At 45.1% G+C, this 47,848-nt stretch carries 44 protein-coding genes and 1 pseudogene; 19 read left to right on the forward strand and 26 right to left on the reverse strand.

Features of this window, described 5'->3' with window-relative positions:
- The 9 genes and pseudogenes from QUA34_RS22295 to nadD all read right to left on the reverse strand — a co-directional run.
- Nucleotides 1–1,270: glycosyltransferase (locus QUA34_RS22295; RefSeq protein ID WP_333389257.1), on the reverse strand; the 1,270-nt coding region annotated here is incomplete at its 3' end.
- Between the two features lie 165 nt (nucleotides 1,271–1,435).
- Nucleotides 1,436–2,632, reverse strand: coding sequence for a DegT/DnrJ/EryC1/StrS family aminotransferase (locus QUA34_RS22300; RefSeq protein ID WP_333389258.1), 1,197 nt, complete (start codon nucleotides 2,630–2,632; stop codon nucleotides 1,436–1,438).
- Nucleotides 2,633–2,671: 39 nt separating this feature from the next.
- Complete coding sequence (locus QUA34_RS22305) at nucleotides 2,672–3,262, reverse strand: acyltransferase (protein WP_333389259.1); 591 nt, start codon at nucleotides 3,260–3,262, stop codon at nucleotides 2,672–2,674.
- Nucleotides 3,263–3,271: 9 nt separating this feature from the next.
- On the reverse strand, nucleotides 3,272–4,786 hold the full coding sequence (locus tag QUA34_RS22310; RefSeq protein WP_333389260.1) for a methyltransferase domain-containing protein: 1,515 nt from the start codon (nucleotides 4,784–4,786) through the stop codon (nucleotides 3,272–3,274).
- A gap of 211 nt (nucleotides 4,787–4,997) precedes the next feature.
- Nucleotides 4,998–5,306, reverse strand: a pseudogene (locus QUA34_RS22315) (retropepsin-like aspartic protease); the annotation flags it as partial.
- 150 nt (nucleotides 5,307–5,456) lie between these two features.
- Nucleotides 5,457–5,615 carry a DUF5678 domain-containing protein gene (locus QUA34_RS30255; protein WP_445242837.1) on the reverse strand — a complete coding sequence of 53 codons (159 nt, stop codon included), beginning with the start codon at nucleotides 5,613–5,615 and terminating at the stop codon, nucleotides 5,457–5,459.
- Nucleotides 5,616–5,619: 4 nt separating this feature from the next.
- Nucleotides 5,620–6,591 (reverse strand): GDP-mannose 4,6-dehydratase, encoded by a 972-nt coding sequence (locus tag QUA34_RS22320; RefSeq protein ID WP_333389261.1) that lies wholly within the window; start codon nucleotides 6,589–6,591, stop codon nucleotides 5,620–5,622.
- 422 nt (nucleotides 6,592–7,013) lie between these two features.
- Complete coding sequence (locus QUA34_RS22325) at nucleotides 7,014–8,033, reverse strand: type I glyceraldehyde-3-phosphate dehydrogenase (protein ID WP_333212976.1); 1,020 nt, start codon at nucleotides 8,031–8,033, stop codon at nucleotides 7,014–7,016.
- Nucleotides 8,034–8,223: 190 nt separating this feature from the next.
- Nucleotides 8,224–8,940: a nicotinate (nicotinamide) nucleotide adenylyltransferase gene (gene nadD / locus QUA34_RS22330; protein WP_333389262.1), complete on the reverse strand. Its 717-nt coding sequence runs from the start codon at nucleotides 8,938–8,940 to the stop codon at nucleotides 8,224–8,226.
- A gap of 620 nt (nucleotides 8,941–9,560) precedes the next feature.
- Here nadD and murC point away from each other — a divergent pair.
- The 4 genes from murC (at nucleotide 9,561) to QUA34_RS22350 (ending at nucleotide 13,373) form a co-directional block, all read left to right on the forward strand.
- Nucleotides 9,561–11,117 carry a UDP-N-acetylmuramate--L-alanine ligase gene (gene murC, locus QUA34_RS22335; protein ID WP_333389263.1) on the forward strand — a complete coding sequence of 519 codons (1,557 nt, stop codon included), beginning with the start codon at nucleotides 9,561–9,563 and terminating at the stop codon, nucleotides 11,115–11,117.
- 150 nt (nucleotides 11,118–11,267) lie between these two features.
- Nucleotides 11,268–12,224, forward strand: a complete 957-nt coding sequence (gene murB, locus QUA34_RS22340) for a UDP-N-acetylmuramate dehydrogenase (RefSeq protein WP_333057143.1) — start codon at nucleotides 11,268–11,270, stop codon at nucleotides 12,222–12,224.
- 62 nt (nucleotides 12,225–12,286) lie between these two features.
- Nucleotides 12,287–12,637: a YbaB/EbfC family nucleoid-associated protein gene (locus QUA34_RS22345; protein WP_006634273.1), complete on the forward strand. Its 351-nt coding sequence runs from the start codon at nucleotides 12,287–12,289 to the stop codon at nucleotides 12,635–12,637.
- A gap of 235 nt (nucleotides 12,638–12,872) precedes the next feature.
- Nucleotides 12,873–13,373, forward strand: coding sequence for a low molecular weight protein-tyrosine-phosphatase (locus QUA34_RS22350; protein WP_333389264.1), 501 nt, complete (start codon nucleotides 12,873–12,875; stop codon nucleotides 13,371–13,373).
- Between the two features lies 1 nt (nucleotide 13,374).
- On the opposite strand, the gene QUA34_RS22355 is transcribed toward QUA34_RS22350, so the two are convergent.
- The 3 genes from QUA34_RS22355 to QUA34_RS22365 form a co-directional block, all read right to left on the reverse strand.
- On the reverse strand, nucleotides 13,375–14,775 hold the full coding sequence (locus QUA34_RS22355; protein ID WP_333389265.1) for a hypothetical protein: 1,401 nt from the start codon (nucleotides 14,773–14,775) through the stop codon (nucleotides 13,375–13,377).
- A gap of 50 nt (nucleotides 14,776–14,825) precedes the next feature.
- A complete protein-coding gene (locus QUA34_RS22360; protein WP_333321574.1) occupies nucleotides 14,826–15,560 on the reverse strand; it encodes a response regulator transcription factor in 735 nt (244 codons plus the stop codon).
- A gap of 63 nt (nucleotides 15,561–15,623) precedes the next feature.
- Nucleotides 15,624–17,216, reverse strand: coding sequence for a glucose-6-phosphate isomerase (locus QUA34_RS22365; RefSeq protein ID WP_333389266.1), 1,593 nt, complete (start codon nucleotides 17,214–17,216; stop codon nucleotides 15,624–15,626).
- A gap of 463 nt (nucleotides 17,217–17,679) precedes the next feature.
- Here QUA34_RS22365 and dusB point away from each other — a divergent pair, with 463 nt between their 5' ends.
- Together dusB and argF are read left to right on the forward strand one after the other, a co-directional pair.
- Entirely contained in the window at nucleotides 17,680–18,690 is a 1,011-nt protein-coding gene (dusB, locus tag QUA34_RS22370) for a tRNA dihydrouridine synthase DusB (RefSeq protein ID WP_242724764.1), read from the forward strand.
- Nucleotides 18,691–18,789: 99 nt separating this feature from the next.
- Complete coding sequence (gene argF / locus QUA34_RS22375) at nucleotides 18,790–19,710, forward strand: ornithine carbamoyltransferase (protein ID WP_333389267.1); 921 nt, start codon at nucleotides 18,790–18,792, stop codon at nucleotides 19,708–19,710.
- 155 nt (nucleotides 19,711–19,865) lie between these two features.
- Here the strand turns inward: argF and QUA34_RS22380 are convergent, their stop codons facing one another.
- From QUA34_RS22380 to QUA34_RS22390, 3 genes are all read right to left on the reverse strand, one after another.
- A complete protein-coding gene (locus tag QUA34_RS22380) occupies nucleotides 19,866–20,192 on the reverse strand; it encodes a Uma2 family endonuclease (RefSeq protein ID WP_333389282.1) in 327 nt (108 codons plus the stop codon).
- Nucleotides 20,193–20,571: 379 nt separating this feature from the next.
- Nucleotides 20,572–21,231: a response regulator transcription factor gene (locus tag QUA34_RS22385; RefSeq protein ID WP_333321580.1), complete on the reverse strand. Its 660-nt coding sequence runs from the start codon at nucleotides 21,229–21,231 to the stop codon at nucleotides 20,572–20,574.
- Nucleotides 21,232–21,348: 117 nt separating this feature from the next.
- Nucleotides 21,349–22,551, reverse strand: a complete 1,203-nt coding sequence (locus QUA34_RS22390; protein WP_333389268.1) for a sensor histidine kinase — start codon at nucleotides 22,549–22,551, stop codon at nucleotides 21,349–21,351.
- Nucleotides 22,552–22,910: 359 nt separating this feature from the next.
- Here QUA34_RS22390 and QUA34_RS22395 point away from each other — a divergent pair, with 359 nt between their 5' ends.
- Complete coding sequence (locus QUA34_RS22395) at nucleotides 22,911–24,275, forward strand: calcium-binding protein (RefSeq protein WP_333389269.1); 1,365 nt, start codon at nucleotides 22,911–22,913, stop codon at nucleotides 24,273–24,275.
- 551 nt (nucleotides 24,276–24,826) lie between these two features.
- On the opposite strand, the gene QUA34_RS22400 is transcribed toward QUA34_RS22395, so the two are convergent.
- The 3 genes from QUA34_RS22400 to QUA34_RS22410 form a co-directional block, all read right to left on the reverse strand.
- Nucleotides 24,827–26,440: a family 10 glycosylhydrolase gene (locus QUA34_RS22400; RefSeq protein WP_333389270.1), complete on the reverse strand. Its 1,614-nt coding sequence runs from the start codon at nucleotides 26,438–26,440 to the stop codon at nucleotides 24,827–24,829.
- A 178-nt stretch (nucleotides 26,441–26,618) separates the two neighbouring features.
- The gene (locus QUA34_RS22405) at nucleotides 26,619–26,906 is read right to left on the reverse strand and encodes a type II toxin-antitoxin system RelE/ParE family toxin (protein WP_333389271.1); all 288 of its coding nucleotides are present in this window, start codon (nucleotides 26,904–26,906) and stop codon (nucleotides 26,619–26,621) included.
- Nucleotides 26,896–27,138: a CopG family transcriptional regulator gene (locus tag QUA34_RS22410; protein ID WP_333389272.1), complete on the reverse strand. Its 243-nt coding sequence runs from the start codon at nucleotides 27,136–27,138 to the stop codon at nucleotides 26,896–26,898. Before QUA34_RS22410 ends, QUA34_RS22405 begins: the two co-directional genes overlap by 11 nt.
- Before the next feature lie 128 nt (nucleotides 27,139–27,266).
- On the opposite strand from QUA34_RS22410, the gene QUA34_RS22415 reads away from it, so the two are divergent.
- Nucleotides 27,267–29,321: an Eco57I restriction-modification methylase domain-containing protein gene (locus QUA34_RS22415; protein WP_333389273.1), complete on the forward strand. Its 2,055-nt coding sequence runs from the start codon at nucleotides 27,267–27,269 to the stop codon at nucleotides 29,319–29,321.
- A gap of 128 nt (nucleotides 29,322–29,449) precedes the next feature.
- Nucleotides 29,450–30,814: an MFS transporter gene (locus QUA34_RS22420; RefSeq protein WP_333389274.1), complete on the forward strand. Its 1,365-nt coding sequence runs from the start codon at nucleotides 29,450–29,452 to the stop codon at nucleotides 30,812–30,814.
- A gap of 324 nt (nucleotides 30,815–31,138) precedes the next feature.
- Here QUA34_RS22420 and QUA34_RS22425 read toward each other — a convergent pair whose 3' ends face one another.
- A complete protein-coding gene (locus QUA34_RS22425; RefSeq protein ID WP_333389275.1) occupies nucleotides 31,139–32,497 on the reverse strand; it encodes a lipase family protein in 1,359 nt (452 codons plus the stop codon).
- A 213-nt stretch (nucleotides 32,498–32,710) separates the two neighbouring features.
- Nucleotides 32,711–34,072, reverse strand: coding sequence for a calcium-binding protein (locus tag QUA34_RS22430; RefSeq protein WP_333389276.1), 1,362 nt, complete (start codon nucleotides 34,070–34,072; stop codon nucleotides 32,711–32,713).
- A gap of 135 nt (nucleotides 34,073–34,207) precedes the next feature.
- Between QUA34_RS22430 and QUA34_RS22435 the strand changes: the two genes are divergently transcribed.
- The 4 genes from QUA34_RS22435 (at nucleotide 34,208) to QUA34_RS22450 (ending at nucleotide 36,974) form a co-directional block, all read left to right on the forward strand.
- Nucleotides 34,208–34,411 (forward strand): hypothetical protein, encoded by a 204-nt coding sequence (locus QUA34_RS22435; RefSeq protein ID WP_333080852.1) that lies wholly within the window; start codon nucleotides 34,208–34,210, stop codon nucleotides 34,409–34,411.
- A gap of 4 nt (nucleotides 34,412–34,415) precedes the next feature.
- Entirely contained in the window at nucleotides 34,416–34,952 is a 537-nt protein-coding gene (locus tag QUA34_RS22440) for a GNAT family N-acetyltransferase (RefSeq protein ID WP_333389277.1), read from the forward strand.
- A 323-nt stretch (nucleotides 34,953–35,275) separates the two neighbouring features.
- Complete coding sequence (locus QUA34_RS22445) at nucleotides 35,276–36,022, forward strand: HEAT repeat domain-containing protein (protein ID WP_333389278.1); 747 nt, start codon at nucleotides 35,276–35,278, stop codon at nucleotides 36,020–36,022.
- A 37-nt stretch (nucleotides 36,023–36,059) separates the two neighbouring features.
- Nucleotides 36,060–36,974: an Rpn family recombination-promoting nuclease/putative transposase gene (locus QUA34_RS22450; RefSeq protein ID WP_333389279.1), complete on the forward strand. Its 915-nt coding sequence runs from the start codon at nucleotides 36,060–36,062 to the stop codon at nucleotides 36,972–36,974.
- A gap of 111 nt (nucleotides 36,975–37,085) precedes the next feature.
- On the opposite strand, the gene QUA34_RS22455 is transcribed toward QUA34_RS22450, so the two are convergent.
- From QUA34_RS22455 to QUA34_RS22475, 5 genes are all read right to left on the reverse strand, one after another.
- Nucleotides 37,086–37,859: a class II aldolase/adducin family protein gene (locus QUA34_RS22455; RefSeq protein ID WP_333208643.1), complete on the reverse strand. Its 774-nt coding sequence runs from the start codon at nucleotides 37,857–37,859 to the stop codon at nucleotides 37,086–37,088.
- 123 nt (nucleotides 37,860–37,982) lie between these two features.
- On the reverse strand, nucleotides 37,983–38,660 hold the full coding sequence (locus tag QUA34_RS22460) for a hypothetical protein (protein WP_333321619.1): 678 nt from the start codon (nucleotides 38,658–38,660) through the stop codon (nucleotides 37,983–37,985).
- Nucleotides 38,661–38,836: 176 nt separating this feature from the next.
- A complete protein-coding gene (locus QUA34_RS22465; RefSeq protein WP_333321621.1) occupies nucleotides 38,837–40,084 on the reverse strand; it encodes an NAD(P)/FAD-dependent oxidoreductase in 1,248 nt (415 codons plus the stop codon).
- Between the two features lie 24 nt (nucleotides 40,085–40,108).
- Nucleotides 40,109–40,267 (reverse strand): rubredoxin, encoded by a 159-nt coding sequence (rd, locus tag QUA34_RS22470; RefSeq protein WP_333321623.1) that lies wholly within the window; start codon nucleotides 40,265–40,267, stop codon nucleotides 40,109–40,111.
- 369 nt (nucleotides 40,268–40,636) lie between these two features.
- Nucleotides 40,637–41,404: a ChaB family protein gene (locus QUA34_RS22475; protein WP_333321626.1), complete on the reverse strand. Its 768-nt coding sequence runs from the start codon at nucleotides 41,402–41,404 to the stop codon at nucleotides 40,637–40,639.
- Nucleotides 41,405–41,761: 357 nt separating this feature from the next.
- Between QUA34_RS22475 and QUA34_RS22480 the strand changes: the two genes are divergently transcribed.
- The 5 genes from QUA34_RS22480 (at nucleotide 41,762) to QUA34_RS22500 (ending at nucleotide 46,281) form a co-directional block, all read left to right on the forward strand.
- Nucleotides 41,762–41,995, forward strand: coding sequence for a hypothetical protein (locus tag QUA34_RS22480; RefSeq protein ID WP_333389280.1), 234 nt, complete (start codon nucleotides 41,762–41,764; stop codon nucleotides 41,993–41,995).
- Between the two features lie 3 nt (nucleotides 41,996–41,998).
- The gene (locus QUA34_RS22485; protein WP_333321628.1) at nucleotides 41,999–42,688 is read left to right on the forward strand and encodes a polysaccharide deacetylase family protein; all 690 of its coding nucleotides are present in this window, start codon (nucleotides 41,999–42,001) and stop codon (nucleotides 42,686–42,688) included.
- Between the two features lie 4 nt (nucleotides 42,689–42,692).
- A complete protein-coding gene (locus tag QUA34_RS22490; RefSeq protein WP_333321630.1) occupies nucleotides 42,693–43,679 on the forward strand; it encodes a DUF6263 family protein in 987 nt (328 codons plus the stop codon).
- Between the two features lie 166 nt (nucleotides 43,680–43,845).
- A complete protein-coding gene (locus QUA34_RS22495) occupies nucleotides 43,846–45,327 on the forward strand; it encodes an S-layer homology domain-containing protein (RefSeq protein WP_333321633.1) in 1,482 nt (493 codons plus the stop codon).
- A gap of 279 nt (nucleotides 45,328–45,606) precedes the next feature.
- Complete coding sequence (locus QUA34_RS22500; protein WP_333321635.1) at nucleotides 45,607–46,281, forward strand: acetoacetate decarboxylase family protein; 675 nt, start codon at nucleotides 45,607–45,609, stop codon at nucleotides 46,279–46,281.
- 222 nt (nucleotides 46,282–46,503) lie between these two features.
- Here the strand turns inward: QUA34_RS22500 and QUA34_RS22505 are convergent, their stop codons facing one another.
- Nucleotides 46,504–46,983 carry an orange carotenoid protein N-terminal domain-containing protein gene (locus QUA34_RS22505; RefSeq protein ID WP_333321637.1) on the reverse strand — a complete coding sequence of 160 codons (480 nt, stop codon included), beginning with the start codon at nucleotides 46,981–46,983 and terminating at the stop codon, nucleotides 46,504–46,506.
- Nucleotides 46,984–47,271: 288 nt separating this feature from the next.
- On the opposite strand from QUA34_RS22505, the gene QUA34_RS22510 reads away from it, so the two are divergent.
- Complete coding sequence (locus QUA34_RS22510; protein WP_333389281.1) at nucleotides 47,272–47,775, forward strand: Uma2 family endonuclease; 504 nt, start codon at nucleotides 47,272–47,274, stop codon at nucleotides 47,773–47,775.
- The last annotated feature ends 73 nt before the right edge of the window (nucleotides 47,776–47,848 follow it).

The following is a 47,848-nucleotide window of genomic DNA, read 5'->3' on the forward strand; positions in this document are numbered from 1 at the left end:
CCAACTCTTGTTGAGTTTGATGAAGTTGAGAGTTCGACTGCTCCAACTCTTGTTGAGTTTGATGAAGTTGAGAGTTCGACTGCTCCAACTCTTGTTGAGTTTGATGAAGTTGAGAGTTCAACTGTTCTAATACTTCCCCTGTCTGATGCTGTTGAGCTTGGGCATCCGCTAATTCTGCCTGGATCTGGTGTAGTTGCGCCTGAGATTGTTCCAATTCCCCTTGATTTTGGCATAGCTGGGATCGCACCTGCTCTAGGGCTACTATACCAAAAATATCCTGCTCCCAAGCCAAGTTAACCAAGTTAGAAAAATCAAAGGAATATTGCTCTTTTAACTTTTGAGCTATCTCTTTGTTGCTATACATCTGATACAGAATATCAAAACAAAAATATTTGTGAGCATGGCGATTATCCCGACTCGCAAGCATAGCAATAAAAAACGGTGCTATATCTCTCTCAACTTCTTTTATCTTTCTAGATAATCCAATTTCATTTATATTTTCGGTCAGAGTAAATATATTTACCAAATCGTCAAAAATTTCAGGTTTGATATAATTTTTTAATACTTGCGAACATTCCAGTGTTAGTCTACTGCTATTTTTTGATGTATTGCCACTGGCGTTGCCTTGGCTTTGCCAAAGCCGAAATTTTACCAAATTTTCAGGCATGATAAAAATATTATACTTCATGCAAAGCCGTATCCAGAAATCAAAGTCAGGCAACTGTGCAAATCGCTCGTCATAAAAGCCTACCTCGTTGTAGCACTGCTTACGGATTAAGATACTAGGGTGGCATAAGCAGTTGCCAAACTCAAAGAAAAGTCTTAGCCACTCAAACCTTGTTCTATTAGGTTGTATAAATATCCGATTGTAATGATGATCGTAACCCAAATCATTGCCATAATCATCGATAAATTGGGCATAAGTAAAAACAGCTCCGTTTTCTGGGTGTTCATCTAAAAATTTAACCTGTTTTTCCAGTTTATCAGGCATCCACGCATCATCAGAATTGATAACTGCTATGTACTCACCTTTAGCCTCTTTTATACAATTATTCATCGCCACACAAGCGCCTTGATTCTTTGAAAAACAAAATAGTTTAATTCGCGAATCGGCAAACTTTTTGATAACCTCTACAGTTCCATCGGGCGAACCATCATCAGTAATTATAAATTCAAAGTCTTGATAAGTCTGGCTTAAAACACTTTGAATTGTTTCGGCTACATACTTTTCATGGTTATAGGAAGCCATTATAACTGATACTCTTGGCATAAATTTTCTCCATTTTAAAATTCAAAAGTAGATTCCACTAATCTTAGAGCTATTAGATCGCTTTTTTATCCTAACTTAAAATGAACCCAATTGAACAGCATTGATTACAAAGAAGTTCAGGTATTTGTCTCCCCTAATTTAACTAAATAGAGAAAGAGGCAAATTTTATAATTTTCCTCTGACTTCTTTACCCCGTGCAACGACTAACCGGATTATCTCACAGATTGTTCTGATTTCGCCTAACCCCACTGCCGTACCTGTAGGCAGCAGCAACACCCGTTGTACCAGTTTCTCTGTTTCTGGCAGTAATAATCCTGCATGAGGAAAATAGGATCGATAAGGTTCCATCCGATGACAGCCTGGATAGAAATAACGACGGGCGAGAACATTCTCAGCAGAGATAATATCTATCAGTTGGTCGCGAGTAAGTTGAGTCACCGCCTCATTAACTTCTAGTACAATGTACTGATAGTTATATCTTTCTGCTGCTCCGTAGGTGAATAAGGAAATGCCAGGAATGCCCGCTAGTTCATCCTGATACTGCTTGTAATTACCATAGTTGACTGAGATAAAGTCATCAAGGCTCTCCAGGGAGGTTAATCCCATGGCAGCCGAGACTTCGCTCATTTTACCATTAGTGCCAATGTAAACAACATTATCATAACCAGCAAAGCCAAAGTTTTTCATCAAACGTATTTTAGCAGCTAGTTCGTCGTTATTTGTAACGATCGCGCCGCCCTCGAAAGTATTGAAAAATTTGGTAGCATGGAAACTGAAGACTTCCGCCTCACCAAAGTTCCCAATCATTTGTCCCTTGTAGGAGCAACCAAAGGCATGGGAAGCGTCAAACATCAACTTGAGGTTGTGTTTCCGAGCAATCTCGGTTAACGCTTCTACATCACAAGGTTGCCCCCATACATGAACCCCAATAATACCACTGGTGCGAGGCGTAATCATTTCCTCGACTCGCCAAGGGTTAATGGTGTGGGTGCGAGGGTCTACATCGCAAAAAACGGGGGTTATCTCTTGCCATTGTAGAGCATGGGGTGTCGCGATGAATGTGAAGGAAGGTACAATCACCTCACCACAAAGCCCTGTGGCTCTAATGGCAAGTTCCAGCGCTACTGTCCCGTTACAGGTGGCGATGCAGTGCTTGACTCCTAGTAGGCTACTGATTCGCTCTTCTAATTCTTGCACATAAGGGCCGTTGTTGGTTAGCCATCTCCTGTCTAGCATATCATTGATGCGTTTGAGGAGGGAGGCGCGATCGCCTATATTGGGCCTTCCGACATGGAGTGGTTCGTTAAATGTTGGACTATTGCCAAATATAGCTAAGTCTTCTAAGTTAGATTTTGTCATCATTTGAGTGTCTAATTTTTCACTAGCACTAAATTTAAACTTTTAACGCTGATTTTTTGGGATGTAATTGCCTCTAGCATCATACAATTCTTGACGCAACAGAGCTTCTAATTCTAATATTTTTTCTGGAGGACGAGTTTTGATAGCCTTAGCTGGAGAGCCAGCATAGATTTTCCAAGGTTCGCAATCTTTCGTCACTAAACAATTAGCACCAATGGCAGCACCTTCACCAATAACCACCCCTGGTAAAATTACCGTATTCGCGCCGATAATTGCGTGTTTTCTAATATGAACAAATGAGCGTGTAGGTAGCCGATAGGGATAAGGTACAGAGGAATTAGTTAAACACCCTCCCAAATAGTCTTCATTACCAGTAAAAACTCTAACTCCACTTGATAACGCCGTAAAATCTTCCATCACTAACTCACCCCCACCAGTAATTGAGGTGAAAGAAGCGATGTGAACAAAACTACCAAGTTGGGTACTTTTGCCACCCATGATAAAGACAAAATCATCAATAATTACCGAGTCACCTATAGCTATAAATTCAGGGGAGATAATTTTACTTTGGGGCCAAATAGTCACATCTTGACCGACTTGTGCTAATTCTAATTTGTAGGCTTGATTTGTCATAAAAGTTAATTATTTTTCTGCCTCACAGATGAGTAAAGAGTCTTTACGAGTTTCTAGCTTCCTCAATTCGGGTATGTCGCTATTTCCCCACTCAACATCTCTAATTATAGTAAAGCCTGCTTCCTGCAACCTGCGATGTAATTCCTCTCGATCGTACAACCACTGATGTCCCCACCACCGAAAAGAAATATTAAGCATCTCGGCGCGGGTTTGAATAAATTGATACTCAGGCCATTTTAACCAATCTTGATCTTTCCAGTTTCCTAAGTAATACTTTTCAATTATCAGATCCAAAGATGGCATAGCTATCCGCATTACGCCTCCTAATTTCAGCACTCGGTAACATTCTTTGAGAAAGTTTAAACCTGCTTCTGCTGAGAGATGTTCTAAAAAGTGTTCGTGGTGAATTAAACTACAAGAATTGTCATCATAAGGGAGCCCTTTTGTAATATCTAATTGTACGTCAGTAATGCCAGGATGAAGGCTCTCATCTATATTTACCCATCCTGCTAGTTTAACTTGACCACATCCTATATGTAATTTATTCTCAATCAATCCTACATCGGGATCTAAGTCAAAAACTTTGCCCATTTGTGAATCATTTGATAAGCTATGTTTAGTATAAGAGTATTTGCCATAAACTTCATAGCAACTGTAAAACTCGTGGAGCCAGATTTCCTTAAAAGGTTTGGAAATTTTGAGACGGGTGTAAGGATGTTCTAAATCATTATATAAATCCCAAGTCAAGTGCTTTGCTTTAGCCCGTTTGGTTTTCGCCCATTTTTTATGCAGATTTGAATAGCAATACTTGTGCATAACACCATCTACAAACTTTTGACCACTCTGATTGTGAAATTTTAAAAAATCTACAAATTCTCTAACTCTCATTAAGGAGAAATGTAATCCTGTTAAACATTCAAGGTACGATTCTGTTATGGCTGAAGGTTGGGGAATCCAAGTAATTGCTTCAGGGAAACTCTCAACTGGTAAATTACTCATTTCTAAGTCAACATTACAGCAAAAAACCTCCGGATGGTTAACTAAAATTTGGATTTGTTCAGATAACCAGTTATCGTCCGTCGGTAATAAATCTCCATCCGTAAGCAAAATATATTCAGAATTACCTAAATCTATTTCCTTACTGCTGAATGCTACTTCTATAGCATTGCTGCTGATGTTAGTTTGAAACAAAAAGTATTTCTTGATTTTTGACTCATTAACTAGATTAAGAATGTAGGGTTTAATTTGGTCATTAGTGTAAATGCTTCTATTCTCTACTATATAAATCTCTAGAAAATCTGTGTATTTTAGAAGATAATCTATGGTTAATTTAATGATCTCTGTGTTGTAGTATATCAAAACAACACATGGAATTTTATTAAATTTTGGACCTAATTGTTTTTTCAAATCACATAGAAATTTATTTGTTTTATGACTAAATGAGCCTAATGATCTTACTTCTTGTAAATAAGACCGCGATCGCTCTAAATCTTCCCTAATCTGCTGTAACTTATCCTTAAACATTTTACCCAAACCTCCTGATTATTGACTTTTATTTATGTGGGGAAAGTTTTATCTAGTTGGAAAAACACAAATAAATTTACAAGGTTGGTCAGAAGATTCTTCTGAGGTCGTGTTAATTACTAAAAGTGCATCACTAATATTTTATCCTTAATTGGATATATTTGCTTTAACCCAACTGAAGAAAAATTAACTTAAATTCGATCGAGGCAGTTCACTGCGCTCGCCACTTAAAAACAATCATTTCCTCAGCCTGTTTAAATTCTATATCAAACAAATCAAACACCACCTCCCTCCCCAAAAGTATTTCCTCACAAAAATAACTTTGTGTCCAAGCTACAGGAGCCGTAAAAGTATGACCATCCAACTCCATTTCAATATCTCGTAATAGATATTCGATGCTGCCACCAACTCCCTCAGCTTTAGTGATAATCTCTCCAGCACTTCTACTTAAACCCAAATCTTCACCAAGCTGCTTAGTTATCAAGCTGAGTTCAGCTCCCGAATCCACTAGCATTTCGACTCTTGCAGAGTTTTGAACTTTAGATGCCGTTCATATCTTGGCTACCAATAGTGAGCTTTTAAGGCCCTCATTCTGACAGGATAAAACCTGACTGGTTCAACAAACTCGCTTTCATATATACGACCGATGACATAACTTAAATTGGGTGTATCAGCAGGAATCCCGTATCCCGTCCTTCATCTTTCGATAATCCCGATCGCAACTAATCACACCTTGGTTAGTATAAGCGATCCACTGACCCCGATATTTTTTCAACTCACGGCGATTAGCCTTATACCACTCCTTAGCTGTCGTATATTCTGCCTCCATATTTTCACCTGATAATTTCCCCTCCAATCTGCCTCGCCTCCACCATCATCCGCACCACATCAGGCATCTTATACTTCGCCTCCCATGCCAATTTTTCTTTGGCCTTAGCCGGATTTCCCCTCCCTACAGCAATCTCCGTCGGTCTGTAAAGACTCGCATCCGTTACCAAATGTTCCCGCCAATCCAAACCCGCAGAAACAAACGCTGTCTGCACAAACTCCTCCAAAGGATAGCTTACACCCGTGGCAATTACATAATCATCCGGTTCTTCCTGCTGCAACATCAAATACATCGCCTCCACATATTCCGGCGCCCAACCCCAGTCCCGCTGCACTGAAATATTTCCCAAATGCAGTTTTTCGGAACTGCCCGCAGCAATTCGGCACACAACAGATACAATTTTTTGGGTGACGAACCTCTCCGGTCGCAGCGGCGACTCGTGATTAAACAGAATACCAGAACACGCAAACAAATTGTACGCTTCCCGATAATTCGCTACTTCCCAAAAGGCCGTTGCTTTCGCTACCGCGTAAGGACTTCTGGGGCGAAAAGGCGTATTTTCATCCGCTGGACTGCCTCCGGTATCCCCAAAACATTCGCTGGAACTGGCATTGTAAAGTTTAATTTTGCTGCCTGTAAACCGAATTGCTTCTAACAGATTTAATGTGCCTGTGGCAATGCTTTCGAGGGTTTCTACGGGCTGTTCAAAAGACAGACCGACGGAACTTTGGCCGGCTAGATTGTACACCTCATCTGGCTCTATTTTGGCAAGCACTTGCAAGACGCTGCGAAAATCGTTGAGAGACATGGATTCTAGTTTTACTCTGTCTCGAATGCCCAAACGGGCCAGGTTTCCGAAACTAGATATTTGGGCGTCCCTGGAGGTGCCGCAAACTTCATAACCTTGATCGAGCAAAAGTTTAGCTAAATAAGTTCCGTCTTGACCTGATATACCACAAATTAGCGCTTTTCTCATACCACATTTTGCTTCAAAAACTACACCGTAGCTGTGGCTCTTTTTCCAGTTGTTTAACTTTTAGAAGTCGGAATTTTTATTATTTTTAATATTTTGGATTTTCCGATACCTTACCCGAGCCAGTTTAAGCGCTTACTACGAACACACAACAAATTTATCATCCAGGCCCGAAAGCCCGATCGAAGTATTGAAGTATTTTTCCAAAAAGTTCAATAGCTGGGAGTAGCAGCGTACCAATATCCTAGGGATACGGCAGTCCCGTGTCCCTACGATATTTCATCTTCTACTCGCCAACTATCGACTGCCAAAAGTCTCTACCGCTCGAAAACAGAAATAACCAGTCAGCTAGAAATCGACTCAAAAGTACAAAATGTCAGCATTTTTTACCTTCTGCCGAATGACTAATGCCTTCTGACTTCGGATTAAGCTTCCCAACGTTCGGCGACCAATTCAGCCAAGTCAACCACCCGCTGACTGTAGCCCCACTCATTGTCGTACCAAGCCAAAACCTTCACCATGTCGCCATCCATCACCAGCGTTAAGCTGGAATCCAGAATCGAAGAAGCATCACTTCCGCGATAGTCGCATGAAACTAAAGGCAAATCGTTGTACTCCAAAATCCCTTTCATGGAGCCTTCGGCTGCTTCTTTGAAAACTTGATTTACCTGCTCGGTAAAAGTCTTTTTCTCTACCTGAGCCACAAAATCAACTACCGACACATTAGGAGTCGGCACGCGCATGGCGATACCGTTTAACTTGCCCTTCAATTCCGGAATCACCAAAGCCACAGCTTGGGCTGCTCCGGTAGAAGTCGGCACAATATTCATTGCTGCCGCCCGGGCCCGTCGCAAGTCGCGGTGGCTGGCATCCAGCAAGCGCTGGTCGCCAGTATAGCTGTGAGTAGTGGTCATCATGCCTTTGACGATGCCAAAATTTTCGTGAAGCACTTTCAGTACAGGAGCCAGACAGTTTGTAGTACAGCTAGCATTGCTGATGACTGTGTAGTCACTGTGCTTGTAGTTGTGGTGGTTGACTCCCATCACATAAGTGCCAACTTCAGAACCCTTGCCGGGAGCGGTAATTAGCACTTTTTTAGCGCCGGCAGTGATATGCTTCGATGCACCAGCTTGGTCAACGAAGACACCGGTCGATTCAATAATCAGATCAATACCCCAATCTTTCCAAGGCAAGTTTAGCGGGTTGCGATCGCTCACGCATTTAACTGTCTTCCCATTTAGGGTAATGGAATTTTCATCCGCACTGATGTCCACATTCTTCAACGTTCCCATCATGGAATCGTATCTGAGCAAGTGAGCATTACTTCTGGGATCGGAAGTGTCATTAATAGCTACCAACTCTAGCTGGCTGTTTTCTCTGCCCAGCCAGCAGCGCGCAAAACTGCGCCCGATACGTCCAAAACCATTGATCGCGACTCTAATCACCTTGTACCTCCTAACGATGGCAGCCCTTAGCTCAGGCTTAAATTTTGGAAAAATTTAAGAATTGACTTATGAGACAAGATCATATCGCAAAGGTCGATCCTTTCTAACTTTTTGTGTCGATCAAAAAAGCTTGAACTTTTCTAGAAGGCTGAAATTGCAAGGCAGAAGGCATTAGGCTTTCTGCCGCTGGTTACTGGTAAAGCTGATGGGCAGCAATATAAGTTTGTACAACTTCCGGGACTAAGTAGCGGAGGTTGATCCTTTCGGCGCAGCAGCGGCGGATGTGGCTTGACGAAATCTCTATCGCAGCCATCGAAAGCACCTCCCAGCGAATTTCCACGTCCAAAAGAGCCATTTGTTCGGCAACTCGCCGGCCCACAGCATTTGCCTGAACCTGCATCCTGTCTCCCCCGAAATCGATGGGTTTTCCACCCGGACAATCTCCCCACTCGGACAGTTCCCCAATCTCCCCGCTTTCTGCTGTCTCTCGATCTCCCTGAGTCGGACGCGGGGCCACCAACCAGTCGCACAACCCGGCAATTTCGCCGCACCGGTACCATTTGGGGAGAGTAAGGAGTGCGTCACTACCAATAATCCAGTACCAGCGATGATCGCCGGGATACAATTTTTGCAAATACAGCAGGGTGTCGATCGCAAAACAACTGCCTCTGGGATTGGCCGACGGCGGCGAAAGTAGGAAGTCGGGGCGATCGCCGATCGCCAGAGCGAGCATTTCCCGCCGCTGCTCAAAACTTGCCAAATCCGGGCGCTCTTTGTGAGGAGGAGAGCGATCCGGTACCCAAATGACTCGATCAAGATTAAATTGACTCGCAGCCGTCTCGGCTACCAACACGTGACCCCAGTGAACCGGGTCAAAAGTCCCCCCCAAAATCGCTATTTTCCCCATATTTCCCCAAAATCAGGATTAATACAGACATCGCGCCACTTTTATGTTTATACACTTTTAACCGTAAGCTCTATCGCTTTTCGACTGATTCGACTAACTGCATAACTTGGTATATATACAATTAAGTGAGAATACATATTATCTATAGTTGAGTTGCGATCGTGTCAATCTCTGACTTTCAAGAAAAAATGACCGTACAACTAGATAAATGACTACAAAATGAGCGAAATTTTGTTGTTCGTGGTAGTGTTTGTAAATCCTTATGGGTTTTACCCTCAATCTTGGTAGAAAGGTTGTGGGGCTTTTGCTGCCGTATCCCAGCACAGCAGGCGGATCGAAATAGAAAGAATGCAGGAGTATGCAATCACCCAAAATTAGTCTATTGACCCCGACCCCAGACCCCGTTTTCTGTTACCTGCAATTTTCGAGCTGTGACTGTTCCGGAAAACTACTCGGTACTAAGTCATATAGGATACAAGACAAACATCTCTACAAGTCCCGCAAATCTAGGGACGCGCAGAGAATTTTGTACAAAATCTCTAGCGAACTGTATCCTGAAAAAACAATTCTTGATATGATATCGCGTGTTATTGGCGTGGTGTGGTGTGTGAGGAGCAAAGATGCCGAGTTCTGTTGATTTTAGCGGTAGACCATTTCATTTCATCGGCATTGGTGGGATTGGGATGTCAGCCCTTGCCTACATTCTAGCTAAACGCAAGTTGCCTGTGTACGGCTCCGACATTAAATCGAGTCACATAACCGAGCGCTTGCAAGGAATGGGAGCTCATATTTTTTGGAGTCAAGACGCCAGCAATTTTGAATTATTTCAAACGGCCCTCAACGGTAGCAGTCCCGACTGCGGGCAACAGGAAAGGGCAGTATCCTCGATAGTCGCGGGTACGGTAGGGACTTCTGTCGCGACAGCCAAAGCTCTCCAATTGAACGGCAACGGTTCAAGCGCCCAAGCAATTCCGGGATTGCCTCAAGTAGTATGTTCGACGGCTATTCACCCAGCAAATGCCGAATATCGAGCTGCTTTAGATTTGGGCTGTCCGATTTTTCATCGATCGGATGTGTTGGCAGCGTTAATTCAAGATTACCAAAGCATAGCCGTAGCCGGGACTCATGGCAAAACTACTACTAGCAGCTTAATCGGCTTCATGCTGATGGCGGCGGGTCTAGACCCGACGATCGTAGTAGGAGGCGAGGTAAATGCTTGGGAAGGCAATGCCCGTTTGGGGGAAGGGCCCTACTTAGTGGCCGAGGCTGATGAATCCGACGGTTCTCTCGTTAAGCTGGTAGCCAAAATTGGCATAGTGACGAATGTGGAACTGGATCATCCAGACCATTACGATACCCTTGACCAGGTAATAGACACATTTAAGGTGTTTGCCCAAAACTGTCAAACCTTGGTGGGCTGCATTGACGACCAAATCGTCAAAGACTGCCTTCAGCCTCATGTCAGTTATAGCTTGCAGCCAGACAGCGGTGCTGACTACACGGCTTCGGGCGTGGAGTACGGAGCAGAAAGCACCAAGGCCCGGATTTGGGAGCGAGGAACTTTCCTAGGGGAAATGGAGTTGAAGTTGCTGGGCACACACAATCTCAGCAATGCACTAGCTGCGGTAGCAGTGGGCCGATTGTTGGGGTTAGAGTTTTCGGCCATTGCCAAAGCGATTGCTGGCTTTGAAGGAGCTCGCCGCCGTTTTGAGGTGCGGGGCTTTCACAATGAGATCCTGTTTGTGGACGACTACGCCCACCATCCTAGCGAAATTCGTGTCACCTTGGCGGCGGCTCGCTTGCGGATCGAAGGTAGCGAAAAAAATCCCAAATCCCGAAGAGTGGTTGCAATTTTTCAACCCCACCGTTACAGCCGGACTCTTACATTTTTGCCAGAATTTGCTCAATCTTTTGGGGATGCTGATTTGGTTGTGGCTTGCGATATTTATAGTGCTGGGGAACCAAATTTAGGAGAAATTAGCGGGCAGCAAGTTGCTGATTTGATTGCTAAAGAAGGCCGAGATGTTGAGTTTGCGCCTTCCCTAGAGTCAGTCACTAAGTTTTTAACCAAAAATCTGCAACCGGGGGATTTGGCTCTGTTTTTGGGCGCTGGTAATCTGAATCAGATTATTCCAGAGGTTATGGCTTTTTATCAACAAGCCGATCGCCCCGATTAGCTCGCGAACTGAGTAGAGTTGATCGACATTATGGCGTGGCACGTTGTGCCGAAACTTCTGTCGGACGGCTCGCTCAAAGCGGCCACATAAGTTAGCTAAACGAATTTTCAACCACGTCTTCGAGCGAAGGTATTTTTAAGGATTTTCAAGATGGTGACTATCTCGAATGACTCCTCTGTTAAGGACAATCGGCGAGTGTATTCTCCTATTTCTTTGCGGGGAACTGATTGCAAGATTAATTCCCAAGTTTCGCTGGCGGGCCTGACTTCCTTCCGAGTCGGTGGCCCGGCCGAGTGGTACGTTGCTCCCCGCAGTATGGAGGCTTTGCAAGCGAGTTTTGCCTGGGCACACGATGAGGGGGTGCCGGTGACTCTGCTGGGTGCAGGTTCTAATTTGTTGGTGAGCGATCGGGGTTTGTCCGGTTTGGTCGTCGGCACTCGCTACCTGAAACAGGTGAATTTTAATCCAGAAACAGGTCAAGTTACAGCGGGGGCGGGAGAGTCAATTCCCCGCCTCGCTTGGTTGGCGGCTAAACGGGGCTGGAAAGGTCTAGAATGGGCAGTCGGCATACCGGGTACGGTGGGAGGGGCTGTGGTCATGAATGCAGGCGCTCACAGAGGGTGTACTGCTGATATTCTAGTCAATGCCCGCGTCCTATCCCCTGGCGGTAAGGTGGAAATTCTGACTCCCCAAGAGTTGGAGTACCGCTACCGGACTTCGGTGCTGCAAGGGGGCGATCGGCTAGTAACAGAAGCGACTTTCCAGTTACAGCCAGGATTCGATCGATCGCAAGTAATGGCAGAAACTAATGACCATTTCAGCCAGCGGCGGACAACTCAACCTTACCACTTACCGAGCTGTGGCTCAGTCTTCCGTAACCCTGGCCCCAAGACGGCAGGTTGGTTCATCGAACAAGCGGGACTGAAGGGATATCAGATCGGCGGCGCACAAGTGGCTCAGCGCCATGCTAATTTTATTCTTAACTGCGGGTCGGCAACGGCCAATGATATTTTTCAAGTGATCCGCCACGTTCAACAGCAAGTCGAGCAGCGGTGGTCGCTGTTGTTGGAGCCAGAAGTTAGAATACTGGGAGAGTTTCCCTTCTAAGGCATCATTGAAGTAATACGGAAACGGCAGACTGCCAACCCACACACCATCAAAAAGTAGTTATGACAAAATCAGGACAAGGATTTGGCTTCGGCCTGGGAAAAATGAAAGAACTGACTGAAGCTTTCAAAAAAGCTCAGCAGGTTCAAGAAGGAGCTAAAAAGCTCCAAGAAGAGTTGGATGTAATGGAAATTGAGGGAACAGCCGGCGGCGGCTTGGTCAAGGTTTTTCTCAGTGGCAACCAAGAACCCCGCCGCGTGGAAATCTCACCGGATGCCCTCGGTGAAGGTGCTGATGTGGTTTCTGAACTCGTCACGGTGGCGATGCAGGATGCTTACGCTAAGTCTACGATGACGATGCGGGAGAAAATGGAAGAACTCACCGGTGGACTAAATCTCCCCGGTTTCGGTTAGTCATTAGTCATCAGTCAATTGTTGACTGTTGACTGTTGACTGTTAACTGTTGACTGTTGACTGTTGACTGTTGACTGATTAAACTTTCTGGAAAACCCCTATACTAAGGTGCGTCGCTGCTCCATGTTCGATAGAACTTGCAGATTGACTCTGAAAGCGACGCACCCTACAAATTAGCAGTGTTGACTGACTAATAACTAATAACTAATAACTAATAACTAATAACTAATAACTAATGACTAAATTATTATTTGTCTGCCTCGGAAATATCTGCCGATCGCCCTCAGCAGAAAATATAATGAATCACTTAATTGAACAAGCTGGTTTGAGCGATCGTATCACCTGCGATTCTGCCGGAACTGCTAGCTATCACATTGGCAGCCCCCCTGACAGGCGGATGGCATTGGCGGCCAGGAAGCGAGACATTGAATTGTTAGGCGAAGCCCGCCAATTTATCAGGAAAGATTTTGAAAATTTTGATTTGATTCTGGCGATGGATCGGGATAATTATCGCAATATTCTTGCCCTGGATGCGGCTGGAAAGTATAAAGATAAAGTGCGGCTGATGTGCGATTTTTGCCAGAAATACGACCTTAAAGAAGTGCCAGATCCTTACTACGGTGGCCCGGAGGGATTCGATCGAGTAATTGATTTGCTGCACGATGCTTGCGAGGGTTTGTTGGAGTACGTTGTCAGTCAAGAAAAATTAACAGTTGGCGGTCAGCAATCAATTTAAATTAAAAAAGTGCCTTTTTCCGCCCGAATATTAGCCATGCTGTAGGGGGGACAACGCTAACAAAACTCGTAACTAGGGAGATCAAAGTTGTTCCCGCTCCTCCTCCCAAGATGATACTGGGTGACAAAGAAAAAGTTAAACTTGTCAATACAAAATGGGGAGAATTGATACTCAAAGCCGCAATTGGCAGCAAAATAGATGGATACCAAGGCATTAGCCAAGGTGTAGCAAACAAAAACAAAGTGAGAGTCGTCCATCCAATATCTGATACCAAATTAATTTCCGAATATTTTTTGCGGAATAATGATTTAATTAACGTCCCTGTATAGTAAACAATCCAGCTTAAATACGCAAAATATTTGACTAATAATAGAATACTTTTCCTAGTTTCAACACTTACATTGGGCAAAAAATTCAGAAATAGATTGATGCCATGGTGAAACGATCGAGCGGTTGCCCCGGCGGTTCCCGGATTTAAAAGACTTCTCCAAGCTGAAACTGTTGGCAGAAATGTATAAGTTATCACCGTGATAATTAATAAAGAAAGCAAGACTGATGCTGCTAAATCTTTCCACCGACGCTGCTTGCATAGGAAAGCAAAAACTAAGGGTAGCCAAATTATAGGTAAGGTTTTTACTAAAAAACCTACCCAAATTGCCAAAATTGCCAAAACATAACGTTGGTAATAAATACATCCTATTAAAACGATCAATGTATTGGCAAGAAGAACGTCAAGGTGAGCATTAGCTATTTGCTCGTTCAATAGCATGGGATTGACTAAATATGCCAGTGTTATGAGGTTACGGTTTTCAGAATTTATTAGCAACCGCCAAATTAAGTAGCCATTGAGCGTGTGTACCAACACGCAGATTATTTTAAAAATATAAACGGCTAGTAAAGGGCTAATTGGTATAGCAAGTGCTGATAGGGCAAAAAAGAATAAAGAAACGGGGCCGTAGGTAGAAGTTTGCCCCCAGTGGAGGAAGGGAGATACGTTAGAAATTAAGGTATCGGAATTATTCAGGTAAGGATTAATTTTATGTAAGCTCATCGCTCCGTAATGCAAGTACATATAAATGTCACTGCTTTGGGGATAAGTTATGAGGGCCAGTGCCAGAAAGGGGATTGCATACTTGCAAATATCTAGAAAGCTGGAACTTGTCTGTTTTTTTTTAATTAACCAAATAATATATGTAACCGTTGCTATCAAGTAGGAACCGTTAATTATAAGTCGGATGGGGCTGAAACCGCTGGTAGGGAAATCGTTATAGTTGTCTCCACCCTGTAAAACGCTGTAATACTTGGTGATTCCCATAGAGGTCATGGCCATACAGAAAATTATGGAAGATGCTAATGCTGCAGCATATAGAATTTTCTGATTTTTTAAGTAATTGTTGACCATGATGTTATTTATTTAGTGTGGTAAGTGCAGGTAACTTTCTTCGTTGGCAGTTATCTGACTAAATGATGTTCCATCGCAAAGCGAACGAGTTCTGCTCGGTTGTTACTGTCAGTTTTTCTGAATAAGCTGCTGACGTGCTTTTCGATAGTTCGAGGGCTGAGGTGAAGTCGGGAGCCTATTTGAATATTAGAAAGACCTTCTGTCAGCAAATCTAGCACTTCTCGTTCTCGCTGGGTCAAAGTCGGGGCGTTTTCGCTTGGAGATGCCCGTGAAGCGGAGCCATCCCGTAGGGAATCGCCTGTGTTTGACTTTTGAGTTAAAAAATCTTCTTCTGGCTTGTCATTGGCTCTGCTGCGTGCCTCTGTTGGCGTCGGTTCTGGTTCCGGGGAACGAGAGGGTGCCTGAGCGATTAGAGCGTAGCGATCGAGCAAAGAGCGAATAACCGCCCCCAACTCCTGGAGTTCAAAAGGCTTAGCCAGATAATTGTCGCACCCCATCTGATAGCCACGAATCCGTTCCTGCGTGCTCGTGCGTTCCGTCAAAAAAATCACCGGCAGCAAGCGGAAAGCGGGACGAGTCCGAACTCGTCGCACGAATTCGTAGCCATCCATCTCGGGCATTGTAATGTCGGTAACAATCAAGTGGGGCTGAAATTCATCTACCAAGCCTAAAGCTTCTTTGCCGTTCTCAGCAGCGATTACAGAGTATCCGGTAAATTCTAGATAATCGGTAATTGACAAGCGAGTCGCGAAATCGTCGTCAGCAACCAGAATCGTTAATGGCATGGGGGAATTAAAAATTAAACATTAAAAGTGAAATTAATCACTTTTAATGTTTAATTCTACTGTTTAATTCTCTTGATAACTTGCAGTTAAAGTAGCCGGTTGTCCTAATTTGCCCTCCAAAGCTACGCCGCGCCCGTTGGCTGCCAAATGCCGCAGAGTTTTGTAAATTGTCTCGATTTGCTCTGGTCTTCCTGCTTTTTTTGCTATTTCTGCTACAGACAGAGGTTTTTGGGTGTCTTTGAGCACTTGTAGTACCCGTTGCTGCAAGTCCAATACAGCAGCGGCTGCTTTTTTGCCTGCTTCAACCCCTGGCTGGTGATAGGCATTGACATTCACCAAGGAACCGTAAAAACCTACGGCTCTTTCGTAGAGGGCGATTAATGCTCCTACTGTCCGAGGGTTGACTTGGGGAATTGTGACAGTAATGGAATCTCGGTGATTTTCGTACAAAGCTTGTCGAGTTCCCTGCAATAAACCCGACAAATAATCTCCGGAAGTGACGCCGGTTTCTACTTCTGGGGAAATGCCTTGTCTGTCTTGCAAAACTTCGATAAATGTTAGGAAGAAATTCGGCACGCCGTCTCGCAGTTGCTGGACGTAGGCGTGTTGATCGGTGGTGCCTTTGTTGCCGTAAACTGCGATACCTTGATGAACTGTGTTGCCGTCTAAATCTTCCTGTTTGCCGATCGATTCCATGACTAATTGCTGCAAGTAGCGGCTGAACAATAGCAGTGAATCTTTGTAAGGCAAAACTACCATATCTTTTTCGCCACGTCCGTTGCCAGCAAAATACCAGGACATTGCTAACAAGGCGGCGGGATTGTTTTTAATTTCGGTGGTTCTGGTAGCTTCGTCCATGACTTTAGCGCCGTCTAGCATCGCCCGAATGTCGATGCCTTGCAAAGCGGCTGGCAAAAGTCCGACTGCTGACAATTCGGAAGTGCGTCCTCCCACCCAATCTGCCATTGGAAAAGTGGTAATCCAACCTTCGGATTTGGCTAATTTGTCTAGTTGGCTGTCAACTCCGGTGATGGCAATTGCTTGTTTGGCAAAATCCAGTTTTTCGGCGGCGAAGGCTTTTTGAACTTCGATCATACCGTTGCGGGGTTCGGGAGTGCCGCCGGATTTCGAGATAGTAATTACTAGGGTGCTGGCGAGTTTGTCTTTGATTTTGTTAAGGATGCGATCGATCCCAGCCGGATCTGTGTTGTCGATAAAATGTATTGCTAGGGGCGGAATGTCTGGGGATAAAGCTTCGGAGACAAATTGGGGGCCGAGGGCGGAACCGCCGATGCCGATCGAAATTATGTCGGTAAATTGCGGAGCAAAGGGCGGTTTAATATCGCGGTTTTGAACCTTCTTGACAAATGCTTCGACTTGTGATATGCCTTCGACTATTTCTTGTTTTAATTCTGGAGTGGGAGCTAAATCGGGGTTTCGCAGCCAGTAGTGGCCCACCATGCGCTTTTCGTCGGGATTGGCGATCGCACCTGCTTCTAAAGCTGCCATGTCTTTGAAAGCTTTGTCAAATTTGGGCTTCAGTGCTGCTGCGAAAGCGTCATCGAATCCCATGCGGCTGATATCGAGGTAAAGTCCCAATCCCTCGTGATAGTAAAGCCAGTCTTGATAGCGTTGCCAGAGTGCTGCGGCGTCCATAGGAATTCTCTACAATTTTTTTAATGTTCGATCGGCGTCGTCAGGAATCCACCAATTGTAGTTTAAAACGATCTGATGTACGGCTTTTGCACAATCCCAATAAATTTAATCATTAGTCGTCTGAAGGCAGCCGGAGCCGAAGGCAGGCAGAGCTTTTGGCAGAATTAAACAATAAAAATATGACTCGGGCAACACTCTTAGTAGGTAGATCCCTCATTAATGGTCACACCCCATAGATAGATTGAAGCGCCACAGAGATTTAACTGTGGTCGGCGTTGGCGTTTGAGTTCTGGTTTCACAATATTCCAATTCCGGCGATCGGGATGTGTAAAATAGGCATTGCCGTGAGGTTAAATATACTTTTAGCTGCCACTCAATAATCGGCTAAAAATATAGTTAACAACTGTCAACTATCGGAAGTGTAGTATAATATACAGATATTAGAATTAAAGTGCGATCCACTATGCTTGCTCTATCTCCCGAATTAAAAGAAAGGTTAGCAACTCCGCTCAAAATTGGCGATTTTGAAGTTAAAAGTCGCGTCCTGCAATCGCCATTATCCGGCGTTACCGATTTGGTATTTCGTCGCCTGGTGCGCCGCTACGCGCCGGATTCGATGATGTACACGGAAATGGTGAACGCTACGGGTTTGCACTACGTGAAGCAACTGCCGAGAATTATGGAAGTTGACCCAAACGAGCGTCCGATTAGCATTCAATTGTTTGACTGCCGGCCGGATTTCTTGGCAGAAGCGGCCCAGAAAGCAGTGGCAGAAGGAGCGGATACTGTTGATATTAATATGGGCTGTCCGGTTAACAAAATTACTAAAAACGGCGGCGGTTCTTCTCTGCTGCGAGATCCGGAAACAGCCGAGGCAATTGTGCGGGCTGTTGTGGAAGCGGTTGATGTTCCTGTCACGGTGAAAACTAGGATTGGTTGGACTGACAAAGAAATTAATATTTTGGAATTTGCGAAGCGGATGGAAGATGCGGGAGCAAAAATGATTACCGTGCACGGCCGCACTCGATCGCAAGGTTACACCGGCCCGGCAAAATGGGAGTGGATTCGCCGAGTTAAAGAAGTTTTATCGATTCCTGTTATTGCTAACGGGGATATTTTTTCAGTGGAAGCAGCGATGCGATGTCTGGAAGAAACCGGCGCCGATGGAGTGATGTGTTCGCGGGGAACTTTGGGCTATCCTTTTTTGGTGGGAGAAGTTGATTATTTCTTGAAAACTGGTGTGGAAAAGATAGCTCCGACACCAATTGAACGGCTCGAATGTGCTAAGGAACATTTGCGGGCTTTGTGGGAATATAAAGGTGAAAGCGGTGTCTGCCAAGCGCGCAAGCACTTAACCTGGTATGCTAAGGGTTTCCCCGGCGCTGGGGAATTGCGGGGCGTGTTGGCTGTGGTAGAAACGGTTGAACAAGGTTGCGATTCGATCGATCGCGCGATCGAGCAATTGCCCGCATAAACCTTACCCGCAGATGTCAATTAGGGATTACAGAAACAAAATTCACCTCTGCGGGCTAAGATTTAAGACACAGTTAAAAATTTGTGTGTGGGGGAAAGCATGGATTCGTTAAAAGGGCGAGATTTATTAAGTCTGGCAGATTTAAGCATAGATGAATTAAATTATTTGCTGGATCTAGCAGCCAGTTTAAAATCGGGAATGGTCAAGCTGAAACGCAATAAAGTTCTCGGCTTGTTATTTTCTAAAGCTTCAACGCGAACGCGGGTAAGTTTTACGGTGGCAATGTATAAATTGGGAGGGCAAGTGATTGACCTTAATCCCAACGTTACACAAGTCAGCCGCGGTGAACCTTTGGTAGATACAGCCAGGGTTTTAGACAGATATTTAGACATTTTGGCGATTCGGACTTTCGAGCAAAAGGACTTAGCAACTTTTGCCAATTATGCCAAAATCCCTGTGATTAATGCGCTGACAGATGACGAACACCCATGTCAAGTGCTGGCGGATTTAATGACAGTAAAAGAGTGTTTTGGCAAGCTAGAAGGATTGACCATGACTTATTTGGGCGATGGCAATAATATGGCAAATTCGCTGATGTTGGGCTGTGCAATGACGGGAATGAATGTCAGAATTGCTTGCCCTCAAGATTTCCAGCCGAATGCTGAGATAGTCGAAAAAGCTAAGAATATTGCTAATGGAAAAACAGAAGTTACTGTGACGACGGACGCAGAAGCTGCTGTGAAGAATGCTCAAGTCATTTATACTGATGTTTGGGCGAGTATGGGACAGGAAGAGGAAGCAAAAATCAGGATTCCTTTGTTTAAGCCATATCAGGTAAATGAACAATTGCTGAAGTTAGCAGATAAGAATGCAATTGTATTGCACTGTTTGCCCGCACACCGAGATGAAGAGATTACGGATGACGTGATTGAGGGCAGTCAATCGCGCGTTTGGGATCAAGCAGAAAATCGGATGCACGCTCAGCAAGCTTTGCTGGCTAGTATTCTGGAAAGCGATTAGGAATTAGCTAAAAATTAGTCTTTCAAGCGGTTTTTAATAGTCCCTTTAGGGTGGGCTAGGAGCAACGGCCCACAAGAAAGTTTAATTTTTGTGGAACGGGCATCTTGCCCGTTCTTAATGGGTTTTCAATTCGATAGAATAGGTGGCAACATTGCCTAAGTTTCGATATTGAAAGCGGGAAATTCGATCGGTGAAATGCTCGCAGTTTCCCCAAGAATTACTTCGCTTTGATACCCCTCAACTGCGGGTTCTCGAAAAACGTGCAATTGTCGATCGCCCACATTTAATACCCAATAATCGGCAATTCCCGATCGCGCGTAGATGTTGTCCTTAATTTCGCGATCGTAAGCTAAGCTGCTGTCTGCTACATCAATAATTAAATATACTTCTGATGGAGTCGGATGGTGAGTGGCGCAGTCAAACGGATCGATAATAACTACAGCGATATCCGGTTCTGGTTCGGAATTGTCATCGAGGGCGATCGGATATTGAGTACAGACAGCAGCCTGGTCTGGTTTTCGAGAATTTAGCGCAACAGTGTCGCCGTGCGTCTAGTAGCACAAGTATGAGCAGTTCCTTTCGCACTCATTTTGATAATATTTCCTAAAATTAATTCACCTCGCTCCTCTGGGTGAAAAAATCCCATCTCTCCCAGCATCTGATATTTTTTAACTGTCCATTTGTGGATCGTAAAAGGGGCTTCTGTTATCAGCCTAGTTTCACCAAAAATATCGCAATTCCATCCAGGATAATTTGATTGTAGCTGAGGTAAAGTATGCAGCGGTAATCAGATCAGGATTGTGCAGCCTCTCTCTGCGATCTCTGCGCCCTCTGCGGTTAATAAAAAAACAATAAAGTGATTCAGGTTTCGATCGCAGAATGGGCATAAATTGCCAACTGCGATCGATTTCGCAAGTTTAACCGATTCAGTAAATGAGTGACATGAGTCTTCACTGTTCCCTCAGAAATAAACAACTGCTGGGCAATATCTCGGTTGGCTAAACCTTTACCAATCAACCGCAATACCTCTTGTTCGCGCGGGGTTAATTGTGCCACTGCAGGGAGTTGTGAGAGTTGAGTAGTAGGTGTTGGAGTCGTAGGTGCTGCACAAAATCCTGTTATTAGCTTATCCATTAAACCAGGAGCCAGTTGAGTATAACCCGATTGCACCAAACGAATTGCTTGTGCTAACTCTTCCGATGGCATATCTTTCAACAAATAGCCCTTGGCTCCGGCTCGCATCGCATCAACAATATATCCATCGTCATCAAAAGTAGTTAAAACCAAGACACTCGTGTTGGGAAATGACTGACAGATCAGGCGAGTTGCTTCTCTACCATCCATCACGGGCATTTTTAAATCCATTAATACAACATCGGGTTGGAGAGCTTCGACTTGCTCTATGGCAGCTTTACCGTTGTGGGCAATTCCAATCACTTCTAAATCTGATTCTAGGCTTAACATAGCCTTGAGTCCTTGGCAGATAAGCTGCTGATCGTCAACTAACAACAGACGAATCATGGGATATTCCTAAAATGTATTATCCCATGATAGTTCTTAATTACACAGACAAAGAAAAAACGCCAAAAGAGGTTACGTTAATTTTACACTTTGTTACATCAAGTAATTTATTTTCGCCTACCTACTTAACGGCAGGCTAACATCGATTCTACACCCCGCTCCGGGTGATGTTTCCAGGTGAAACTCTCCGTTGAGAGAAGCAATTCGCTCTTGCATCCCTCGCAATCCAAACCCGCCAGTACCACTTTCTAATTGGAACCCCCGCCCGTTATCTTCAAGAGTCAAAAGCACTCGATCGCACGTTGTTTGCAATTGCAGGCGAACCTCGGTAGCTTGGGCGTATTTGCAAATGTTGGTCAACGCTTCTTGCACGATGCGATATAGCGTTTTGACAACTTGAGGTGGTAACACAACTTCCACGCAAATGCTGCTGGTAACAGTGACACCCGTACTCTGGCGAAAGTCTTCCATCAGCGAGGCAATCCCCTGTTCCAAGGGTTCTTCTGCCTCTGCGTCTGCCCTTAGCGCATTTACCGATTGTCGAACTTCTTTCATCGCCACCTTACCGAGTCGCTGGGCTTGTTCCAAAAACGGTTGTGCCTCTATTGGGTCATGTTGCCAGAGTTTCATGGCGGTTTGCAGTTGAATGTTGAGCGAAGTCAAGGCGTGACCCAGGGAATCGTGAATCTCTCTTGCAATGCGATTGCGTTCCTGAACCGCTGCTAAATCTTCTATTTGCAGGGCATATTCCCGTAGCTGTGCGTGGGCTTGCGATAGTTGTTCCTGGGTTCTGCGTTCTGCTAGTAAGGTACTGACCAACTGCGACACGAAAAATAGCCCCAATCCAAACATCAACAATTCTGCCGTCTGGTGCATCCAAATTTGCTGTTGCTCGACATTAGGCAACATTAGGGGTATCACTCTTTGAAGATACTGAACTTGATGAAACATATACATTACCAGCGACAGACCTGCCACAATCCATCGACCGGGGGATTCAAATAAAAAACAACTGCGAATTAAGACGATTAAATACAGCGTCGGTAGGATATGGAGATATCCCAAGGTAGTTCCGTAGAAGATCAGACCCATTTCGATCGCCGTATAGAGATAGCGAAACGAAGTTTTGCCCGCAGGTAAGATCCATCCCATCAAGCCCAGGGAGATCAGGATCAGAATGTGCTGTACGGGAAGACTTTGACGCTGCCACGCTTCGATGGCGGCCATCACTCCACAACTGCCTAACATGATCCATTCGGTGTACAGCAGAAAGCGAAATGGTTGAGGTTGGGTTTTTAGTAGGGATGCGATCGCAGTCATGGCAGGGGCTTCCAGTAGTTCTGGCTCTCAAATATTCCCCAAAAATACTGCAAGTCAGAGTGAATGTCGATAAAACTCGGCAATTTTCTAACTTTCGCTGATGCCACCCCTCGGAACTATGACTAAAGTTATAGCCGATCGGGATAGGAAGCGCGAACATCGGATTCGGCAGTGATGGGCGATCACAACTTTTGGCAGATGAGGGGGCGATCGAAAATATCTATTTCGTTGATGTCAGAATCGAGACGTTTTTCAGATGTGTTGAACTCGGTTGAGTTCCTAAGATTGTGACATAGCAAACCAAAGCAAACAGTTTTGATTTTGCTGAATACTTCACTTAATATTTAGGAGCAACGAACATGGCTGTAATTAATGGAACCAACGGCAACGACAATCTGAACGGTACTGCTGCGAGCGATACCTTGCGGGGATTAGACGGAAACGATAATCTGTTTGGCGGTTTTTTTGGGGACGATCTTCTGGATGGTGGAAACGGAAACGATACAGCGACCTATCTGGGATTTGGCAATAACATAAATGCTTCATTAGAGACGAACAAAGCAACTTTTTTTGGAGGTAGCGGGACTTTCATCAGTATTGAAAACTTAATTGGCGGTAACAATCAAGATATCTTAACTGGCAACGGTTTTGACAATCTGATTGATGGTGGCCCTAGCGGTGACGACATCTCGGGCCGGGCGGGGAACGATCGCCTACTTGGTGGAGCCGGATTCGATATTTTAAGAGGAGAATTAGGAAATGATAACCTTCGAGGTGGCGACGATACGGATTTGCTAGAAGGTGGCGATGGGTTTGATTTCCTAGCTGGCGATAAGGGCAACGATACGATGATTGGTGGCAGCGGAGACGACAACTTTCAATGGGTGGATGGCGACGGCAGCGATCTGATTCAAGGCGACAGCGGTCGCGATAACTTGTTATTCAACGGTTCGATCGCGCAAGGGGATAATATTGATCTCACCCAATCGGGCTTGAACATTGTATTGCAGCGCACCAATCTCGTCCCCGTAACCTTAACAACCACAGGCATAGAGAGTTTCAATGCAATTAACGGTGGCGGTGGCGATGATGTGTTAAATGTCCGCAATCTAGGCGCGACAAGCGGTGTCGAATTTATCCAATTCACGGGGGGAGAAGGCAACGATCGCCTGAATACAACTAATGTATCAGCAAACATCAATGCTAGTGGTGGTAACGGAAATGATATTCTCGTAAGCAGTAACGGGAACGACGAGCTATTTGGTAATGGAGGAAGTGACGTTCTTTCCGGGGGTAACGGGAGCGATCGAATTACAGGTGCCGAAAGAGGAGGAGGCAAGGGTGAATTTGATGTGCTAATTGGCGGTGCAGAAGCAGATACTTTTGTGCTCGGAGAGCTCGGGCAAATTAATTATGATGATGGCAACGGCTTGTTAGACAATGCTGCGGACTTTTTCAATGGTAACATTGGCATTGATGGTCTGAGCGATTTTGCCCGCATCTTAGACTTCAGAATCGGTGAGGATGTTATTCAACTGGGTGGGTCGAGCAATAGCTACGTGCTCCGACCCGTCCCTGGTTCCCTGCAAGGAGGGAGTGCAGCTCAAGATGTGGGAATTTTCAAGAACAATGGATTTGCACAGCCCCTTGAGTTGATCGGGATCGTTCAAGATGCACCCTCTGGTCTAAATATCAACAATTCAGCGCAATTTAAATTCAGCTAGTTTTCAGGCGATCGCACTGCTTTAAGTTTGAATCGAGTACGGTGTTGTGTGGCACAAAAAACACACAACACCGTTTGGCGATCGACCCAAACATTGCCCGCAGTTTAATATTGGGGGAATACCAGAAACGCCAGCCGTTGTGGCTTGAAATTTAAGATATTGTCAGCTGGATCGGGCGCTATAAGATAGTTTGCGGTAATAGTTTCAGCCTAACTTGTTTTCATGCTGTCAGCTTAAAGCGTTTTCTGGCAGTCCGGGGTTTAAACCCCTGCCTCATAGCTTAAGGAATGAGAATTAAATAACTTAGAATTTTTATGGTTCTTGTGGGCTCGGCGTCCCGCCCGTCCAGAAAGGGCGGGCTAAGAGTGTCCAACCCCTACTTCCGACAAACTTGTGTAAATTATTTAATTCGCATCCTAAGTCGGTTAAAACCGACTGCAATTATTAGCATTATTATTTAAATGAATGTTATAAATAGATTATTCATGAATTAGTAAGGTACGCCATAAGCACCTTACTAACCCTGGGGTATTTCCGACTAAGCTGACACGCTACAAACTAGCAAAATTTACTTTTGTGACTTCACCTGCGGCAACATTAACTGTTTTTTGAATTTGACTTCCGTCAACTTTCAACTGATAAGTTCCCGGAGAAAGCTCGATCGCCCCAAACCATCCTTTGCCATCGGCGCGCAGTTGACGCACCTTGGCAGCAGCATCGATCAACTGCAATGTCAAGCTCGCACCGTCGCAAGTTTGAGCGCACCGCTGCAAATTTCCGGCGATCGCACCTGTAGTCGGCCGCGACTTCCAAGGCATATCGGGAACGGCTGCTGCTGTCGCCCACACAGGCTGAGTTTCATAGGTTTTGCCCGTCGCAGCATCAACGTATTGACTCGGCTGCGAAAGCGCCGTGTAAAACAAATCGTTGCTTTGGGGAACGTATTTCCAAGGCTGGCGGGGCAAATCTCCGCTGCCGCCCGATCGCAGTTCGACATTCGTGTACACGTTGCTGCTAGCGTAGGAATAGAGCACCGTACCCGCTACGTGATTTCCTGTCGCAGAAGGCGCTTCGGCGCGACGAATCTGGCCTAGGGTATCTTCGATGTAGTTGAGGTAATTGCCGGGGCCGATCGCAATTTGGCGGTTGTACTGGTGGTCTTTGGCGAACTCGATCCAGTGGTCATAAGCGAGTTTTTGCGATCGTTTGTACTCGCGCTGGTAAGTCATCGGCATCGCCATGTCTACGATCCCTTCTTCCAGCCAAGCGCGCCAATCTTGCAATACTTCTTTGTAGGGCTGCGTTTGATACCATCCTGCATCGTTTTTCGGGCCGTCTCCCCAGGCGATCGTGGCGGCGGTAATTTTAACGCGCGGTTTGATTGCAAGGCTTTCTACATAAAGCTTCCGCACTAAATTTGTCACCTGATCGCGCCGCCACTGCATCCACGCGGGATCTGTGGGTGCGGGTTTGCCCGATCGACCTGTTTGCTGATTGAAACGGGCGATCGCAGTCGGATTGTAGCCCCAAGTCGGCCCGCCGTAGCGCACATAATCCAACTGTACGCCGTCCACATCGTAGCGCTTCAGCAAATCCAAATAAACAGAAACAGTATAATCTACGGCGTCTGGATGGCCGGGATCGAGATAGCCTTGGGCTTCCCCACCGTAAGTCAGCATTGCCCAATTGTCGCTGCCGGGGGCCGAAGGCCCGTGTTGTTGCCAAACGTGACCGGCAGGTAGTTTGGTGCCCGAAACCACCGGCAGCGTCACCATCCAAGCGTGTACTTCAATGCCTGCGGCGTGGGCTTTGTCAATCAAATCTTGGAGGGGATCGAAACCCGCCGGAACGTTGGGATCGAGGGTGCGGGGTTCGATCGCACTGGTGTAAAAAGCATCGCCACGGCGGCGGACTTGGGCGACGATCGCGTTGGCATTTGCCCGCTGCGCGTCTGCGATCAATTTTGTGACTTCTTGAGGGGTTTTGAAGCCGGGGTTGAAGGCGTCCACCCAGAAGGCGCGAAATTCGGCGGTTTGGGTTTGCGGGGGCATAGTTGCGATCGCGCGGGATGGGAAGTTTGAGAACCAACCAGGAGTCAGCAGAAAACTAATTGTTAAGCCAATCAGGAACAAGCTTGACAAAAAGAATGTTTTGGTATTTCGCATCAGAAATGTGTGAGAGAGCGTTTAACAGTCCTTTACGGACTTTTAGTTTGAGCGTCCGCTTGACATTTTCGCACAATGGTACATTAAGTGGGCAAATAAGTAAAATCGGTATTGCAAAACACACGCTTGCAGAAAAAATTGATCGGGCCTGTTAGCAGTTGGTAAACCTAATTAAACGTCAAACGCTATTTTCTGGATACTTTCTTGAACTGTGAAGGATACGGAGAATTTCTACGTTTTCTTCTTTTACTCGATAGATGATGAGATAAGAGGTATTGGAAATGACAAGTTCTCTAGTAGCTTCTACGCGACCAACTCGACCCATAAAAGGAAATTCGGCGAGTTGACCTACGGCACCCTGAATCTTTAAAATTAATTGCCTTGCTGCCTCTGGATCGTCTTTGACAATATATGCGTGAGCCTGTTCTAGATTTCGCAAAGCTTGTCGCAGCCACTTAATTTTCATTAGTCAATTTGGCAAAAACTGCTTGGACTTCATCATCGCTGGTAAAATCTCCCGCGTCTGCCTCGGCAACGCCTTTATTAATCTCATCAAGCAGCCATTGATAGATGTCCAGGTAAGAAGCGATCGCTTCGTTTAAAACATAAGTTAAATCGCGATCTGTGACAGTAGCGATCGCCTTCAGCGCCTCTTTTTTTTCGCTATCAAGGAGAAATGTAAAACTTTCTTGACTCATGGCTGCCCTTTGCTGTTATGGGAAGAGAGTAAACTGGTACTATGATAGCGTATAGATTCCTATTTTGGCGCAAATAAACTGAACTCGCGATCCTCTTCGAGGGCTTCGCTAACGCACTTTTTGAACAAATGATACTACCGCACTTTCAAACCCTAGCCCTGCCGCCTGACAGCAATTTACTCGATCGAGTAGATGGCTGGCGCCAAGAAGCAACCCGAAAGTTGCAGCAAAGCCAGAGAGGAGAAAAAGGACAATTTTTAACACCTTCCTCCGTTGCAACTTTGATGGCGGGAATGTTTGAATTTAACTGTCCCGATATATCGCTTTTAGATGCCGGTGCAGGAATTGGTTCCCTGTTAGCAGCCGTTGTTTGCGAACTTTGCCAGCGCCCAAAAAAACCGCACAGCCTGCACGTTACAGCTTATGAAATTGACCTTATTTTGATTGAATACCTCAAGCAAACTTTAGAATTGTGCAGTATAGAATGTCAGCGTTTTGGGATATCTTTTACCTGTGAGGTCCGCGAAATTGATTTTATTCAAGACAGCGCCGATATGTTGCAGCCCAATCTATTTACACAACCAGTAAAACGGGAATTTACCCATGCAATTATCAATCCTCCCTATGCCAAAATAGACGCTAAATCCCAATCCCGAACCTTGCTGCGTTCTATAGGACTAGAAACCAGCAATCTCTACGCTGGCTTCACAGTTGCTGCTGCTCACCTGCTCAAACCAAACGGTGAATTAGTATCGATTACTCCCCGCAGCTTTTGCAACGGTTTATACTTTCGAGATTTCCGCAAAGTATTCCTTCAAATGATGGCTTTACGCCAAGTACACATCTTTGAATCCCGACAGTTGCCATTTCGCGATGATGCGGTGCTGCAAGAAACTATTATTGTGCGCGCCACCAAACAAATAGAACAGCCAGATACTGTACTAATTACCTCAAGTGGCAGCGCGGACGACGACCTGGTTTTGTCTCACCAACTGCCCTATACCTCCCTAATTAATCCCAATGATTCCGAGCAATTTATTCCGATTTTACCGGATTCTGTCAGCCAGAAAGTAGTCGAGCAAATGGCTCAATTTACTTGCACACTAGAGGAACTAGGCTTAACAGTTTCCACCGGAAAAGTTGTAGATTTTCGTGTTCGCTCTGACTTGCGGCTAAAACCTGAGAACGGTACAGTTCCGCTGATTTATCCCGCCCACTTCTCGGCTGGCGGTGTTGAATATCCCACCGCCACGAGAAAGCATCAAGCTTTAGCTGTCACGGAAAAAACTGCTGCACTCCTCGTACCTAACGAACATTATGTTTTGAGCAAGCGCTTCTCCTCAAAGGAAGAGAAAAAGCGAATTGTTGCAGTTGTCTGGGATGCAAGTAAAATTAATAGTTCTCGCGTGGGTTTTGAGAACCATTTGAATTACTTTCACCAACAGGGACGCGGATTAGACCTCACCCTGGCGCGGGGATTGGCAGTTTATCTAAATTCGAGTTTGGTAGATGAGTTTTTTCGACTGTTCAATGGACATACTCAAGTTAATGCTACGGATTTACGCACTTTGAAGTATCCTAATCGAGAGCAATTACTTTTACTTGGCGCTCAAATAAGAGAAATATTTCCTACACAGCGGGAGATTGATCAACTTGTCGAGACACAACTGCTGAAGGCGACAAATCCGTTAGAAAATAGCCCCATGACAATCAAGAACCGTATTGATGAATCTCTAGAAATACTTGCAGCGCTGGGTTTTCCAAAAGGTCAGCTTAACGAACGTTCCGCCTTAACCCTTCTGGCTTTGCTTGACCTCAAGCCAAAGGATGCTTGGGAATTGGCAAAATCTCCACTTCGGGGAATCACACCAATTATGGAATTTATGGAGCAGCAATACGGTAAAAAGTATGCGCCAAATACGCGGGAAACGGTGCGTCGCCAAACGGTGCATCAGTTTCTAGATGCAGGTTTAATTGTTGTTAATCCTGACAGTGCCGAACGTCCGGTGAATAGTTCAAAAACTGCATATCAGATAGAAGAAAGTGCTTTGGAACTGCTGCGAACTTATGGCAGTTTTGATTGGGACAAGAATGTTCGTGCTTACCTCGTTCATTTTAACGGAGAAAATCTTTTGCAGGCTTATTCAAAAAACAAAAATAGTTTTGAGTCAAAAGGATGCTAAAATTCACTGTTTATATGGCTGCCGCTGGCATCGGAATGACATATACTGTGATGCCAGGGGTTGAATTGACCGGAATTGTCGATCGCACTCAGTAAATCAAATAAGTAACTAGGTAAAATATCTCTGCAATGGAAAAAAAGCATAACGCTGGATTGTGGGTATCAGTATTATACTTCGCTCAAGGTCTCCCTTACACCGTCGTTAATTTAATGTCGGTGATTTTTTTGAAAGGTATGGGAACGAGCAACGAGCTCATAGGATTGACAAGTCTTTTGTCTTTTCCCTGGGTTTTAAAAGGTTTGTGGGGCCCGGTAGTTGATTTGTATTCCACCAAACGCAAATGGATTTTAACAACCGAAATCATTTGTGCTTTTCTGTTTGCTTTCCTAGCTTTTGGTGTATTGACGCCGGCACCGATTATTATATCACTTGTGATCTTTACGGCGATCGCCTTTGTGTCAGCTACTCACGACATCGCCATTGACGGATTTTATTTAAACACTCTAAATAAAGACCAACAAGCACTATTTGTCGGGGTTCGCAACACGGCTTATAGAGGTGCTGTCATTGCCGGTAGCGGTTTATTGGTTTTCTTAGCCGGGAAACTAGCTGAAAACCATTTAGTCACAGGAAATACAGGCGACACCAAAATATATCAAAACATTCCACTGTCACTTTTCGGTTCGGATTTTAGCGTGTCGGCGCTTAACTACGGATGGGCGACAGCCTTTGGCATTTGTGCGATTATGTTTGTGCTGATATATCTCTTTCAGCGGTGGTATCTTCCCTATCCTCGAAATTACGATCTGGAATCCGACACCCCCCAACGAACAACCAGCTTTATCGAAGCCTTTAAAACCTATTTTCAGCAAGATAAAATAGGTTGGATTGTGGCTTACGTCTTGATTTTTCGCTTGGGCGATGCCTTGACGTTTAAAATGGCTCCTCCATTTTTGATGGATAAAATTGAGAAAGGAGGATTAGCAGTTTCTACGTCGGATATGGGCTTATTATCCGGTACTTTAGGGGTAATGTTTCTGTTAATAGGAGGGTTGCTAGGCGGCTATTTAATTGCTAAACAAGGATTGAAAAAATGGATGTGGCCGACGGCTATTCTGCAAAATTCGACTAACGTGCTTTATTGGCTATTGGCTATCAATCAACCGGGGATTGAATGGGCTTATGCTGTAAACTCGATCGAGCAATTTACTTACGGACTTGGCGTAGCTGCCTATACAGTGTTCTTGATGCGGACTGTCCGCCCTGAATACGAAGCATCTCACTATGCAATTACAACTGCTTTTATGGCCGCAGGAGTGCTGATTCCGGGCGTTTTTAGCGGCTACTTGCAGGCGAGTCTCGGTTATCAAAATTATTTTTTGATGAGCGCGCTGGCTGTGATTCCCGGTATGCTGACGATTTTCTTTCTGCCCCTAGAAGATGAGAAAAAATTAGCATCCATGCCCAGGCCTGGACTGGACGATTTCGATTAATATCAAGTGCGATCGCTATAACTATAATATTCGGGCGGGTCGGGTTTACCAATGTCTGCACTACTTTTGGAGATTTCGGTCAACCCCTCCCTACAGGAATATTGATGTTTGTAATCATGGAATGAGTATAAATCAATACGCTTGGGTTAGCGCTTTCAGACGAATTTCATTTCACGCATTTATGAGAGTTCCAGACTTGTGAAAGGAAATCAGATTATTCTTACCCCAAGCGTATTGGAGTATAAATTATGTGCGCTTGCGTTCATAAAATAAGGACACAACAATGTTGTGTCCCTACCGAATATCTGTATTGCCAGCCGCCAACTAAATCGCAATAAAATCACTAGCTGTTAGCGGACTACTTGGAATGCCAGGAATACTGGCAAGAACTTCGCCATTACGGGCCAGTTCAATCGTCGTTATAAAATCGCCTGCAGTAACCCTCACTTGGTTGAAGGTCAAACCTCCGCTCAAACCGATTAAATCTTGACCCTTTTGAAAGTCTACAAGTGTATCTGTACCGGCACCTGCTCCTAACACCAATACGTCGCGTCCAGCGCCACCAATTAAGAGATCCGCACCCATTGCGCCAATGAGTGTATCGTCTCCTTCTCCACCGTTCAAGTTATCATCTCCTTTGCCGCCTAATACCAGGTCGTTGCCGCTGCCACCGCTGATAATATCGTTGCCTTTGTTGCCACTGAGAGTGTCGTTTCCCCCATTGCCAGTGATAATATCGTCCCCTGCAAAACCTGATGCTGTATTGTTGGCATCGTCGCCTACTAAATTATTAATTTGGGAGAGTTCGAGAGCAGTTTTCATAGCCACAACGTTTGCTAAAAATGAGCTTCCCGGAGTGGTTCTTAATTGCTCTAAACTGCTGCGCGATTCCAGCGAGCTTGCCAAGTCGGGCAGTGCAAAGTCTAAGCCAGCTAACAGCTCTAAATAATCTGAATCTAGGAAAGTGAAATCAGGGCGGTTCAACTGGTCTACAGAGATTTCTCTCTGAGTAAAGCCTGGAGGAGGAGAAGTTAACAAACCGCTTTGGGTGTGCTTTTCCAAGACAAGTAGTGGGTTGACAATCGGGTTAGTAAATGTTTGAAGAACTACTTTTCCGGGGAGAAAAGCTTCTCCTCCCAAACTAACAAAATCGCCCTCAACTACGTAGTGAGTTACATTTTTTCCGGGGCCGACTTTCTGCTTGAATGTATTGACTGTACTCTGAGCAACTCCGGGAGAATTGAAGGTGACAACATCTCCGATAGTAGATGTAAATTCGGTGGCGGCTAGTTGCGTTATGGCGCCGCCTAAGCTGTGTCCGAGAAGGTCTGGTGGCAAGCGGCTGGGGTTTTTGGCTGTATCTTGACTGATTTCTGTCAACCAATTTCCTAATGCTTGTTTGTTGGCTTCAAATTGGTTAAAACCGGTGCCGCGCGGGTCTGCGTTGGCAATATCGTCTACGGGCGAGTCGGTGCCGCGAAATACTAAAACGGCCGGTTTGTCTGGGGTGGTGGAAATTAAGCCGATCGCGTGAAATCCAGTTCCGGGATCGTCAAAGGTGCGATCGATTTGGTAGCCAGCAGCACTCAAGCCTGTTTGAACTAAAGTTTGAAACTGGGGCTGGTCATCTATGTAAGCAAGTTGCTTGGCTATAGTTTCGTAAGCGGCGGGGGAGGAGGGCATATTTTTTTATTTCCTGTCGTTTGAGGGGGAATTAGTTTTTAACCTACTTAACTAAGTTTACTATAAACTTCGTTTATTGACCATATTAATTGGTCATTTTTATGGGCTTTTTAGGGGCAAATTGATAGAGATTTTTTAATACAAAAAAACTCTCGCTACAAAACCCAGGCAGGTTTTGCGCCACCAAAAATACAAATTTTGAGCACCCTAAAGCTATACAAAATCTACCCGGGTAATAGCGCTGGCACCTACGCCTCTGAGAGTAGCAAGAATTTCCCCAGTAGCCGGGATAGTAATTAAAGCTCCGTCAACACCTTGAGTTACTATAACTTGAGGAAAAGTTAGACCCCTCGACAGTGTAATTAAATCTTCACTATCTTGAAAATCTAAAATCACATCTGCTCCGCCGCCGGATTCCAATACAAAGCGATCGCGCCCCGCACCACCAATTAAAAAATCGTTGCCAAACTCGCCGGAAACCAAATCATTTCCGTCGCCACCCTCCAAATAATCGTTATCTCTGCCGCCGTACAAGAAATCGTCGCCATCACCACCGATGATGCTGTCATTACCTCGATTGCCTCTGAGAGTATCGTTACCGCCGTTGCCGATAACTGTATCCTCTCCAGGGCCGCCGGTAGCAGTATTGTTCCGAGCGTCGCCTGATAAATAATTCGGTTGCAAGGGAGCTAAACCGTACTGCATTTGTCTGATTAACTGCACAAAAGAAAATTCTGGTGCTGTTCTCACACTCTCTGCACCGCCTCTGCTTCTGATCGCTACTGAGACATTTGGCAGGGCAAAATTCATCGCACCGATAAACTCGTTAAAATCGGAATCGTTGTTATAAGTAAATTCAGGACTGTTTAATTGTTCTACGGAAATTTGCCTCTGCAAAAAACCCACGGGCGGAGTAGTTAACAAATTTTCAGTTCGATGTTTTGCCAAAACAGTTAAGGGATTAATACTCGGATCGGTAAAACTTTGGATAAATACTTTACCCGGAATAAATGCTTCACCAAACAAGCTGACGAAATCTCCGCTGACAATGTAGTGAGTGACATTTTTGTTGCCGACTCTGCCGAGATTTCTCCGAAAACTGGTGAATGTATTCGCGGAGACTCCCGGAGAGTTGAAAGTAAAGATATCTCCGGTCAGAGATGTGTATTCGGTTGCTACAATTTGAGCGACTGCTCCGCCCCAACTGTGTCCGATGACATCTGGCAATAATTTGCTGGGGTTTTTACCAGTATTTTGACCGATTTCTGTGAGCCAATTTTTGATATTATCTTTGTTCTTTTCAAATTCAGGTAAACCAATGTCCCGCGAGTCGGAAAAGATAGCGTCGCCGTCGATGAAGTCTGTACCTTTAAATACGAGGACGGGCGGGTTTTCGGGATTGGATGAACCGAATCCGATCGCATAAAAGTTGGTTTCTGGGTCGTCGAATATGCGATCGATATAGTAGCCATTAGTATCTAGGAAAGTCGAAACTTCATTTTGCGCGCTCGGCTTTTGATTCAAAAAAACAATTGATTTAGCTAGAGCTTCATAAACAGCAGGCGAGGCACTCATAATATTATATTTTCTGTTCGTTGGTATTTGCGAGCGCTCAGGCTTGAGCTAATTGTCCAATGGCAGCAATTATAGCTGACAAGATTTGTATGGTACACTTGATAATATCAACTCAAGAATTAAGTTTTTGCGGTTATGGGTATCATTCGTCAATACATTGCTCCATTAATAGCGGTATTAGTATTTTTCGCGGCTCTGGTAGCAGTCAGTGCTCGCATATTTTTGCCTGGTGACATGGCTGCCCCGGCACCGATTGAGGAAGCGATCCCCCAAAAGCAAGCGGCAGTAGTCAATCCAATGTTCTTGGGGCTAAATGATGCGGCTCTCCGTGTCCGCTGAGCTGATGTCTGCTCAACTAATACCGGGTTACTGGCTGCGATCGGGATCGGGACTCGATCGAGCAAAACTGGTAAAATTTATGCACCGGACTTACCGAGAGCTTTACCCGGATGGGGAATTGGGACATTTGGCTCAAACTGTCGAGCAGTATTTTTCTAACCAGACGCCGGTTTGGTGGGTAGAGTGCCAGAAAAACAGCCAGGAAGAGGCAGAAATTTTGCCGGCGCTTCCCTCGCAGTATCTCAATCCCTCATCTCAAGCCCAAAATCTGACATCGGTTGTCGGATGTTTGTGGTTGGGAAATGCGATCGACCAAACCACCGGAGAACGCTATGCTCACATTTTTTTGCTGTACGTAGCACCGGAACATCGCCGTTTAGGAGTCGGTGCAGCTTTAGTTATTCATGCTGAAAATTGGGCGCGGGAAAGGGGCGATCGGCAAATTGGTTTGCAAGTATTTCTCAGCAATCAGCCGGCGGTGAATCTCTATCAAAAATTAGGCTATCAAAGTCATTCCGTCTCGATGCTCAAGTCTCTTTGAAAAATAAATTCTACTGGTTGGGAATCAGGGCTAAAGTCCTGATTCATCCAAATTATGAGGACTGAATTCCTCACTACCAACTTAAGTAAAAGCAGAGATATTCGTTTGTAGTAACTCATATGTTGCACCATTCTCAATTAGCCTTTTATGAACAGGCTTTTGGGCCTGTTCCACAAAAGATAAATTTTCTTCTTGTGGAACAGGCCCGAAAGCCTGTTGCTGACAATGGTGCAATATCGCGCGCACCCTACAATTATTGACTGCTGACTGGTGACTGCTGACTGAGTTGCTTAGGAGCATCCTCTGTGCGGTAAAGTTTTTTTATGAACAATAACGACTACTCCAACGCCCTTGATACTGACACGGAACTGGAAAGCCCTTTGGATCAATTTGACGAATCCGAACCCCCGCTGCCAGATCCAGAGGAAATGCTGCCTTTGCTGGAATCCCCGGAACCTCAGCACCGGATGATTGCGGCGCGGGCTTTTTGCGAACTGCAGGACGATCGAGCAATTTCGCATTTAATTAATTTATTGAGAGACGGTTGCCCCTTGGTGCGAGTGAGCGCGGCTTATGCGTTGGGGCGAAATCCGAGTCCCGATGCTGTGGAACCGCTGATTCTTCAGCTTAATCGCGATTGGAACGGTTACGTTCGCAAAGGGGTAGTTTGGGCCTTGGGAAATTGCAGCGACCACCGCGCTTTGCCATCTTTAATTGATGCTCTGAAAACTGATATTTCGGCGGTGCGTTTGTGGGCGGCGAGTTCTCTGGGTCAAATGGCAAAAGTTGGTTACTATGTGGTGATTGCGGCGATTCCGCCGTTGATTGAAGCGCTGCGGGGAGATGCTGTATCTGCTGTGCGAAGTAATTCAGCTTGGGCGATCGGGCAACTGGCTCGCGAATTGCCGAATAATATAGTGTACGCTGGGGCGATCGATGGTCTGATTGAAGCTTTAGAAGAAGATGAAGATATGGGCGTGCGGGAAGATGCTAAATCTTCGCTCTTGCGAGTTGGCGACCCGCGCGGATTGCAGATAATTGAAGACTTAGAAATGGAAGGACTTTTGTGATTGAAACGCCCCAATTACTAATTACCCATTACTAATTATGCCTTTCATCAGTGCTAAAACAGAATTTGGTTTCAAAAAAATCTTTGGTTCGCCCCAGAGCAAAGACATTTTGATTAGCTTCCTCAATGCTATGCTCTATGACGCACAGCCAACCATTGAAGACTTAGAAATTATTGACCCTTACGCTGCGCCGAGCGTTACTGGATTAAAAGACACTTACCTGGATGTTAAAGCCAAAATTACAGGCAACAAAACTGTGATTATTGAAATGCAGGTAATAAATGTAGAAGCTTTTACTAAACGGGTAGTGTACAATGCCACCAAAACCTACGCAACTCAACTCAGACCCAGGGAAGGATACTCTAAATTAAATCCTCTGATTGGTTTAACAATTACAGATTTTATTCTCTTTGAAAATACAGAAAAATTTCTCACCCATTTTGTATTTAAAGAACTCGAAGAAAACTTCGAGTATTATAACAGAGAAATCGAATTAGTGTTTGTCGAACTGCCCAAGTTTAACAAAGAACTGGAACAAGTAGAAAACCTAATTCAAAGCTGGATTTATTTTATAAAAAACGCTCCCCTATTCGATGAAATTCCCGAAAAATTTGCATCAATGCCCGAAATTCAAACAGCTTTTTCCATCGCCAGCAGAACTAATTTAACCCTTAAGGAATTAGAGGAATTGGAAAAGCGGGAAATGTTTTTTGAAGACCAACGCGGTGCTGTTATTAAAGGGATGCAAGAAGGTCGCCAAGAAGGTCTAATTGAGGGGCAAACAGCATTAATCCTGCGTCTACTCCGGCGGCGCACTGGCGAAATCCCACCAGCAACTAAAACTCGCATTCGGCAGTTATCTCTCGAACAATTAGAGGATTTAGGAGAAATCTTGTTAGATTTTACCAGTCAAGAGGATTTGATAGCTTGGCTTGACTTGGCTTCAGCATGAATTTATAACTTTTGCACTCCTGATACTAAATCCGGCTTTAATACCCCCTTCATTCTTTATTTCCTGCAGGCGGACTGTGTTTGTGTAATAGCGGTTTCAACCGCCGAGTTTCTAATCTAATAAGTCGGGTTCCCGACGCACAATCATGTCATAAAGCGGTTGAAAGCTAAACCATCCCATACGGTGAGACCCTACTTGCTGCTGTGTCAAACGCGCACATTCTGGCTTGATGAGAATTGGTTTTCCCGCTGCTTCGGCCATTAACTGCGCTTGACAAGAACGTTCCATTGCAATAAACCACCAAGCCGCTTCATCTACTGTTTGACCTACTGTTAAAAGTCCGTGATTTTGTAAAATAATAGCTTTTTTCTCACCTAAAGTTTTGGCGATGCGTTTAGCTTCTTCGATTTCCAAAACAACTCCGGTGTAATCGTCAAATAAAGCTTGGTCTTCATAAAAAGAACAAGCATCTTGCGTCAGGGGGTCAAGCAGGCGGCCCAAACTCGACCAACTTTTGCCGTAGGGAGAATGAGCGTGGGCTGCTGCGATTACGTCGGGGCGGGCGCTGTGCACTTGGGAATGAATGGCAAATGCTGCTTCGTTTACGGGTTTATTTCCTTCAACAACTTCGCCTTTGTGGTTGACTAAAATTAGGTCGCTGACTCGAATTAAACTAAAGTGCATCCCAAAGGAATTGACCCAGAAATGGTCTAGGTGTTCGGGATCGCGGACGGTGATGTGTCCGGCAATTCCTTCGCTGAATCCGAAGCGGGCAAATAATCGGAATGCGGCGGCTAAACGCTGTTTGCGGTGGCGGCGTTCTTCTTCAACTGAGTTGAATGTCGGGGGTTGAAAAGTGACTTTGGGGATTTTTATTGCAACCATAGATTTGGGAATTGGGAATTGGGCATTGGGCATTGGGCATTGTTAACCGTTGACTGTTAACTGTTAACCGTTAACCGTTAACTAATGACTACTGACTACTGACTACTGACTACTGACTACTGACTACTGACTACTGACTTTATCTTCGCTGAGACGCAAACCTGCTATGTTTTTGCAGTCGAAGGTGGCGTTGTTGCCGGGGCGACGTTCTATTAATTCGATGATTTGTCCGGCGGGGTTTTGCAGAAACCACTGGGTTAATGAGCCGTAGTCTAGAGGACGCTCTGATAGCGGTTTAAAGTTTTTATTTTGCCATATTTTAGCAGCATTCTGCACGTTTTCGACTCGAATCGCGACGTGGTGAACTGCTGCTAATCCTCTTTCTTCCTGGAAACGGTTTTTTTGGTCGCCGGCTGCGTGGGGCGCATCTAATACTACTAAGCCGCCCGCTGGCATTAATAAGGTCATTAAATGCAGCCACAAGTCGGAGGGAACATTAATGTTTTCCGCACAAAAGTTAATCGGGAACAAGTCGGGGCCTTCAACTGTTTTGGCGCCGAAGGGGTAAAAAGATTTGGCGTAGTTTTCGAGTTCGGTGCGGCTAGGAAATGTGATGACAAAGTGGTCGATCGCAACTTGTTCGTCGTACAGGTGTGTTTCAAACGTCCAGGTTGTTAAATATTCGGGAGTGATAAATTTGGGGTTGAATTCCAGCAAGCCATTTTTTTCGATGAAAGGTGAGTCAAGATGGCCCTCAAGGTTGCGATCGAACTTTAGGGTTTGTAGATTCAAGTTTTTCATCTGTATTCGCCGATGTTAACTCCGCAAAACTGCGAATTGTGTCTACAAGCTGAAGTTGACACACATTTGGTGCGCCTTAATTCAAAAATAACACAAAACTTAATATTGGTAAGCCGATCGCCCGATCGCAACTCCCAAACCTTTATAGAGCAAGTATTCCCCAATCTAAAATCGTATCATTTGCCGATCGCGTTCCCGGCCAACCACGCCGTAGTCCAGGCACTTTGGAAGTTGAAACCGCCCGTCACGCCGTCGATATCCAAGATTTCGCCGGCAAAGAAAAGTCCGGGACAGCGGCGGCTTTCCATTGTCTTAAAATCTACTTCTTTGAGGTTGACACCGCCGCAGGTGACGAACTCTTCCTTAAATGCGCCTTTTCCGGCAATCTGATATTCGCCTTGAACGAGTTCTAGCAGGAGGCGATCGAGGATTTTGTTAGATAAGTCTGCCCAGCGTTTTTGCTCATCAATGCCGATCGAACTTGTCAAACGTTCCCAGAGGCGGCGCGGCACCGGAAACGGACAGCTAGAGACAATCAATCGGTGCGACAACTGCGACTTCACCGCTAGCAGTTGCTGCCGCAAAACTTCCGCATTGTACTGGGGAAGCCAATTAATCAGCACAGATGTTTTATAATGGCGATCGTGCAAAAATCTCGCACCCCAAGCAGAAAGTTTTAGTACAGCAGGCCCGCTTAAACCCCAGTGAGTAATTAGCAAAGGCCCGCTTTGTTCTAATTTAGCTCCCGGCAATTTCACCTTAGCATTAGGAACAGAAATTCCGGCTAAATCTTTGATTCTGCTGTCGGAAATATTAAAAGTAAATAGAGAAGGAACAGGCAGTTCTACAGTATTACCTAACTCTTTTGCCCACTTATAACCCGAAGGATTGCTGCCTGTAGCCAGAAGAATGCGATCGCACTTAAAACTCTCCCCAGACTTCAACTCAATTTCAAATCTAGGGGCGGTGTCCCCTTGTTCGCCCTCTGCGTTATTCCCGGTTAATTTCTTTACTGAAACGACTGCATCACCAGTGCGAATTTTTACGCCTGCATCCTCAGCAGCCCGGATCAAACAGTTAACAATTGTCGCCGAATCGTCTGTGATCGGAAACATTCGCCCGTCTTCTTCTGTTTTCAACTTCACACCGTGACCGGCAAACCATTCTACAGTATCGCGGGGTTGAAATCGAGTAAAAGCACCGCGCAGAGCTTTCCCACCTCTGGGGTAATTCTGCACTAAAACACCAGGGTCAAAACAAGCGTGAGTAACGTTGCAGCGCCCGCCGCCAGAGATGCGAACTTTTGCCAGGAGTTGCCGGCCAGCTTCTAGTAAAGTGACGCGGGCTTGCGGGTAGGTTTTGGCACAGGTAATTGCACTAAAAAAACCCGCAGCACCGCCACCTATGATTGTAATTTTGAGCATTCGATCGGACAAATTTTTTCTCGCTTATTCTGGTTCAAAATCGGATTTTGCCGCCCCGCAAATGGGACAAACCCAATCGTCGGGGATATCTTCAAAGGCAGTACCGGGAGCTATGCCTCCGTCGGGGTCGCCTAGTTCTGGATCGTAGACGTAATTGCAAACTGTACAAACGTATTTTTGCATTTGCTTAACTTAATTTTATATTGTAAGCCTATAGATTGTACTTGACAACGCAACCTAGTGCAATACCAATTTCAAACAGTAATGAGACTTTTCGTAATTTCCAAGTTTTTACGAATTAATATCGTTTCCGGTAGTACCGGAATTATTAGCCAAAATTAGGACACGGCAGTGCCGTGTCCCTACAATATTATTTTCGGTAGGGACACGGCAATGCCGTGTCATCTATATCATAAGGAGTGCAACCGGAATTGATATAAGTTTTGCACCATCTTCAAATCTAAAATCTAAAATCTAAAATCGTCAAAGCCTCCAAAACCGCAGTTCTAGAGGCTTGATTGTATTTTTTATTAGTTTACTGCGATTGGAAGACTAGACTTTCGTTAAAGGCTTAGTCCAAACGCCGCTTTCATCTTCTTCGTACTGCTGGTGAATGGCATTCCAAGCGGTGTGTTCCGCTTGTATCGAGTCGTTGCTTTCATCAAATGCGGCGTTGTAGGATTCCATAAAGGTTTTTTGAGCAGCTTCCGACAGGTGCGATCGCACTTCTGGAGATAAGTCTGCCGGACTATTGCAGCGACCTTTGACGGCGCGCGGCAGCGTCATTTCGCTAACTGAAACTTCTTCGCCACCTGCACTTTCTAGCAAGAGTTGAAATTCGCCCGATTTATCTGCGGGAACTTCTGCCATCACGAGAAATTCGCCTGCTTCAACACGGGTTTGATAGATAGTTGCTTTGTCTTCGGGCATTCCCAAAGCGACTAAAGCGGAAACTAGACCCGCACCGGCCGAACCTGCGATCGCGCCGCTAGCAGCACCCAACAGTACAGCACCCAGCGGGCCCGCCGATACTACTGCACCGACAAAGGGAATAAACAGGACACCGACGCCTGTTAGCAAACCCAAAAAAGAACCGAATAAGGAACCAAAAATCGCCCCGCTTCGGAGACCGCCTAATATCACATCTTTTTTAGTAATAAAGCCGGCAATTTTAGTTTTAGATTGAAAGTTTTTTCCCATTACTGAGATGTGGTCGCGGGAAACTCCGCGATCGAGCAAGCGCCGAATTACGCCGTCTAATTGTTCTTCTTCCTTAAATACGGCTGAAACTGTGCGTTCGGCTAAATATTCCTCGGTCATTTTTCCTCCTTGATGGTTTTTCGATTAGTTGTGCTGGTTTTCAGTATAGGAGCACACCGCAGGGCGATCGCATCAACCGCGAGATAGAGGTCGATACGAGCCGATATACTTTGAGGATCTATCAAAAGAGTTAAAGTTTTTTTTAAGTGCGATTGTTCATCTATGATTCGAGATAGTTATTCAGATAATATAATTTTTTAATCTTGCTATCTTATTCTATCTTAAAGGCTTAAATTTTATCGTAAATTCCGATAGCAAGCGCTTTCCATCAGCTTTTTGGGCTGCTAGATTTGCCTCAATTTTGTCTGGCTTCGCCTAATATTAGGCTAGTAGACCATAAATTTGCGAGCGAGTCAAATGCGGTTTTTAATTAATGATTTTTTCTGGAGTCAGCCCAGCATTAAAATCAATAGCAATATTTTTTACGGTAATTCGGGTTGTGGCAATGGGGGGCGGCAGTCGCAAGTTCCCGGCGTGCGGACAATTAGCGTTCCAATATCAACGGCAGTTGTCATATTTACCTCGATTGAGTTAACTTTATTCTATTGTAACGCAGCTTCATTTCTACCCGATCGCATTTATCAAGGTTAATCAATGCCATTAGCACCCCTGTTTCCTGTCGTTCATCCCATCCTCAAATCTGCTTTTCCCAGATGTCTGTGGACGGGAGATATCAACAGCCGAGAAATTGCCCTCACATTTGACGACGGGCCGCACCGTCAGCACACACCTCAACTTTTAAAAGTTTTAGATAAATACGACATCAAAGCTAGTTTTTTCTGGCTAGGTTTTTGCGTGGATCGGCATCCAGAAACGGCTAAAGAAGTGTACGATCGCGGACACTGGGTCGGCCTCCACGGCTATCAGCATATATCGTTTCCCAAACTAAAAACCCACGAACTCAAACAAAGTTTAGAAGACACGCAGAAAGCAATTGCCAAAGCTTGCGATTTAGACCCAAAATTAATCCTGGACGTGAGACCGCCCAATGGCATTTTTACGCCGCGAACATTAGAGTTATTGCAACAGTGGGAATATCGCCCCGTAATGTGGAGTGTCGTCCCGGAAGATTGGGTGCGACCGGGGGTGAGGAAAGTTATTAGTCGCATCGTGCAGCAAACTGAAAACGGATCTATTATTGTACTGCACGACGGCTATTGTGGCGGTGAAGATGTTGCAGCTTCGGCCGATAAAATAATTCCATTGCTTTTGTATAAAGGTTACAAATTCGTGACAGTCGATCGGCTGTGGGAACAGACCAACATTCAAATAACAGGAAATTAAATCCATGAAAAAAACACTGTTTGTAGCATCTCTTTGTTTGGCGAGTGCCGGATGGGCGATCGAGCTTTCTCCTGCTTCCCTAAGTGCAGAAACTCCACTTCTAGTGCAGCAGCCAGCCCCTGGCGTATCCGCGCCTGTCGCCAACTCCAAAACCCCACAAGTGGAACTGCTAAATCCGGGAGTGGAACCACGACAGGAACTGCGTTTAAAACCAGCTATTGATGTCAAAGAAACAACTGTGATGACCGTAAAAATGGATATGGAAATATCCGCATCCGGTCGGTCTTCGCCTGGGGCTAAAATTCCAGTATCGGTGATGACTTTCGAGACAAAAGTCACTAAAATTGATCCCAATGGCGATATTCACTACGAGTTTGCTTATACTAACTCAGATATCGCCGACGATACTGGAAATATGCCGCCAGCCGTCCGAGATGCCATGCGTTCCGCACTCAAAAGCATGGTGGGAGTGAAAGGCTCTTTCATCATGGACAATCGCGGTTTTCATAAAGGAGGCGACATTATTTTGCCCGAAGGAGCTGACAACAACCTCAAACAAATGGTTCGACAAATGTCTAAATCTCTAGAACAACTAGCCTCGCCGCTGCCTGCCGAAGCAGTCGGAAAAGGAGCCAAATGGCGCGTTTCTTCTTCCTCTGATTTCAGTGGCATGAATGTGAATGAAATTGCTACCTATGAATTGGATAGCTGGCAAAATGGGGTTGTGTCTCTGAATGTAAGTATAGAGCAGCAAGCCAACCCCCAAAATCTTACCTCTCCCCAACTGCCTGCTGGAACTACCCTAACCCTAAAATCTTTTAGTTCTCAGGGTCGGGGAGCAGCCACAATGCGCTTGGATAGATTAAATCCTTTTCGCTCTACTGTGTCTATTAGTTCAAATAGCGAAATGAGTGGTAAAACTGCTGGCAGTTCTGAAGAATTAACAATCACAACAAAAATGGCGATGGAGATGACTTTAGAGTCGAAGTAAGCTTTATTATAGGAACTCGAAAAATTAGGGACACGGCAGTGCCGTGTCCTTGGTCGTCGGTAAATTTTTAATAAATGGTATTAAATCTGGTTAATATAGCTGATATTATATAAACAAAGTTTCCCCAAGTTTGGAACGACAATTTGTAAGTAGAGGAGTCTGTTCTATGATTCGATCGCACAGACGGCAAGCTATTATCGGTTTAGTGGTAGCCCTAGTGATAATCATCGGAAATTTAATGTTTCCGGGTCTGAATGTAGCGCCGGCATTTGCTCAAGCCAAATTTAAGGATGTTAACAACCATTGGGCGCAAGCTTGTATTGAGGAGTTAGCAGATAAAAAAATTATCAGTGGCTACTACGAAGACGGCAGTTTTCGCCCGAATCGCCCCGTCAGCCGCGCTGAGTTTGCGGCGATGGTTCGCATGGCTTTTCCCGATGCCAAAACCGTCCGAGCTCCGATCGACTTTGCAGATATTCCTACAAATTACTGGGGTTTTAAAGCAATTCGAGAAGCTTATCAGACGGGTTTTATGTCTGGATACAGTGGCAGTATCTTTAACCCCACTTTGAATATTACCCGCTGGCAGGCTTTGGTAGCTTTAACCAGCGGCTTGAAATATACACCTACGGGGTCGGGGGCTGAGATTTTGGATGCGACTTTTGAAGATGCGCGGGACATTCCCGAACTAGCTAGAAGTGCGATCGCCGCCGCCACAGAAAAACAACTTGTGGTCAATTATCCCGCCGTCAAACAGCTAGAACCTACACGCAATGCTACTCGCGCCGAAGTCGCAACTTTTTTCTGTCAGGCGATCGCCAAACCCGGCCAAACTGCCTTAGTTCCTACCCAATATATTGCCCAAGTTCCGGCGAATATCGGCCCGCCGAGAACAACAGAAACCTCGGAAGCGGGGAAAGTTCGGGCGGAAGTTTCTTTCGTAAAAGAAGCAGAAAATGCTAAAAATCTCCGCATCAGAATTATCCGCGACGGTAAAAGTTTATTAGAAGAACCAGTGCTGATTCCGACTCGCTCTCTAGTAGATAACCCCGACCAAAGAGCCAGCGAAGAAATATCAGAAGGACGTTTTTTATCGCTACGAATCCGTGATTTAGACGGCGATAAGGAACCGGAAGTGCTGGCAGATTTAGTCTCAACCAAAAGCGGCGTCCGCTGCTGCAATTATTCGTTTATTTACCGCTACGACTCGGCAGCTAACAAATACACTCATATCAAGCATTTCTGGGGCAATGTGAGTTACGAAATAGTCGATTTGGGCAAAAATGATCTCCCAGAGTTTAAGAGTCAGGACGGTAGATTTTCCGAGGCTTTTACAAATTACGCTGATTCTCGCTTTCCGCTGCAAATTTGGCAGTACCGCCAAGGTAAAATGCAAGATGTTAGCAAACAGTATCCGGTGGAAGTATACACAAATTCTGCTGAGCTTTGGCTGGAATCTAACAAGCGTCTGAGTGAAAATGGGGAGGTGAAAGGGGTGTTGGCTGCCTTCATGGCGAACAAGTATGTCATGGGCCAGGAGGCGGAAGGTTGGCAGTTGTTGGAGAGGGTTTATCAAGGGCGCGATCGCACTCAATTCTTTGGGAAGTTGCGGGAGTTTTTGGTAAGTACGGGTTATGCCAGTAAGTAGACTTCGAGGTTTTTAACTGCAGATGAACCCGGATAAACGCTGATAATATCTGTAGGGGCGGGTTTGAATAATAATATCTAATTCCTATTGACAATATTACTAAACCCGCCCCCCTACAACAGATAACCCACGTCAATTATTCATCAAATTTCTCGTCACATATTAATTTGTTTAAATAAACTAAATTTCCTCACAAGGTGTGAAGAAATGCAAAGGGCTGTCGCTTTTTAGACCCTAAGCTAAAATAAAGATAAAATCTCAGATATTTAATCACTGAAAATGGTATATCCACCTGCACCTTGGAATCTGCAAGGTTATGCTGTTCAGACTTTACAATTGGTAGATGTGGCACGAGTGCGCCCCTTGGTTCCCTCTGAGTTAGAAATAGTCTCTTTATTGCCCGGAAAAACCCTAGGTGGCATTTATATATCCTCCTACGGGTTGGGTTCGGTGATGGAGTACAATGAGTTAATTGTAGTTAGCGCGATCGCCAATTATGCAGGAAAATGGGGCGCTTGGATTTCCCACATCTACGTAGACAATCCTAACTCGGTAGCCGGCGGACGCGAAATTTGGGGGCTTCCTAAAGAATTAGCTCAATTTAGTTGGGAAGGCAGCGATGCGGTAAAGGCAACACCGCTAGGCTACCGCGTCACGGTTTGCCAAGAAAACCGTCAACTGTGTAGCCTCAATTACAGCCAGCAAACTTTAGCCTTACCGCTGCCTTTTAGCGGAAATGTTTTCAGCGCTGACCGCAGCAATTTGCTGTTGTTTAAAGGAGGATTACAGTCTCGCATCGGTTTGATCCAAGGCGAATTAGAAGTGGCAGAAGAAAGTCCTTTTGCCACTTTAAACTTAGGCCAGCCCTTGCTAACATTTGCCTGCGAAGATATGCGTTTAACAGTCGGTGCGCCGGAATGTGTGGGAAACAGAGTCGTTGAATTCAGTTATTAGCTGTAAAGTGCGGGTATTTTCCGTCAACCTAAAAAAACAGAACAGCCAGAAACCCGGTTTCTTGAAGAAGCCGGGTTTCTGTCGCGACGTATTAGTTTGAGCTACTTACTAATCTTTTTGAGGAGTTAGGCATCCAACGGCTAAAAACCGGGTTTTTTCCTAAATGCGTCGTTGCGACATCCGAGAAACCGGGTTTTTTTTCGTAGTAAGTAAGTCCTATTTTTAAATGCCAGCCCCCGGAGCTGCTTCAGCACCCATTTCTAAAACTGTACCGCGAAGGAAATCAATTTGCTGCTGAAAGTCCATCCCCTGAACCTTTCCTAATAAAGCTTTTCCGGCGTCAGGAAGTTGATAGTCGGGAGGCATAGGAATAATAGTTCCTTCGTCCATTCCTACTGCTAGAAAATACCAAAAAGCCAGCTTGGTTTCTGGGCTCATCGAGCCGTACATCCGGCTGATTTCAGTATTGGCTTTTGAGGCAATGTCGCGCATTACTTGTAGTTGTGCTTCGTGGGGCAGGGGTTTGACTTGCTCGAACAAACCCTGAGCGATTTCGGAACCGGAAGCACCGGGAGCCGCTGGCGTTATTGACTTGCCCATTTCGGTGTAAACAAACCACAGCACACCTAATTGGTCGTCTACACTCAAGCTCTGGATATCTGCTTTTCCTTGGTCGTAAGCACCGGCAGTAGTAAAAGTCATTCAAGCCTCCAAAATAATATCTATTGCTCAGTTTTCTTATTTTTTAGAAAACTTTTGTTTGCTACTTAAGTTAAAGTACCTAATAAATAGTGATGCTAGAATCTTGCTTAAGACAGAGATGATCCCGGACATAAGTTCGGGGAGTAAATTAACCAAAATTGCGAAAATTTGCAACCAAAGGATGAGGAAAATTTGACCAGATTGTTGTTAGCGGAGCTCATGATTAGCATTGTTTAGCCGATCGACGATCGCCTATAATCGCAACAGACCTGTATTTAGGTGGCTGTTATGTCGATCGCAACTGCAAAACGCTTCACCATAGCGGAATATCATCGCCTCACAGAACTGGGGTTCTTTGGTGAGGACGATCGAGTTGAGTTAATTAATGGAGAACTTGTGAAAAGGGCAGCTAAAGGTACCGCTCACGAAACCTGTCTGAGAAGATTATTGCGGGAATTAAGCGCCATAGTAGCAGAGCGGGCAACTTTACAGTGTCAATCTCCCATCGTTTTACCGACAAACAGCGAACCTCAACCTGATTTTTCGCTCGTACAAAATCGCCCTGACGACTATCTATCCTCTCACCCCTGTCCAGGGGATATACTGTTGCTGATTGAGATTGCAGATTCTTCTTTGAGTTACGACAAAAAGGTTAAGCTCCCCCTTTATGCTGAAGCCGGAATCTCGAACTATTGGATATTTAATTTATTACAAACTTGCTTGGAATGTTACAGCGATCCGTATCAGAATGCCCCTGGCCAATTTGGTTATCGCAGGACGCTGATTTTGTAGAAGTTCACGGGGTTAGCGTGGCAGAAGAGAAGGAGGAATCCGACAAGAACGAGTACTCAAGACAGATTCAGTC

The sequence above is a fragment of the Microcoleus sp. POL10_C6 genome (genome assembly GCF_036701585.1).
Classification (GTDB): Bacteria; Cyanobacteriota; Cyanobacteriia; order Cyanobacteriales; family Microcoleaceae; genus Microcoleus.

What these genes read in the sequence shown, in the direction of transcription:
- QUA34_RS22355 (WP_333389265.1), bottom strand. Translation starts at nt 14,775, where the DNA reads ATGGTCAACAATTACTTAAAAAATCAGAAAATTCTATATGCTGCAGCA.
- QUA34_RS22345 (WP_006634273.1), top strand. Translation starts at nt 12,287, where the DNA reads ATGACAAAATCAGGACAAGGATTTGGCTTCGGCCTGGGAAAAATGAAA.
- QUA34_RS22420 (WP_333389274.1), top strand. Translation starts at nt 29,450, where the DNA reads ATGGAAAAAAAGCATAACGCTGGATTGTGGGTATCAGTATTATACTTC.
- dusB (WP_242724764.1), top strand. Translation starts at nt 17,680, where the DNA reads ATGCTTGCTCTATCTCCCGAATTAAAAGAAAGGTTAGCAACTCCGCTC.
- QUA34_RS22490 (WP_333321630.1), top strand. Translation starts at nt 42,693, where the DNA reads ATGAAAAAAACACTGTTTGTAGCATCTCTTTGTTTGGCGAGTGCCGGA.
- QUA34_RS22385 (WP_333321580.1), bottom strand. Translation starts at nt 21,231, where the DNA reads ATGATTCGTCTGTTGTTAGTTGACGATCAGCAGCTTATCTGCCAAGGA.
- QUA34_RS22310 (WP_333389260.1), bottom strand. Translation starts at nt 4,786, where the DNA reads ATGTTTAAGGATAAGTTACAGCAGATTAGGGAAGATTTAGAGCGATCG.
- QUA34_RS22495 (WP_333321633.1), top strand. Translation starts at nt 43,846, where the DNA reads ATGATTCGATCGCACAGACGGCAAGCTATTATCGGTTTAGTGGTAGCC.
- QUA34_RS22360 (WP_333321574.1), bottom strand. Translation starts at nt 15,560, where the DNA reads ATGCCATTAACGATTCTGGTTGCTGACGACGATTTCGCGACTCGCTTG.
- QUA34_RS22445 (WP_333389278.1), top strand. Translation starts at nt 35,276, where the DNA reads ATGAACAATAACGACTACTCCAACGCCCTTGATACTGACACGGAACTG.
- QUA34_RS22500 (WP_333321635.1), top strand. Translation starts at nt 45,607, where the DNA reads ATGGTATATCCACCTGCACCTTGGAATCTGCAAGGTTATGCTGTTCAG.
- QUA34_RS22390 (WP_333389268.1), bottom strand. Translation starts at nt 22,551, where the DNA reads ATGACTGCGATCGCATCCCTACTAAAAACCCAACCTCAACCATTTCGC.
- QUA34_RS22505 (WP_333321637.1), bottom strand. Translation starts at nt 46,983, where the DNA reads ATGACTTTTACTACTGCCGGTGCTTACGACCAAGGAAAAGCAGATATC.
- QUA34_RS22430 (WP_333389276.1), bottom strand. Translation starts at nt 34,072, where the DNA reads ATGAGTGCCTCGCCTGCTGTTTATGAAGCTCTAGCTAAATCAATTGTT.
- murC (WP_333389263.1), top strand. Translation starts at nt 9,561, where the DNA reads ATGCCGAGTTCTGTTGATTTTAGCGGTAGACCATTTCATTTCATCGGC.
- nadD (WP_333389262.1), bottom strand. Translation starts at nt 8,940, where the DNA reads ATGGGGAAAATAGCGATTTTGGGGGGGACTTTTGACCCGGTTCACTGG.
- QUA34_RS22405 (WP_333389271.1), bottom strand. Translation starts at nt 26,906, where the DNA reads ATGAAAATTAAGTGGCTGCGACAAGCTTTGCGAAATCTAGAACAGGCT.
- rd (WP_333321623.1), bottom strand. Translation starts at nt 40,267, where the DNA reads ATGCAAAAATACGTTTGTACAGTTTGCAATTACGTCTACGATCCAGAA.
- argF (WP_333389267.1), top strand. Translation starts at nt 18,790, where the DNA reads ATGGATTCGTTAAAAGGGCGAGATTTATTAAGTCTGGCAGATTTAAGC.
- QUA34_RS22450 (WP_333389279.1), top strand. Translation starts at nt 36,060, where the DNA reads ATGCCTTTCATCAGTGCTAAAACAGAATTTGGTTTCAAAAAAATCTTT.
- QUA34_RS22300 (WP_333389258.1), bottom strand. Translation starts at nt 2,632, where the DNA reads ATGATGACAAAATCTAACTTAGAAGACTTAGCTATATTTGGCAATAGT.
- QUA34_RS22440 (WP_333389277.1), top strand. Translation starts at nt 34,416, where the DNA reads ATGTCTGCTCAACTAATACCGGGTTACTGGCTGCGATCGGGATCGGGA.
- QUA34_RS22320 (WP_333389261.1), bottom strand. Translation starts at nt 6,591, where the DNA reads ATGAGAAAAGCGCTAATTTGTGGTATATCAGGTCAAGACGGAACTTAT.
- QUA34_RS22455 (WP_333208643.1), bottom strand. Translation starts at nt 37,859, where the DNA reads ATGGTTGCAATAAAAATCCCCAAAGTCACTTTTCAACCCCCGACATTC.
- QUA34_RS22410 (WP_333389272.1), bottom strand. Translation starts at nt 27,138, where the DNA reads ATGAGTCAAGAAAGTTTTACATTTCTCCTTGATAGCGAAAAAAAAGAG.
- QUA34_RS22350 (WP_333389264.1), top strand. Translation starts at nt 12,873, where the DNA reads ATGACTAAATTATTATTTGTCTGCCTCGGAAATATCTGCCGATCGCCC.
- QUA34_RS22365 (WP_333389266.1), bottom strand. Translation starts at nt 17,216, where the DNA reads ATGGACGCCGCAGCACTCTGGCAACGCTATCAAGACTGGCTTTACTAT.
- QUA34_RS22435 (WP_333080852.1), top strand. Translation starts at nt 34,208, where the DNA reads ATGGGTATCATTCGTCAATACATTGCTCCATTAATAGCGGTATTAGTA.
- QUA34_RS22400 (WP_333389270.1), bottom strand. Translation starts at nt 26,440, where the DNA reads ATGCGAAATACCAAAACATTCTTTTTGTCAAGCTTGTTCCTGATTGGC.
- QUA34_RS22460 (WP_333321619.1), bottom strand. Translation starts at nt 38,660, where the DNA reads ATGAAAAACTTGAATCTACAAACCCTAAAGTTCGATCGCAACCTTGAG.
- QUA34_RS22485 (WP_333321628.1), top strand. Translation starts at nt 41,999, where the DNA reads ATGCCATTAGCACCCCTGTTTCCTGTCGTTCATCCCATCCTCAAATCT.
- QUA34_RS22395 (WP_333389269.1), top strand. Translation starts at nt 22,911, where the DNA reads ATGGCTGTAATTAATGGAACCAACGGCAACGACAATCTGAACGGTACT.
- QUA34_RS22465 (WP_333321621.1), bottom strand. Translation starts at nt 40,084, where the DNA reads ATGCTCAAAATTACAATCATAGGTGGCGGTGCTGCGGGTTTTTTTAGT.
- QUA34_RS22475 (WP_333321626.1), bottom strand. Translation starts at nt 41,404, where the DNA reads ATGACCGAGGAATATTTAGCCGAACGCACAGTTTCAGCCGTATTTAAG.
- QUA34_RS22510 (WP_333389281.1), top strand. Translation starts at nt 47,272, where the DNA reads ATGTCGATCGCAACTGCAAAACGCTTCACCATAGCGGAATATCATCGC.
- QUA34_RS22415 (WP_333389273.1), top strand. Translation starts at nt 27,267, where the DNA reads ATGATACTACCGCACTTTCAAACCCTAGCCCTGCCGCCTGACAGCAAT.
- QUA34_RS22305 (WP_333389259.1), bottom strand. Translation starts at nt 3,262, where the DNA reads ATGACAAATCAAGCCTACAAATTAGAATTAGCACAAGTCGGTCAAGAT.
- murB (WP_333057143.1), top strand. Translation starts at nt 11,268, where the DNA reads ATGGTGACTATCTCGAATGACTCCTCTGTTAAGGACAATCGGCGAGTG.
- QUA34_RS30255 (WP_445242837.1), bottom strand. Translation starts at nt 5,615, where the DNA reads ATGGAGGCAGAATATACGACAGCTAAGGAGTGGTATAAGGCTAATCGC.
- QUA34_RS22425 (WP_333389275.1), bottom strand. Translation starts at nt 32,497, where the DNA reads ATGCCCTCCTCCCCCGCCGCTTACGAAACTATAGCCAAGCAACTTGCT.
- QUA34_RS22480 (WP_333389280.1), top strand. Translation starts at nt 41,762, where the DNA reads ATGCGGTTTTTAATTAATGATTTTTTCTGGAGTCAGCCCAGCATTAAA.